We start from the raw sequence: 57,671 nt of genomic DNA on the forward strand, positions 1-57,671 counted from the left end.
GGTGCGCGCCTCAACGGCGGCAAAACCAGCATCGCGGGCCGAGTAATTTACCGGCAGCACCGGGGCCGTGCAGGCGCCCAAGATCAGAGGCGTAATGACGGCGGCGGTTTTCAGTTTCCAACGCATCAGTGGTTCATCCCTTGCATTGCGCCCGGCTTGGGGGCCTGTTCCGCATTCAGCCGCCGCCAATCGAGCGGTTCGACGACACCGCGACGGCGGTAGCCTGAGAAGGGCTGTTCCTCTGCAGTGGCAGCGCTGCCACGTGCGCTGTTGTCGGCGGCGGTCATCGCGGCGACTTGGGGCAGAGGCGTGGGCTGCTGCAAATAGGCGGCAGTGACATCAGGAAGGGGCGGGAGCGCCGTGGCGCAGGCGCCAAGGGTCAGGGACAGCGTCCCTGCGATCAGTGGTAATTTCATTGGTATTTTGCCTGAGAAAGAGGTGATCTTACCCGCGGCTCGAAACCGCGGATGCAAAGGCCTTCAGGGGGCCGGGATCAACTCAGGCTCGAGGTGGACGCAATTGACCCGTGGGCTGGCCAGAGGCGACAGAGTGGGACACGCTGGTATATTCAACGGATCGCACCGCCGTCATCTTGGCATCCTGCGAAGTGGTCAGCGCCGCCGTCAGACAAATGCCACCACAGCAAGGCTCGCCTTCGAAGCTTTCTGGTATGTCTGTCAGATCAGGTAGCGCCGCAACATCCTGTTGCAGGTCTGACGCTGCGGTCATCTGGTGGCCCGCGTGATGCGCCGCCTGCGCGCTTTCGTGCATTCCGCTTTCGGCATGAACCGAAGAGGGCGGAAGCAGCAGCAAACCACAGGCCAGAACCACACCCAGTAGGGCGCGGCAGAGGTTTGATATGTTTGCCAGAGCATGCATGGCCTTAGCAGTGTCGTAAGTCACGAAGCCTGTCAACGCGTCCAGCGCTGGAAGGATTGCAATTAAATCTTTGGCCTTTGCATCAAAGCCGCGAAAGTCGACGGGAGGCCCACCCGGTTCGGCAGGCCCCCCCTTTGCGAGGGTCACATCTCGTTCGTGCAGTCCAAAAACCCGCGGTAGCCAACGGTCAGCCCGCGGTCGAGATGGAATTTCATCTCGGCTTCCGAGCGGCGCAGGTTGCTTTCGGTATCGGTCCAATCCGCCCCGGCAAGGGGGGTGACGGTCACGTCAACGCCATCGGCGGTGAAACGGGCGCCATCGGCAAGCGCGGCTTGGTCAATGGCCTCATCGGATTGCAATTCGATCAAGGTGCCCGAAAGTTTGATCCCCCCGGCGTTGCCCGCCATCACGAGGCTTGGGTCGCCTTCGTTGGTGCGGCCAAACTCACAGGTGGCGGCGCTGCCAAGCAGGCTTTTGACATCCTCAGGGGTCAGCCCCGCCGGGTCGACTTTTGCTACTTCTGCGGAGGATAGCGCGTCGTCCACCGTACCGACTTCGGGCTTGCTTTCGGCCTCGCCCAGTTCCGGATCAACCGCGTCGCCGTTCTCTTCGATGTCGGCGATCAGGCTGCGCATTTCGGCGATCTCTTTGCGCTGTGCGGCGATGATGCCATCTGCCATCTTACGCACGCGCGGGTCCGAAAGTTCTGCCCGCTCCGAGGTCATAATGGCGATCGAATGGTGCGGAATCATGGCGCGCATATAGCTGGTATCGCCCACGGTAACTTGGCTGCGCACCAGCCAAAGGGTCAGGGCGAAGACCGCGATGGAGCCGATATAGATGGCGATGTTGATGGCCTTGTTGGAATACATCGACAACATGAAGCTCAGCATGATGACTGCCATCACAGCCCCCATCAGCAGCGCCATATAGGTCCGCGTTTCGCTGAAAAAGACATGCTCAAATGCGTAGGTGTTCAGGTACATCAGGCCAAACATCACGATGGTTGAGGTCGCGATCATTGCGGCGAAACGCCAGTAGGACATGGGGTGTCTCCTCTTTCAAATTTCTGCGCGATTGCGGCGCGCACCGTGGCAATCAAGGGCATGGGGGGCTATGATCGCCAAAGCCAATGCGGGCCTTGCAACGCGCCGGCAAAATGCGAATGAGGCGGCCCTAGATACCCCCCTATGGTATGTTAACAGGCCACGGTCGTCTTAGTTCCGATAGGTGGAGGCACCAAACGTGGAAGCAAAGCAGAACAAGGCAGCGATCCTCAAGCGACTGGCGCGGCTGGAAGGGCAGTTGCGCGGCGTCACGCGGATGGTCGATGAGGGGCGCTATTGCGTGGACGTGCTGGTGCAAACCGCCGCCGTGCGCTCGGCCCTGCGCGCGGTCGAGCGATTGGTGATTGAGGATCACGCCAACCACTGTATGGAAGAGGCGATCCTATCGGGCGACCGCGAAGAGCAGCGCCAGAAGTTCCGTGAATTGGTCGCCTTGCTGGAAAAGGCACGCGACTAGGGGTTCGTTTTGGAGGTGGGCGGTTTCCGCTTAGAACCTAGACGCGAAACCGGCGGATTGGCCGCGAATGTGATGCGCAAACCGCATGGCGACCGGCAAGCTACGCGGCGAAAGTCGGGCATGTGCCAAGGACGGCACGCGGTAGAGACGCAGCCCCCCGATTGGCACCCGAGGCAGGCGTTCATGATGCGCAGGTTTTCTCTCATCTCTGCCCCGTGGTGAAACCATACCCACAAGGCGAACATTGGCCCTCTGTAGCCCTAGTTTTTTTGAACGCCCCACTTTTGGGGCCGCAACAGATAGGAGTGCGCCATGACAGATCAGAATTTTGATGCCCTCGACAGCCCGCAAAGCCAGCCCGGTCAAGAACATAAGATGGATCCCGCACCCGATTACACGCCGCGCTACCCCGGCTCAGATCGGCTCAAGGATAAGGTTGCGCTTATCACCGGGGGGGACAGCGGGATCGGACGGGCCACGGCGCTGCTCTATGCGCGCGAGGGGGCGGATATCGCCATCGTTTACCGCAACGAAAGCCGTGATGCCGAAGAGACCAAACAGTTGGTCGAGGCCGAGGGCCGCCGGGCGCTGTTGCTGGAGGGCGATGTCGGCCAGAAAGACTTTTGCAAAGATGCCGTGCGCCGCACGATGGAGAGTTTTGGCAAGATCGACATTCTGGTCAATGACGCGGGCGAACAGCACGCGCAGGAGCGCCTTGAGGATATCGAAGAAGCCCAGATTGAGCGCACATTCCGCACCAATATCATTGGCATGATCCTGATGACGCAGGCGACGCTGCCGCACCTGAAAAAGGGCGCGCGGATCATCTGTGTCACTTCGATCACCGCCTATAAAGGGCAGGATTTGTTGATTGACTATGCTTCGACCAAAGGGGCGATCCTGTCTTTCTTGCGCGCCATGGCAAGCAAGCTCGCGCCCGAGGGTATTTTGGTCAATGGCGTGGCACCGGGGCCGATCTGGACGCCCCTGATCCCGGCGTCCTTCCCCGCCGATAAAGTTGAGGAGTTTGGCCAGAACGCCCCCCTTGGCCGCCCCGGTCAGCCGAATGAGGTCGCGCCCTCCCTGCTGTTCCTCGCCTGCGAGGATTCGTCCTATATGAGCGGGCAGGTGTTGCACCCGAACGGCGGCACGCTCGTTGGGGGATAGACCAGTTGCCCTGTGCCCCGCACGACAAACAATTGGCCTCTGTGTCGATGAAGCCCCGAATGTAGGCCGCAGACCGCATTAACAGCCCGAAAGGAGAACACCATGCCAAACGAGCCAGATCACGCCAAAGAGAAACGCCCACCCCACCGGGAGCGCCACAATGCGCAGGATGACCACGAAGGCGCGGCGCACCGTCCTGAGGAGTTCGATCCAAAGAACCCGCAAAAGGCGGTGAAGAAAGAGAAGTGAACGCGAAAGCAGTGCGGAAATCCCGCGCTGTTTTCTCGCATCGCCCGGTGTTTAATTTCGGGCGAAATCCCCCCTGAGGGGGCCGCAGACGGGGCGGGATCAGACCCCCGGTCTTGCGGCGCTCGCGGTAAGGATCGGCGGGCGCGGCGCGTTGCTAGCCCGGCCACAAGACCTTGTTCTCTCCGAAAAACCTCTCTAGCCGTAGCGTAACTGCGCGACAGGCGCGCCGGGCATCTATACCCCGGCGATGGAACCGGCTATGCCTATGGCCAAGATCGTTGCGGCGGGCGCACTGCCGCGGCTGATCGCATTGCAGGCAGAGACGCGCTGCCGTTCGGCGGCGGCGATGTTTCGACCGCGATAGCAGGCGGGGCGACTGGCTCATGCCTCTGCGAGGGGCGGCGGTAAACGCCGCGTAATCGACCATTACGCCGAGCGCTTTGTCAGAGCGTTTGACCAAGAAAACAAACATAGGGGGATACAATGACCAATTTCACAAAACGTCAAAACGGACCGAGCCGTCGCAGCTTTCTAGCTGGGAGCGCGGCTGCGGTGGGGGCAGGGCTGATCCTGCCACAGGGCGCACGGGCACAGGCTCAGCCCAAAAAGGGCGGCACCCTGCGGGTTGGCTTCACCCAAGGGTCGACCTCCGACAGCCTTGATCCCGCGACCTTCAACAACGACTTCATGTTTGCCAGCGGCTATGCGGTCTTCAACACTCTGACGGAAATCGCCCCCGACGGCACCGCCCAGCCCGACTTGGCCGAGAGCTTTGAGGCGAGCAGCGATGCCGCCACATGGACCTTCCGCCTGCGCGACAACGCGCAATTCTCGGACGGCAAAACGGCGACGGCGAATGACGTGATCGCCTCGATCCGTCACCACATGGGGCCAGAGTCCAAATCCGGCATCAAACCGCTGCTTGAGCAGATCACCGACATCCGCGCCGATGGCGACAAGGTCGTGATCTTTGAACTGGCCGCAGGGAACGCGGATTTCCCATTTATCTTCAATGATTACCACCTCGGCATTCGCCAAGACACCGGCGATGGCACGATCGACCCCAACAGCCGCATCGGCACCGGCGGCTATGTGATCGACGTCTTCGAGCCGGGCGTGCGGGTCGAACTGACGCGCCGCGATGACTACTGGAAAGAGGGCCGCGCGCATTTCGACAAGGTCGTGATCCTGAAAGTCGGCGATCCGGCGGCCCGGATGAACGCGCTGATGACCGGCGAGGTTGACCTGATCGACCGGCCCGACCTCAAGACGATCAACCTGCTGGGCCGCGCGCCCAACGTGAAGATCCACACCCAAGACGGCACGCTGCATTACATCATGCCGATGCAGACCAACACGGCCCCGTTTGATGACATGAACGTGCGGATGGCGTTGAAATATGGCATCAACCGCGAAGATATGATCGAAAAGGTTCTGCGCGGCTATGGCACCGTGGGCAACGACCAACCGATCTCGCGCTCCATGCCCTATTACAACGACGACCTTGAGCAGATCACCTATGACCCGGAGCGGGCGAAGTACCACTTGAAACAGGCGGGGCTTGAAAGCCTTGATGTGACGCTGTCGACCTCGGATGCGGCATTCAACGGGGCGGTAGATGCCTCGGTTCTCTTTGCCGAAAACGCGCGGCCTGCGGGGCTGAACATCGAGGTGAAGCGTGAGCCGGATGATGGCTATTGGTCGAATGTCTGGCTGCAAAAGCCCTTCTGCTGCTCCTATTGGGGCGGGCGTCCGACGCCCGACCTGATGTTCTCGACCGGCTATGCCGCCGATGCGGAGTGGAACGAGACCAAATGGGACAACGAGCGCTTTAACGAGTTGCTGTTGCAAGCGCGGCCTGAGTTGGACCAGACCCGCCGCGCCGAGATGTACGGCGAGATGCAAAAGATCGTGAAAGAGCAGGGCGGCGCGCTGATCCCGGCCTTTGGTCAATATGTCTCGGCCATGAGCGAAAGCGTTCAGATGCCTGAGGAAGTGTCCGAGATGTGGGATCTCGACAGCCAGCGCTTCATCGAACGCTGGTGGATGTCCTAAGCCACAGCCTCATCCGGGCGGCCCCAAGGGGCCGTCCGTTTCCCGCACCAATGGCCCGATCCGGGCCGGAGAAAACCTTAAAATGTCCCGGCTTCAGAAGCTTGTTATCGGCCGAGTGTCCCTCGGCATTCTGACCCTCTTTGTCGTATCCGCCCTGATGTTCGTTGGCATCGAGCTTTTGCCCGGCGATCTGGCGCAGCAGATCCTTGGCCAATCAGCGACCGAGTCGACCCTCGCGGCATTCCGCGCCGAACTGGGCCTCGATCAGCCTGCGCATCTTCGTTATTTCGATTGGCTCGGCGGCGTGCTGCACGGAGACTTTGGCACCTCTCTGGCCTCGGGGCGCGAGGTGTCCGAGCTTTTGGGACCGCGGCTTGCCAATACCATGTTTCTGGCCACCTATGCCGCCGCCATCGCCGCGCCGCTGGCGGTGATCCTTGGTCTTTTGGCCGCCCTGTGGCGCAACACGCTGTTTGACCGGGGCGTCAATTTGACCGCGCTTTCGGCGATCTCTATGCCGGAGTTTTTCGTGGGCTACGTGCTGATCCTGTTTCTGTCGATCAAGGCGGGCGTCTTTCCGACACTTGCGCGGATCGACAGCGCCACGGGGCTGTGGGACGCGCTCTACCGCAGCTTTCTGCCCGCGCTGACGCTTATTCTGGTGGTCGTCGCCCATATGATGCGGATGACGCGGGCGGCCATCATCAACGTGCTCGCCTCGCCCTATATTGAGATGGCGCGCCTTAAAGGTGTGCCGCGCTGGCGCATCATCGTGCAGCACGCGCTACCCAACGCATTGGCGCCGATCGTCAATGTCGTGGCCCTGAACCTTGCCTATCTGGTGGTCGGCGTGGTGGTGGTAGAGGTCGTCTTTTCCTACCCCGGTCTTGGGCAGTTGTTGGTCGATGCGGTCTCCAGCCGGGATTTCCCGGTGGTGCAGGCGGTGGGGCTGTTCTTTGCCGCTGTTTATATCACGCTCAACGTCTTGGCCGACATCATCTCGATCATGTCGAACCCGCGTCTGCGGCACGGGAGATAACAATGAAATCTTTGCTGAAATCCGCGCCCCCCTCGGCGATCTTTGGGATGGTGGTGCTGGCCATCGTCGCCTTTACGGGGATATTCGCGCCCATCGTCGCGCCCTACGGCGAGACGCAGGTGGTGGGCGATGCCTATTTGCCATGGAGCGCCGCGCATCCGCTGGGCACCGACAATCTGGGCCGCGATATGCTGTCGCGCATGATCTTTGGCGCGCGCAATACGGTTGGGCTGGCGCTGCTGACCACGGCTATTTCCTTTTCGGTCGGGTCAACGTTGGGGATGCTGGCCGCGCTCAAAGGCGGCTGGCTGGACGAAGTCCTGTCGCGCTTGGTCGATGTGCTGATGGCCGTGCCGCCGCTGATCTTGGCGCTGATGCTCTTGGCCATCGTCGGCCCGTCGATCCCGAATATGGTCGGGGTGATCGCGGTGATCTATGTGGCGCCGGTCTACCGGCTGTCGCGGGCTGCGGCGATGAATGTGGTCGGCCTTGATTTCGTCGAAGCCGCGAGGCTGCGCGGAGAGCGCACGCCGTGGCTGCTACGGCGCGAAATTTTGCCCAACATCTGGTCGACCTTGATCGCCGAGTTTGGGGTGCGCTTTTGTTTTGTGTTCCTCTTTATCGCGGCGCTGTCATTCCTTGGCATTGGTATCCAGCCGCCCACGGCGGACTGGGGGTCGATGGTAAAGGAAAACGCCACCCTGATCAGTTTCGGGGATATCACGCCGTTGATCCCGGCGGCGGCCATCGCCTTGCTGACCGTTGCGATCAACCTGATCGTCGATTGGATGCTGCACCGCGCCAGCGGTCTGAAAAGTTAACCAAGCAGGGGCAGCCATATGGGAAATCTTCTGAACATTCGCGGCCTTCGGCTTGAGGCAGGCAGCCGCGCGCAGCCCAATGTGATCATCAAGGGGCTTGATCTGGACCTCGACCGAGGGGAGGTGCTGGGCCTTGTCGGTGAAAGTGGGGCGGGCAAAAGCTCGGCCGGGTTGGCGGCGATGGGCTATGTCCGCGACGGGGTGCGTTTTGCCGGGGGCAGCGTCGAATTCGACGGGACCGAATTGATCGGCATGGCGGGCGGCCAGCTGCGCCGCCTGCACGGCAAGCGGATCGCCTATGTCGCCCAGTCCGCCGCGGCAAGCTTTAACCCCGCCAAGACCCTGATCGACCAATATACCGAAGCGCCGCGGCTGCACGGTGTCTCTGGCCGCGCGGCGGCAGAGCAGGACGCCGTCGCACTCTACCGTCAGATGCAACTGCCCAACCCCGAAGAGATCGGCTTTCGCTATCCGCACCAAGTGTCGGGCGGCCAGTTGCAGCGGGCGATGACGGCCATGGCCATGGCCTGCCGCCCCGATCTGATCATCTTTGACGAGCCGACGACCGCCTTGGACGTCACCACCCAGATCGAAGTGCTGGGCGCCATCCGCGATATTGTCGAGCAATATGACACGGCGGCGATCTACATCACGCATGATTTGGCGGTGGTCAGCCAGATGGCCGACCGCATCTGCGTGATGAAGGATGGTGAGGCGGTCGAGACCGCGCCGACCAAATCCATGCTGGACGCCCCGCAAGAGGATTACACCCGGTCGCTTTGGGCCGTGCGGTCGTTTCGCCGCCCCGATGCAGAGGCCGGGGAAGCTCCGGCGCTGATCCGCTGCGAGGGGGTCTCGGCGGCCTATGGGCCGATGACCGTGTTGGATAATCTCAACTTCACCTTTCCGCGCGGCCAGACAACGGCGGTGGTGGGGGAAAGCGGGTCGGGGAAATCCACCCTCGCGCGGGTGATCGCGGGGCTGCTGCCCCCCGCCTCGGGGCAGTTTTTCTGGAACGATGCGCCGCTTGAGCCGCAACTGGCCAAACGCGGGGCCGAGACGTTGCGCAATATCCAGATGATCTATCAATCGGCGGATACCTCGCTGAACCCGCGCCACAATATCCGCGAGATTTTGTCCCGCCCGGTGCGCAAATTCACGGGCCGCAAGGGGCGGGTGCTTCGGGCGCGGGTGGAGGAACTGATGGATCTGGTCGACCTCGACCGCGCCTTCCTTGACCGCAAACCCAGCGAGCTTTCCGGCGGTCAGAAGCAGCGCGTTGGCATCGCCCGCGCGCTGGCCGCCGAGCCGGAGTTCATCATCTGCGACGAGGTGACCAGTGCGCTCGATCAACTGGTGGCCGAGGGGATCTTGCGGTTGTTGGTGCGTTTGCAAACCGAGCTGGACCTGACCTTCATGTTCATCACTCATGACTTGGCCACGGTAGAGGCGATTGCCCATAAGGTGATCGTGCTCAAGAATGGCCAGATCGTCGAGCAGGGCGGGCGTGATGAGATCTTCGGCGCGCCAAAGCAGGCCTATACCAAACGGCTGCTGACATCGGTGCCGCAGATGGATCCGGAATGGCTGACAGAGGCCCGCGCACGGGAAAGGTCCTTGCGCGAGGCGGAGTAGGGCGCTGGCGGGTTATATACCCGCGGCGCGCGCCGCGGCAAAGGCGGCCTCTGCCACGTCGAGAAACAGAGCGGCTTCGGGCTGCTGCAACACAAGGGGCGGGCGGATTTTCAACACATTGCCCCCCGGCCCGGTGGCGCTGATCAAGACGCCATTCTGGCGCATGTGGTTGACCACGAATTTCGCGCGGGCGGCGTCGGGCGCGTTGGTCGCGCGCGCAATGACGCATTCGACCGCCAGAAACAGCCCCGCGCCGCGCACATGGCCGATCTCGGGGTAGCGGGTCGCGATGTCCTGCAAGCCGCTCTTGAGGAAGTCGCCGACGGCTGTGGCATTGTCCTGCAACCCCTCATCCGCGATTACGTCGAGCACCGCCATGCCCGCGGCGGCGGCTACGGGGTTGCCGCCAAAGGTATTGAAATACCGCGCCTTTTCGCCGAATTCTTGAACCAGTTCTGGGCGCATCGCGGTGCCGGAGAGGGGGAAACCATTGCCCATCGGTTTGCCCATGGTGACCATGTCAGGCACCAGCCCGTGGCGCTGAAACCCCCAGAATGCGTCGCCAGTGCGGGCAAAGCCGGGTTGCACCTCATCAGCGATGAAAAGCCCGCCTTCGGCGCGGATCAGATCGACCGCCGGTTGCAGGAACCCCGCGGGATCAGGGTGCAGCCCGTCGCTGGAAAAGATGGTGTCGACAATGAAAGCCGCAGGCTCGATCCCGTCGGCGCGCATCTCGGCAATCGCTTGGGCGAGATCGGCGGCGAGTTTGGCCCCTTGCTCCGCGGCTGAAATGCGCAGCGTGTCGGGCGCGTCGATCAGCCGGATGCGCGGGCTGCGCGGGGTGAAATCCCCCAAGGAGGGGGAGAGTTCGGCCACCGCCTCGGTCAGCCCGTGATATGCAAGGCGGGTGACGATGACGCCCTCGCGTCGGGTATAGCTGCGGGCGATGCGCAGGGCGATGTCATTCGCCTCGGACCCGGTGCAGGTGAACATGACATGGCCGAGTGCGTCGGGCATCGTGGCGAGCAGCCGTTCGGCGTAAGTCACCACGTTTTCATGTAGATAGCGGGTGTGGGTGTTCAGCACGCCCAATTGGCGGGTGATCGCCTCGACCACGCGCGGATGACAATGGCCGACCGAGGCGACGTTGTTATAGGCATCAAGGTATTTGCGCCCGTCCTTGTCCCACAGCCAGACGCCTTCGCTGCGCTCAATGTGCAGCGGATGGTCGTAAAACAGCCGGTAGGCGGGGCCGAGCGCCTTGGCGCGGCGGTCGATCAGGGCGCGGTCGGCCGGGCTGAGGGCATCGGATCGGGCGCTGTCGTAGGCGTTGATCATGGTCATCGGTCACTCCGTTCCCGCCGCACGGTGCAGGGCTTTGATCGCGGCGGCGTCGCCAATTTGGTCGAGTGCTGCCAGCCCGCGTTGCGAGGCGGCGGCGTTGCGCAGGATATAGGGGGCGTTGTCGGGATAGCGCCGCGCGCGGGATGCGCCGATGGCCAATGTGGTGGCGTGGCGCAGTCGGATCAGGCTCGGCAGCAGCGCGATCTCATCCGGCTCCAGCGGCAAGCGTTTGGCAAAGCCTGCGACCATCTCGCAGACATCTTGCAGCAGCTCAGCGCTCTGGCCGAGTTGATAGGAGCATGCCACCGCCAGATCGCAGGCCAGCGGAGTGTGCACCATGTCGCCGAAATCAATCAGGCCGATGGGATGCTGCGCCTCTGGTCCATCGACCAGAATATTGTGCGGATTGAAATCGTTATGAACGACCTGTGCCCGCAGATGTGGAAGCTGGGGCGCGACCTCCGCATCAAAGTGATCGAGGGTGCGCCCCAGTTGGGCGCGCAGGGCGGCGTCTTGCACATCCGCCAGCAGCGGGCGCAGATGGCCCGCCTGTTTGATGTCCCACTGCAGAAAATGCCCCCCCGCCGGATGGAAAAAACCGCGCAGACCAAGCGCCACCCGCGCGTGAAAATCCCCCAAGGCGCGGTGCAGGCCGGGGCGCGGCGTGGCATTGCTGAGGACGGTGCCGCCAAGGAAGGTCATCAGCCGCACGACATGCGACTGACCATCGGCGGCGGTGGCCACCTCGGCGGCCTTGCCGCTCAGGCTGGCGCAGATACGCTGCACGGGCAGGTCGGGATCAGCGGCGGCCAGATGCATCAACGCGGCAGTCTGCATATCGGTCACCGCACGCTCTTCGGCGGCGTTGGTAATTTTCAGCAGCGCCTCTTCGCCGCTTGGCAGGGTGATTAGGAAGTTCGCGTCCTTCTCTGCCGCCAGCGGCTTGATCTCACCGGAGATGCCATAGCGCTGCAAGGCGACCTCAGCCGCAAGTGCCGCGTCAAAAGCGGGAGGGTCTTGCGCCAGAAGATCGGTCTTGTTGCCGCTCTCTTCGGCCAGCACACCGCTGAGAAAGGGGGGCAGGCCACCCTGAGGCGTGATCCCGACCTCGGTCATGGGGTGATGTCCTCGGTCCCGCACCATTCGGCGATAAACAGCGCCATGGCTTGGGTGATCTTTTTCACCGAACTCAGGCTGACGGATTCATTGATCCCATGGATGTTGCGCGATTTTGGCCCGTAGCAGAGCGCCGGGATCTTGTTGTAAAGCGCATAGACCCGCGTATCGAGATAGCCCGCTGTCATGAAGGATTGAAGCGGCGCGCCGATGGCCTCTTCATGGGCGCGTTCCAGCACCTCTTCGGCCTCGCTGCCCGGTTCCAGCACATAGCCTTCGGCGTGAAAGCCGTTAAAGACCACTTTCGGCGGGTTGTTGGACAGGAAGTTGTCGGTCTGGGCAAAGGCTTTGACGCGCTCGGTAATCTCGCGCGCGGCATCCTCGGCGTTGCGGCCCGGATAGATAGAGACGCGGCAATCGATGTTGCACCATGACGGCACGGAAGACGCCCAATCGCCGCCTTCGATCTTGCCGATGTTGAGGTTGATGGGATGCGCTTCGTCTTCGAAATGCGGGTGCTCGCGTTTCTCGGCGTTCCACTCCTCCTCCATCTCGCGCAGGGCGGTCATCACGCGGGTGGCCGCGTCGATCGCATTGGCCCCTTCGCCCATCTCGCGCACATGGACGGGTACGCCGCGCACCTGCACCTGAAACCAGATGACGCCGGTATTGGCGCGCACCAACATCTCTTCTTCGGGCTCGGGGATGAAAACCGCATCTGCGGTGTAGCCTTGTAGGAAGGTCTGCAACGCGCCGTTGCCGGTGGACTCCTCTTCGACCACGGACTGCACATAGACGGTTGCCGCTGGTTGCAACCCGATGCGGCGCAGCGCATCTAGGGCAAAGATATTCGCCGCCGCGCCTGCCTTCATATCGCCCGCGCCCCGGCCATACATCCAATCGCCGTCGATCTTGGCCGACAGGGGCGGATCAGCCCACATGTCGTGCAGACCTTCGGGCACCACGTCGAGATGTGATTGCAGGATCAGCGAGCGGCCCGTCTCATCGCGCGGACGGTGGATGCCCACGACGATGGGGGCGTCTGAATGATCCTCTGAGTATTTCGAGCCGCCGGGGTGCGCCTCAATCGCGGCGCGGTCCATCTTGAAACGGTCCATCGCGTAGCCACGGCTTTGCAGGCTGCGAAACAGCAGGTCTTGGATCGCATGTTCATGGCCGCGCAGCGAAGGGGTCTGCACGAGTTGTTGGGTAAAGCTCACTTGCTCAGCAAACCCATCTTCGACAGCCTGAAGGATGCGGGATTTCAGATCAGGATCGAGGGTCATGTCGTGTCCTTTCGAGGGGTTTACAGCATCGCTTCAATGAGGAAGGGGCCGGGCTCTTTCGCCGCGTCCTCGATGGCACGCATCAGCTCGGTGATGTCTTCAACACGTTTGCCCGGTACGCCCATGCCCTTGGCCATCGCGACGAAATCCAGCTCAGGGCGGTCAAGGTTCAGCATGCTCAGCGCGTCGGGGCCGGGCTGCGCGCCGACGTTGTGCAATTCGCCCTTGAGGATCTCATAGGACTGGTTGGCGAGGATGATCGTGGTGACGTTGGAGTTCTCGCGCGCTTGGGTCCAAAGCCCTTGGATGGTGTACATCGCCGATCCATCCGCTTGCAGCGTGATCACCGGACGGTCGGGGCAGGCAATGGCCGCCCCGGCAGAAAGCGGGATGCCGATGCCAATCGAACCGCCGGTGATGGCCAACCAAGAGTTTGGCGCCGCGCTGTCGCCTGCGGGGAAGGTGGCCCCGCCAGAGGATACGGCTTCATCCACCACAATCGCATCTTCGGGCAGCGCGTTCGCCAAGGCCGCGCCGAGGTTTTGCAAGCTGATGCCACCCGCCTGCGGTGCGGCGGGCCTGTCGTGCTGGGGCGGCGTGACGGATTTCGCGCCGATGCGGTCTGCCAGTGCGGCGATGGCCTCAGACCCGTTACCATCAACCGCTGCCAATGTGACGGTATGGCAGTCTACCGGCAGCAGCAGGCTGGGCTTACCGGGATAGGCAAAGAAGGCGACGGGGGGCGGCGTCTCGATGAGGATCGCGCGGCTGTAAGGGGCAAGGCACTGAAGCGCCGCGTCGATCGGGTAGGGGATTTTGTTGACCATGAAGCGCCCCTGACCCCGCTCCATCCGGCGGTTCGAGGTGGGCGCGAGGATGTCGGCCCCGGTCTTTTCTGCGATGCCGTGCAGCAGCGCCATCGCTTCTTGGCTTTCCAGCACCGCGCTGCCGACTAGCAAAACGGTTTTCTCACCGCTCTCCAAAGCATTGATTGCCGCATCTAGCGCGCGTTCATCCAGTGGGGCAGGGGCGGCGGGGGCCACGGCATTGGCCATCTTGCCGCCCGCGTCCCAGCCGATATCCGCAGGGGCGATCAGTGTGGCGACCTTGCCGGGCTTGCTTTGCGCCACGGCGAGGGCGGTCATTGCATCCGCCGCAAAGCTGCCAGCATCGCGGCCCGAGCGGACCCAATCGCTAAACGGTGCACAGGCGCCTTCGACATCTGCCGAGAGGGGGGCGTCATACTTTTGGTGCCGCAGCGCGTGGTCGCCCACAAGGTTCACCATCGGCACCCGCGCCTTGCGGGCGTTGTGTAGATTGGCGGCGGCGTTGGCAAAACCGGGCGCGAGGTGCAGCAGGGTCACTGCCGGTTTACCGGCCATGCGGGCATAGCCATCGGCGGCACCGGTCACCACGCCTTCGAACAGACCCAAGACGCAGCGCATTAGCTTGGTCCGGTCCAGCGCATCGACAAACTGCATCTCGGAGGTGCCGGGATTGGCGAAACAGACCTCCACCCCGCCCGCATGCAGGCTGCGCACCACGCTTTCAGCGCCGTTCATCTCTTTGGGTGTCTTGCTCATGCTGTGGCCTCGCGGAATGTCGTGAGAAATGATTTTGCGTTATCGGCAAGGGAGGGGCCAAGGTAGCCGCCCTCCTGGATCAATGCAGTGGGAAGGTTGAGCGCCGCCAAGCGCCGCGCCATTTCGCCAAAGCCGTCGGGGTAGACTTTCACGGCGGCCAGCGGATCGTCGGCGGCCATGTCAAAGCCCAGTGAGACCACAAGCGCCTCGGCCCCGAAATCACGGATCGCGGCGATGCCCTTGTCGAGCAGGGCCAGCACCTCATCTTGGCTCGCGCCCTGTTCCAGCAGCAGGTTCAGCGATTTGCCCGCCCCGTCGCCTTCGCCCGTTTCATCCGCATGGCCAAGGTAGAAGGTGGGGTAGGTGGCCGGATCGGGATGCAGCGAGCAAAAGAAGATATCGCCACGTTCATAGAGGATGTCGAGCGAGCCATTGCCGGTGTGCACATCGATGTCGATCAGCGCGACCTTCTTGTAGGTCTGGGTCAGATACTCCGCCGCGATACAGGCGTTGTTGAAAAAGCAAAACCCGTTTGAACAATCGCGCATCGCGTGGTGGCCGGGCGGACGGCAAAGCGCATAGGCGGCGCGGGCACCGGCTGCCACGGTCTCGGCGGCTTGGACGGCGGTTTGGGCCGACCAATAGGCGGCGTCCCATGACCCTTCGGTCAGCGGGGTCGATGTGTCAGTCATCCACCAGCCCAACTGGCCGTGAATGTCTTTGGGTTCTTTGCCGCGCCGCACGCCGGGGTGCATGGTGGGAATGGCCAGCGCCTCGGGGCCCGCGCTTTCGACGAAGCGGGCGTGGGCGTCTGGCAGGAAGTCGACATAGTCAGGGTTGTGCACGGCCTTGATCGGGGCAAGCCCGTGGTCTTGGGGCTTGGTGATCTCAAACCCTTCGCCGATTAACATATCGCGTAGAATTTCAGCACGTTGTGGCTGTTCTTGATGCGGCATGGCCGCGCCGCGCCGAAAGTAGTGGGTCGGTGCGTGGCCAAGCTGGCGTTCGTCGAAAAAGACTTTCATCACATTCCCTGTGGTCTGATGTCATTGCGGCGGAGCATTGCAGTTTTAATTTGCAGGCTCAATAGAAATGATGCATCATGCATCAAAACTGGCCACGGTTCGGTCGGTAAGGACGAGGGCGCGATGGCCGAGATCAGTCAAGTTTCATTGGGCGATGCGATCTATGATCGGGTCTGTCAGGACTTGGTAGAAGGCAAGTTGCGCCCCAATGAAAAGGTCACCATCCGCGGCTTAGCAGAGCGGCTGGGCACCAGTTCGACGCCCGTGCGCGACGCGGTGCAGCGGCTCTTGCGGGATGAGGCTTTGGTCCAGCGCAGCATGCGCGACGTGCGCGTGCCGGTGCTGACAGAGGCGCAGTATCTCGAAATCGCCAGCATCCGGCGCGAGTTGGAGGGTTTCGCCGCAGGCCGCGCCGCCGAGATGGTGGGCCCCAAGGAAATCCGCCGCCTGAAAAAGATCGTGGAGCGGAATGAGGCCGCAGCCGTAGCTGGGCGTTGGCCGCAGGCGGTCAAGTACAATCAGGAGTTCCATTTCGCATTGGTGGAGGCGGCTGAGATGCCCATTCTGCTGGCGATACTCAGCGGGCTGTGGCTGCGCATGGGGCCGCTGATTGCCGGGTACTATGCGCGGGAGCAACTGGGGCTGGTCCGGCATCATCAGGCGATCATTGCCGCCTGTGAAAATCGCGATCCTGCGGCGGCTGCCGCGGAAATGCGCGCAGACATAGATGACGCAAAGGAGGGGATCATCAGATACATCCAATCGTTCACCATAGACGAATGAGCAATTCAAGCGCTGCGCGTCGCGCGGCCATCACCCAAGCGACTGCAAGAAGCCGACCAGATCGGACGCTGTCACTGGGCGAGTCAAAGCAAAACCAATGGGGATTTAAATGCTACACACCACTAAATTAACCGCAGCCGTTCTGGCGCTGGCACTGGCCGGACCACTGGCCGCGCAGGATGGCGAACCAAAGTCCGGCGGCACGCTCAACGTTGTGATTCAGCCCGAACCGCCCAGCCTGATGATCGGACTTGTGCAGAACGGCCCGACGCAGATGGTCGGTGGCGATATTTATGAAAGCCTGCTGCGTTATGATTTCGATCTGAAACCCGAAGGCCAATTGGCTGAATCTTGGGAGATTTCAGAGGACGGCAAGACCTATACCTTCAAGCTGCGCGAAGGCGTGGTGTTCCATGACGGGGAGCCGTTCACCTCGGCGGATGTCGAATTCTCCATGGATAAGTTCCTGCGCGAAAGCCACTCGCGGATGCGGACCTATATGGAGCATGTCGAGAGCATTGAGACACCGGATGAATATACGGTTGTCTTTAACCTAAAGCAGCCCTTCGGCCCCTTCATCGGCATCTTTGAGCCCGGCACCGCGCCGATGATCCCAAAGCACATCTATGAGGGCACGGATTTCGCGAACAATGAGGCGAATAACACGCCCATCGGCACCGGCCCCTTCAAATTCGACACATGGGAAAAGGGCAGCTTCATCCATCTGGTGAAGAACGACGACTACTACATGGAGGGCAAACCCTACGTCGATGAAGTCTATTACCATGTGATCCCCGATGCGGCGTCGCGCGCGGTGGCCTATGAGACCGGCAAGGTCGACGTGCTGCCCGGCGGCTCGGTCGAGAATTTCGACGTTGCGCGCATTCAGGCGATGGACAACACCTGCATCACCGATAAGGGCTGGGAATACTTTGGCCCGCTGTCTTGGATGTGGGTGAACAACGACAACAAGCCGCTCGACGATGTGAAGGTGCGCAAGGCGATCATGCATGGCGTCGACCGCCAGTTCGCCAAGGACGCGCTGTGGAATGGTTTGGGCAAGGTCTCGACCGGGCCGCTGTCGTCTTCCACACGGTTCTATGATGGTGAGACACCGGACATCACCTTTGACCCGGAAAAGGCCAAGGCCCTGCTGGAAGAAAGCAGCTATGACGGTGAAACCATCCGCATTCTTGGTCTGCCTTACGGTGAGACGTGGCAGCGCTGGGCCGAAGCGGTCAAACAGAACCTGAGCGAGATCGGCATGACGACCGAGATTGTGCCCTCAGACGTGGCGGGTTGGAACCAGAAGGTGGCGGACCGCGACTATGATCTCGCCTTTACCTACCTCTACCAGTACGGCGATCCGGCCCTTGGCGTTTCGCGGACCTATATGGGCGACAATGCCGCTCCCGGTTCGCCTTGGAACAACGTGGCGAACTATCAAAACGCCGACACGGACAAGCTGTTTGCCGAAGCGGCGCTGATGGCTAGCCCGGAAGAGCGCAAGGCTGCTTATAAGGAAATCCAAGACAAAATCGTCGAGGACGTGCCGAACATCTGGCTCTTGGAACTGGGCTTCCCCACGATCTACCGCTGTGACGTCAAAAACCCCGTTAACACCGCCTTTGGTGTGAACGACGGTTTCCGCGACGTGTGGATCGACAAATAAAAAGAGCGACAACGCTCAAGGCCCGCGCCGTTTCGGCGGCTCGGGTTCTCTTTAGAACAACACGGGGCGGATAGCGTGATACGTTTCATATTGGGCAGGTTGGTCAAGGCGGTGTTTATCCTGCTGGCGATCCTTGTCTTCAATTTCCTGCTGATCCATGCGGCACCGGGTGACCCTGCGGCGGTCATGGCGGGCGAAGCCGGGGCGGCGGATGAGAAATTCCTTGCAGACCTGCGGGCGCGTTTCGGGCTGGACCAGCCGCTCTACATGCAGCTGTGGCTCTATATCAAAGGCGCGGTGCAGCTTGATCTGGGCTATTCCTTCCGTCAGCAGATGCCGGTGGCCGAGATGATCGGCGACCGCCTGCCTGCCACGCTTTTGCTGACCGGCGTGGCCTTTGTGCTGTCGCTGGTCTTGGGCGTGACCGCCGGTGTCGCGGCCTCTGCCCGGCAGGGGCGGTGGGGTGACACGCTGATCTCGACCTTCGCCCTGCTGTTTTACGCGACACCGCTGTTTTGGGTCGCGCTGATGGCGACGCTGGTGTTCTCGGTCTGGCTCGAATGGTTGCCGGGCTTTGGGTATTCAACCATTGGCGCGGGCTATACCGGCATGGCTCATGTGCTTGACGTGGCGAAACACCTTGTCTTGCCAGCCTCGACCTTGGGGCTGTTCTTCACGGCGATTTATATGCGCATGACGCGGGCTTCGATGCTCGAAGTGTCGCGGCTCGATTTCGTCAAAACCGCCCGCGCCAAAGGGCTGACCCGTGGCGTGATCCAGCGGCGACACATCCTGCGCAATGCGCTTTTGCCGGTCATCACGCTGGCCGGGCTTCAGGCGGGGCAAATCTTTGGCGGGGCCATCCTGACCGAGACCGTTTTCGCGTGGCCCGGCATCGGGCGGCTGATGTTCGAGGCGATCAACCAGCGGGATTACAACGTGATCCTCGGGGTCTTTTACATCTCGGCGGCCATGGTGCTGCTGTTCAACCTGATCACGGATGTCATCTATGTCATTGTTGATCCGCGGATAAGGCTGACAACATGATGAGCTTTTGGAAACGTTTTAGTTATAACCGCGGCGCGGTGATCGGTCTGGTCATCCTGACCTTTGTCATCGCCGCTGCCATCCTCGCCCCCATCCTTTTCCCTCAAAGCCCGTGGAAAATGGTGCAGCGCCCATTTCTGCCGCCATTTACCCAAGACGGGCTGATGCTGGGCACCGACGCGCTTGGCCGCAATGTGCTGGCGGGGCTGGCCCATGGCGCTTATGTGAGCCTGCTGGTCGGGCTGGTCTCAACCATCGTGGCGCTGGCCATCGGTGTGCCGGTCGGGGCAGCAGCGGGGTATTTCGCGGGGCGGATCGACGACGCGCTCATGCGCTTTACCGAGTTCTTTCAGACCATCCCGAGCTTTGCGCTGGCGATCGTGCTGCTGGCGATCTTTCAGCCCAGCCTGACCTTCGTCATCATCGCGATCTCCATCGTGTCATGGCCCCCGGTGGCGCGTTTGGTGCGCGGCGAAGTGCTGTCGCTCAGGACCCGCGAGTTTGTCGAAGCGGCGAGCCTGTCCGGCCTCGGCAACCTTCAGATCATCACCCGCCACATCCTGCCCAACGCGCTGCCGCCGATTATCGTGCTGGCCTCGCTCATGGTGGCGCAGGCGATCTTGCTCGAAAGCTCGCTGTCCTTTCTGGGGCTGGGCGATCCGAACATCATGTCTTGGGGTTATATGATCGGGGCTGCACGCACCGTGATCCGCACGGCATGGTGGCTGTCCTTCCTGCCGGGCATGGCGATCCTTCTGACCGTGCTGGCGCTGAACCTGATCGGTGAAGGCCTGAATGACGCGCTGAACCCGCGATTGACGAGGAAATCCGAATGACCCTGCTTCGCATCCGTGATCTGTCTATCGCTTTGCCCATGGGGGCGGATCGGCTCTATGCCGCGAAGGACATCAACTTCGACCTCGCACCGGGAGAGATCCTCTGCATTGTCGGCGAAAGCGGGTCTGGCAAATCCATGTCGGCCAATGCGGTGATGGGGCTGTTGCCGCAGGGGGTTCTGCCCGACAAGGGCAGCATCACCTTTGACGGCCAATCGATCCTCGGCCTGTCTGAGAAAGAGATGTTAAAGCTGCGCGGCAGCCGTATTTCGATGATCTTTCAGGAACCCCTCAGCGCGTTGAACCCGCTGATGCGCGTCGGCGCGCAAATCGCCGAGGTGTTTGAGGCGCATGGCGCGCTTAACGGTTCGGAACGGCGGGCGCGGGCGTTAAAACTGTTGGAGGAGGTCGGCATCCCCGACCCCGAAGCGGCGATCCGGGCTTATCCTTTCCAACTGTCGGGCGGGCAGCGGCAGCGGGTGATGATCGCGATGGCCTTAGCGTTGGAGCCTGATATCCTGATTGCGGATGAGCCGACAACGGCGCTTGATGTTACCACCCAAGCGCAGATCCTCACGCTGATCGAAGACCTACGGCGCAAGCGCGGCATGGCGGTGATTTTCATCACCCATGACTTTGGTGTGGTGGCCGATATCGCTGACCGGGTGATCGTCATGAAAAAAGGTGAGATCGTTGAGGCCGGCCCGGCGCAGGAGGTGCTGCTGAAACCCAAGCACCCCTACACCCGCGCCCTGATCGACGCGATCCCCCGGCTGACCCAGACCGATGCGCCCGAGCAGGTCGAGCGCGCGCCGCTGCTCAAGGTCGAAGGGCTGCAAAAGACCTTTTCGCCCGGTTCTGGGACGCTCTTTGGCAAGCGCCGGGTGGTGAAGGCCGTCCAAGACGTGAGCTTTGAGCTTTACGCAGGCGAGACGATTGGCATCGTCGGAGAATCCGGTTCGGGCAAGTCCACCGTTGGGCGTTGTCTGGTGCGTCTGCTCGATCCAGATGGGGGTCGGGTGCTGATGGATGACGTCGACATCGCCCATATGTCCGGCGCGGAACTGCGCGCGCAGCGGCGCAAGTTGCAGATGATCTTTCAAGACCCGTTTTCCTCGCTCAATCCGCGCGCCCGTGTCTCGCGCATCCTGACCGAAGGGCTGATCGCCTATGGCACGCCGGATAAAGAGGCAAAGGCCAAAGCGCGTGAACTGCTTGAACTGGTTGGGCTGGATGAAAGCGCGATGAAGCGTTTCCCGCATGAGTTCTCAGGCGGGCAGCGGCAGCGGATCGGCATTGCCCGTGCGCTGGCGCTGGAGCCGTCGATCATCATTGCGGATGAGGCCGTCTCGGCGCTCGACGTGTCCATTCAGGCGCAGGTGCTTGATCTGCTGGCCGAGTTGAAGACCCGGCTGAACCTGTCGATGCTCTTTATCACCCACGACCTGCGCGTCGCGGCGCGGATTTGTGACCGGATCATCGTCATGCAAAAGGGCCAGATTGTCGAAGCCGGGCCGGTCAGCAAAGTGTTGCACGACCCCGATACCGCCTATACGCGCAGCCTGCTCGACGCTATTCCGGGGCAGGATTATGAACGCGCGCTGGCCGCTGCCGACTAGGGCGCTATTTCAGGCGTTACGCCAGATTTGGATCAAGCGATGGATACTGCGGTTCACGACCAAAAGACGCTGCTTTTGACAGGGGCGAGCCGGGGCATCGGCCATGCCACGGCCAAGGCTTTCGCGGGCAAGGGCTGGCGGGTGATCGGCTGTTCCCGGCAGGCGTTCTCGCCCGAATGCCCTTGGCCCGGTGGGGCGCAGGACCATGTTCAGGTCGATCTCAGCGATCCCAACCAGACGATTGAGGCAGTCGCGCAGGTCAAGCGGCTGCTGAACGGCAACCCCCTGCACGCATTGGTCAACAATGCGGGCGTGTCCCCCAAGGGTGAAGATGGCGCGCGGCTCAGTACGCTCGACACCGATCTGCGGACGTGGGGGCAGGTGTTTCATGTGAATTTCTTTGCCTCCGTGGTGCTGGCGCGGGGGCTTCAGGATGAACTCTCTGCCGGCCGCGGGTCGGTGGTGAATGTGACCTCTATCGCCGGGTCGCGGGTGCACCCCTTTGCCGGGGCAGCCTATGCCACCTCTAAGGCGGCGCTTGCTGCGCTGACGCGTGAGATGGCTCATGATTTCGGCCCGCTCGGCGTCAGGGTCAACGCAATCGCGCCGGGCGAGGTGGAGACTGCGATCCTCAGCGAAGGCACCGACAAGATCGTGCGCGACATCCCCATGCGCCGCCTCGGCCAGCCGGATGAGGTGGCGCGGGCGATCTATTTCTTGTGTAGCGAGGCAAGCTCTTATGTCTCGGGGACCGAGATTGAAGTGAACGGCGGGCAGCACGTCTAAGGGGCGGCGCGGTTGATCTGACAATCGCGTGATCAAAGCAGTCTTGCGCTGTCATTTCAGGCCGGTGGAACTATGTTCAACCGTTCACATCAGGGCAGCTATACGCGCGCTCCCCTCAGGCAAAGCATACCCCAAGGGACACCACTTCATGATAAAATTCGAATTGAACGGGCGGCCGATCTCTGTCGACGCTGATCCGGACATGCCCCTGTTGTGGGCAATCCGCGATGAAATCGGTCTGACCGGCACCAAGTTTGGCTGCGGCATCGGCGCCTGCGGCGCTTGTACCGTGCATATCGACGGCACGGCGACACGGTCCTGCATCACCTATCTGGCGGATGTTGAGGGCCTGTCGGTCACCACTATCGAAGGGCTGGACGAAGAGGGCAACCACCCCGTTCAAGAGGCATGGCGCAACCTGCGCGTGCCGCAATGCGGCTACTGCCAGTCGGGCCAGATCATGCAGGCGGCGTCGCTGCTGCAAGACACGCCCAACCCCAGTGACGAAGACATCGACGCGGTGATGACCGGCAACCTTTGCCGTTGCATGACCTATCCCCGTATCCGCCAAGCCGTGCGCGACGCCGCCACCGCAATGGGAGGCTCCGATAATGGCTAATCTGATGTCCCGCCTGAAAGGCTCCGACACTCAATCGCAAATGACCCGCCGTGGGTTTCTGGTGTCCATGACCGCCGCTGGCGTTGCCTTTGGCTTTCCGCAAGCGTCGAACGCCGCGATGAACCCCGCCGTGCCGGACGGCACACCGATCGCACCCAACGGCCAGCCCTTCGAGCCGTCGATGTGGTACTGGATCGACGCCGACGGTCAGGTCAACGTCAACATCATCCGCGCCGAAATGGGCCAGCACGTCGGCACCGCCATCGCGCGTATTCTGGCGGATGAATTGGAAGTGGCTTGGGAAGATGTGCACATCACCCATGTGGATTCAGCCGAGAAATGGGGCCTGATGGTCACCGGCGGCAGCTGGTCGATCTGGCAAAGCTGGCCGGTCTACCGTCAGGCAGGCGCTGCCGGGCGCACTGCGCTGATCGAAGCGGCGGCGGCGAAGTGGGGCGTTGATGCCTCCGGTCTGACGGCACGCGACGGTGCTGTGACCGATGGCGCGCAAAGCATCAGCTACGGCGATCTGGTGGCCGAAGGGCTCGACCGAAGCTTTACCGAAGACGAACTGGCAGCCCTGCCGCTGAAACCCCATGCCGATCTGCGCCTTGTGGGCCAAGACGTGCATCCGCTTGATCTGGATACAAAGACCACCGGTCAGGCGATCTATGGTTTGGATGCCAAGGTCGATGGCATGGTCTACGGCGTGCCGATGCTGCCGCCGACGCGCTATGGCTCCAAGGTTAATTCCGTCGATGACAGCGCGGCGAAAGAGGTCAAAGGCTACCTTGAGACCGTGGTGCTGGATGACCCATCGGGCACCGTGCCGGGCTGGGTTGTGGTGCTAGGCAAAACGCTCCACGCCGCGCGGATGGCCACCTATGAGATCAGCGTCGATTGGACCGCAGGCGAGACGGCAGATGTGTCCGAGGATGACATTCAAGCCCGTTCGCGCGAGTTGATCGGAAGCGATGCCGGGTCGATCCTGCACACGGAACAGCCCGAGACCAGCGGCGTTTTCGACGCCGCCACAGAGACGCTTGAGGCCGAGTACACCACGCAATCCGTGCTGCACTTCCAGATGGAGCCGGTCAATGCGACCGTCTTCCAGAACGCCGATGGCATCTGGGAAACTCACGCGGGCAACCAGTGGCAATCGCTGATCCTGCCGACGCTGGCCGTCGCGTTGGAGGTGCCCGCCGATAAGATCGTGATGCGCAGCTACATGCTGGGCGGGGGCTTTGGCCGCCGGTTGAACGGTGACTATATCGTGCCTGCGGCGCTGGCGTCCAAAGCTGTCGGCAAGCCCGTGAAGCTGGTCTTCTCCCGCGAGGAAGACGCCCAGTTTGACAGCATTCGCTCGCCTTCGGTGCAGAAACTGCGCATGGCGTTTGACGATGGCAAAGCTGTCACGGGCATGGAACACCACGCCGCCGCGGGTTGGCCGACACAGGTGATGGCACCGGGTTTCATGCCCAAAGGGGTCAATGAAGAGCCCTATGATCCCTTCGCCATCGACGGTGCGGATCACTGGTACAGCGTTGGTGCGCACCGCGTGCGGGCGATCTCGAACGATCTGGCGAATGCCACCTTCCGTCCCGGTTGGCTGCGCTCGGTCGGGCCGGGCTGGACCAACTTTGCCGTCGAAAGCTTTATGGACGAGGCCGCGCATAAGGTCGATGCCGATCCGTTGCAGTTCCGTTTGGATCACCTGAAGGCCGAAGGCATCAACGCGGGCTCTGCGCCCAATGCGGTTGGTGGGGCGTCGCGTCAGGCGGCTGTCTTGCAGCGCGTGGCCGAGATGTCAGGCTATGGCAAGACGGACCTGCCCGAGGGCACGGCAATCGGGATCGCCACCACCTTTGGCCAATCGCGCAGCATGCCGACGTGGACCGCAGCCGCGGTCAAACTGGCGGTGGATGCCGAAACGGGCGAGGTCGCTGTCGAGAAGATGTGGCTGGCCTTCGATTGTGGCACCGTGGTCGACCCCGACGGGGCGCGCGCGCAATGCGAAGGCGCGGCGCTCTGGGGCCTGTCCATGGCTCTGCATGAGGGCACGCGGATCGAAGACGGCAATGTCGTTGATCTCAACCTCGGGTCTTATACGCCGTTGCGGATGGTTGATGTGCCGGACATCGAAGTCGCCTTTGTCGAGAGCATGGAAGTGCCCGTCGGTCTCGGCGAGCCGGGCACCACGGTCATCGCGCCGGCGGTTGCCAACGCGATCTTCAACGCCACCGGGGCGCGGGTCCGTCATCTGCCAATCACCGCTGATGCGGTCCTTGCGGCGCTGGAAAGCTAATACCAAGAGACGGGCGCGACATGCCGCGCCCGTCTTTCATCTTGGCCGGGGGCGTCGTCGTCTTGAGCGGGGCGTGCTTTCGGCGGGCAGCACAGTGACTGCCCAAATTCAACGGCCCAAATTTTGCGCGTTCTCTCTTAAAAACGTGGGGATTTACCCTCCACGCCATAATTCTGACAGGTTTCGAACAATAATCTAAACGCGCGATCTATGCCCGGTTGCGGGCTGGTACGAAGGACAATCTGTGGCACCTACCGAGACATATGAACAGCGCGTTGCCGCCACGCGAAAACGCTTTATCGAAGGGATCCCGGATCGCTTGCAGGCCGTCTCTGACGCACTGCGCGAGACGGACGGGGCCGATTCGCGCGAGACGAAAGCGCGCAAGGTCCACCGCATGCTGCACGATCTGGCCGGGAACGCCGCGATGCTAGAATACCTTGAGATTGAAGATTGTCTGCGCAAGGGGCTGCGCGTCGCCGAAGATGCCGATGAGTCCTCTTCGCCCTTGTCAGCCGATGATGTTCGTATAATTGAGACGGCTCTGGCCGATGCCAATAGCGTCGTCGAAAAAATCTAAGAAAGCCTTTCCATGAAGTATCCCGCAATTGGTTTGTTGGCGGCCTTGCTGCCGTTTCAAGTTCACGCTCAAACGACCACGGGAGAGGAAACGGCAAATGCCCCCGCGCAGTTGGTTCAAGAGGGGCTGATCGCCCGGACCTTTGATCTGGCGGAACTTGGATTTCAAAACGGCATTTCTTTCCGCCAACTGTCTGGAGACGCGACGATCTATATTCCGCTGCCCGACGCGGATGCGCTGAACTCGGGCAGCTTGCAGCTGGAGCTTGAACACGCCTCCACCACCGAGGTGGACCGCTATTTGCAAGTGTCGGTCGCGGGCCGCCCCGTGACATCGCAGGCCCTGCCGAATGGGGCAGGGCGCCTGAGCCTGCCCGTGCCGCTCAACCCCGAAGACGTCTCTGGCGGGTTTATCGCCGTGGGCCTGTCCTATTCCGGCGCCCTCAGTGATCGGGTCTGTGTGGACGAGCGCGCCTCGGGGGATTTCCTTGAGATCACAGCGGCGTCTTCCGTGACGTTGCAATTGGACCCCTCGGAAATTGACACGTCGGCTGCCTTCGCGGGGCTGCGTCCTGCGAATACGCGTCTTGCGATCAACGGAAACGATTCCCTCGCCGCTCTGGCTGCCGCGACCCGCGCCGCCGCGTTGTTTGACGCCGAGGCAGGGCGACTGACCTTTGCTGAGGAAGCGGCAAGTCCGGCGGGCGCATGGTCCGAAGGTGTCATCCAGCTTGACGTGAACGCCTCTGGCGTGGCGAGTGAGATGGCCGTGGACACCCAAGCGGGTCTGCCGGTCTTGAACCTGCGCGGCAGTGATCCGCAGGTGGGGCTGTGGCAGATGATGTCGGAATGGTCGGCCCTGTCGAACACGGATGCGACCGTGGTCGATGTGGCAGGGGCTCAGGCTCCGTTCGATGACCGCTTGCCGCTCTCTGCTTTGCAGGCCGATCTCACCCCGCGCGCCGTGGTCTCGACCGAAGACTTCTTTGTTCCGTTCCAGTCCTCGGATCTTCCGGCGGGCAAGGGCGTGGCCGGTGTTAACCTGCATGTGGCCGCAGCGCTTGATCCCGAAGGGCGCGGGGCGACGGCCTCGGTCTTTCTGAATGACACGCTTTTGGGCAACCGCCCGCTTGGCAGTGGCAAGCCCGAGCAATTGACCTTTTCTGTGCCCAGCGGCCTGCTGGGGCGCGACAACCTGCTGCGCGTGTCGATCCAGCGTCAGCCCACGGGCGGCGAATGCCGGTTCAAACCGCAGGGCTATCCGGCGCAGATCCTGCCCGGCAGCGCCTTGTTGCTTTCCGATGCCGCGCCGCAGGATCAGGATTTCTTTGCCCTGCGACAAGAGTTCGGCAATGGCGTTCAGGTCGTGCTCGACCCCGCACTTTCGCTGGATTTCGCGCAAACCCTGCCGTGGCTCGCAGGCGTTGCGGGCAGCGTGATCCCGGACCGCGCCACCATCCTGCCCCGCGCCTCGGTCGACGCGCTTGAAGGGGACGAGCCTTTCTTTGTGATCTCTGAGCAAAACCCCGGAGATGGCGACCCGCTGATCACCTTTGATCAGGGCCGCATTGAGGTGCGCGACCGTCAAGACAACTTGATCTATTCGGGCGAAGACCTGTCGCGCCTTGGTGTGGTGCAGATCGTCACCCGTGGCGATACCCGTGGTCTGTGGCTGCGTCCGGGCAACGGCCCGGCACCGGAACTGACGCCCGAACGTCCCATGATGCTGGACCGGGGCGATCTGGCCCTCATCGGGCAGGACGGGGTGATCCTTGCCACTGCCACTGACCGCAGCCCGTTGGTTGATGTCGTCTATCCTGACCGCACCAGCCTTGCGCAGATGTTGGCCAAGTACCGCCCTTGGATCGTTGGGGCCATCTGGGTGTTGGTGACGCTGCTTGTGCTGGTCGTCTTCCAGCGCGTCTACCGCGCGCGTCGCGGCAAAGACGAGACGTAAGTCACCGTGGCGTTGGATGCCGAAAGCGAAGCCATTGGTTCGCTGCTGCTTGACCGTGGCGCGCTGACGGCTGAACAGCTCGACGCGGCAGAGGATTTGGCCGAAGACTGGAACGTCTCTCTGGTCAAGGTCCTACTGTCGCGGCGCTGGCTGACCACGCAGACACTCTACCGGGAGATCGCCTTTTACCATGGGTTGACGCTGGTCGATCTGATCGAAGACCGCGCCGATGATGATCTGATCCGGCAGTATGATCCGGTGGTGATGAACCAGTTTATGACGGTGCCGATTGGCCGGGCAGAGGATGGCACCCTGACGGTGGCCACATCGCGGCCCGGGCCACGCACACTGCTGCACATCCGCGAGGTTTACGGCACCGGCGTGACCATCGTCGTGGCATCGCATTTCGATGTGTCATGGCAGCTACAACGCGCCTTCCGCGAGAAACATTCCCATGAGGCGGTCTTTGCTTTGGCAGAGCTTGACCCCGACATGTCGGCGCAGAATGTCGTGACCCCGCCGCAGATCTTGGTGATTTACCTCTTGGTTTCGGCCCTGTTGCTGGGGCTCGCGTTTTCGCCAGTGATCACGCTGATCGTGCTGAACATCTTTCTGACCGTTTTCTACACCGGAAACTTCTTGTTCAAGGCGCTGCTTGTCTGGCTGGGCGGTGCCGCGCAGGAGACCTCATCGCGGGCCATCGCGGCTGAGGCGTCGCTGCTGCGCGACGAAGACCTGCCGATCTATACCGTTTTGGTGCCGATGTTCCGCGAGCCCGAGGTGCTGCCGATCCTTGCCCAAGCGCTGCGCAACCTCGACTATCCGCTGGCCAAGCTCGACATCAAAATCGTGCTGGAAGAGGGTGATCACGAAACGATCGACGCGGCGCGCAAGCTGGACCTCGAAGGCGTGTTTGAGATCATCCGCGTCCCGGCCTCCCACCCGCAGACCAAGCCCAAGGCCTGCAACTTTGCGCTGCGCTATGCGCAGGGCGATTTCCTCGTGATCTTTGATGCCGAGGACAAGCCAGAGCCGGATCAGTTGAAAAAGGTCATCGCCGCCTTCAACCAATCCGCGCCCAATACCGCCTGCATCCAGTGCCGGTTGAACTATTACAACGCGCGGGAAAACTGGCTGACGCGGATGTTCACGCTGGACTATTCGCTGTGGTTCGACCTGATGCTGCCGGGGTTGGAGCGTTTGGGTGTGCCTATTCCGCTGGGCGGCACCTCGAACCACTTCCGCATGGACGTGCTGCGCGAGTTGAACGCATGGGATCCCTTCAACGTGACCGAAGACGCCGATCTGGGCATTCGGCTGACGCAGAAGGGTTACCGCGTCGGCGTCATCGATTCCACGACCTTTGAAGAGGCCAATGTCTCGATCCCGAACTGGGTGCGCCAGCGCTCGCGCTGGATCAAGGGCTATATGCAGACCTTCCTTGTGCACAGCCGCAGGCCGATCCACCTGTGGCAATCGGTGGGCAGTGCGGGGGTCTTTGGCTTTATCTTTTTCATCGGGGGCACGGTGCTGTCGGGCCTGTTGAACCCAGTCTTCTGGTCGATCTTCGTCATCTGGCTGATCTTCGGGACCGAGGTGATCACCCCCTATTTCCCGCTGCCGGTGCTTTACCTGTCGCTGGTCAACCTTTTGGCGGGCAATGGGCTGCTGATCTACCTCACGATGGTCGCGCCCTTCCGGCGAAGGTGGACCGATCTGGCCCCTTGGGGGATCACGGTGGTGGGCTACTGGGTGCTGATGACCGTGGCGTCCTACAAGGCGCTGTCGCAACTGATCTTCAACCCGTTCTACTGGGAGAAGACCCAGCACGGCCTGTCTAAACACACCGCCAATGAGGTCGCCGAAGCCAGCGCCGAAGCGACGGAGGCCACGCAATGATCCGCGCCGCCTCTTGGTCCTTTGGCTTTGTCGTGTTGGCGCTGGTGCTCTTGCTCAGCCTCGGCTGGACCGAGGCGCATGGCTTTCTGTCAATGGATGTGACCGACCTTTGGGCCAAGTCCATCGTGCAGATCGACGGGCCGGTGCAGTTCAAGGCCACGGATGCCTTCTATCCGCCCGTACCCTATGCGCTGTCGCTGTTGGGGCAGGCGATCTTGCCTGACACACAGGTGCCAGTGCCCTTCGTGCTCTCTGCGCTTGTGGGGGCGGGGCTGCTGGTTATGTGGTTCCTCAATCTGCGCGATACGGGTCAGTTTTCGGGTGTGACCGCGGCTCTGGTCGTGCTTCTGCTGGCGTTGAACCCTTTCTTCCTGCGCGCTTTGGCCGATGGGCCTGAAACGATGTTCTGTATCTTGGGCACATGGTTGTTCGCGCGCGGCATCGTCAATCTTCGGCTGACTGGCAACGCGCCGGACATGATGAAGGTGGCCGTGGGGCTTTTGGTGGTGGCGCTTTCGGACAGCTATGGTCTGATGCTCTGCCTGGGGGCGATGCCCTTCATGATCGTGGCGGCGCGGCCCAGCATGATTGCGGCCTCTTCCACGGGGTATCTTGTGGCGATGTTCTATCCGGTGCTTGCCGCCGTGGGGTCGCTGATGTTTGTCAGCATGATCTTCGACAGCCGCCTTGTCCCGCTTTTGTCGGAAACCGCGACGCCGCTGACCCTGCGCGAGCATTTGGTCATTCTGGCCGGGCTTGGCCCCGCGGCCTTTGTCGCGATCCTGCGCAACATCCTGATCCCGCGGCTGTTCATGCCGCTGCTGGCCGCCGTGGGCGCGGTGCTGGGCGGGTATACGCTGAACACATTCTTCCACGTCGAAGGCGATCCGGCCATGGCGCTGGCGCCCATGCTGGGCGTCTTGGTCGCCGCGATCCGCTTTTGGCCCAACCTGCCACTGCGCGAACCCATTGCCATCGCCCTGATGGCGCTGTCGCTGCTGACCTCTGCGCTTGTCATGCGCCATGTCGCCCATAACGAAACCCGCGTTTGGACCAATGCTATGCTTGGGAAAGAGAACGCAGCGTCGCGCCCCACGCAGGAAGTTGTTTCATTCTTGCGCGACAAGTCTGAAATTATGGTAGATGTTGAAAAAAATCCCCAGATCGTGGTCGGTTTGGGGAATATCGACCGGCTGGTGATCGCCGGAGAGCCGGCCTACGACTGGGCGCTTGAGGGGGGCGCGCCGCGGACAAACTATATCGTCGTCCCGCGGCAGGCCGAGGGGCAGATCACAGCAGACAGAATTCTGCGCAGGTTCCCGCAGCTGAGACTATCGCAGCTGCCGGGGTATGAGGAGGTTTTTCAAAACAGCCAATGGCTTGTTTTTGAAAGAATTAACGAGTGGAATTAAAATCATGAGCCCACGAATTATCGCAGTTGACGACTCGGACATCGCGCAGGATTTCATCAATGCCACGCTTTCGGAGCTTGGGTTCGACGATGTCGTCAGCTTCATCGATCCCCGCGCGGCACTTGACGCGATCGAAAGCGATGAGGCCGCCGCAGACCTGATCCTGATGGACATAATGATGCCCGATATCGATGGTATCGAACTATGTGCCCGTATCCGCGCCCTAGACAGATGGAGCGATGTGCCGATCATTATGCTGACCAGCCGGACAGATATGGGCTCCCTTTCCGAAGCCTTCATGGCGGGGGCCAATGACTATGTCACGAAACCCTTCAACCAGATCGAGCTTCAGGCCCGGATGCGCAGTTGCCTGCGCCTGAAATCAGAGTTGGACCGCCGCCGGTCGGGCGAAAACCGGGGCGCGCGCCGCCGTGCCGTGCAGAGCTTTTCAGAGGCAACGGTGCCCAGCCTTTTTGGCAGCAAGGGCGGCTTTCAGGGCAACCTTATGTCGTTGTCCCCCGCGATGCAAAAAGACCTTGGTCTGATCGTGTTTCGGATCGACGGTGACCGCGATCAATCAGACGCGGCGCGTGGCCAGCGGCAAGAGCTTCAGCGTCTTGTGGCCGGGCTTTTTGGCAAGGTCGATATCCCCGCACGGGACGGTTTCGCCCATTGGGAGGATGACCTGTTCGTCTACGGCTCGCTTCATGCCGATCACGCGCAGCTTGAAGCGCGGGCGCAGCAGTTTATCTCTGCCGTGGCAGAGGCGTCGGCCTCTGTGAAAGAAGGCTGGACATCCCGTCCTTTGAGCGTCAGTGCCTGTGTCGTACCGCCCTCCGACGCGGCTGTCGCCACGTCGCTTGCGCGGGGCATTCAGGGCGTCGAAAGTGCTGGAAAAACAGGCGCGGCAGGTACGATCTGCCTTGCCGCCAACGATATAGGACATCTGCCAAGGAATGGTCAGCACTGAGCCCACCAACAAAGTCGACGCGGAGCCTTCCTCTCGCTCGCAAACCCTGTTTTGGGGACTGATCTCAACGGTCGTTCTGATCTATTTCGTTGGGCTCGCGTTTCTGACGTGGTCCGACTACAACCGCGCCACGACCCGCGCAGAAGTGGAGCTTGAGCATTTCGCCGAGCTTTATGAGCAGGCGGTCGACGCTTCCCTTTCAGTTGCGAATGTGCGGATGTGGGGGCTCATCGATGAGCTGTCGACCGCGCGTCTGAGCGACCCGGATCAATTCGAAGCGCAATATGGCGCGCTGATGAATTCCGCCGTGCAAGAGACCAAACAGGTCGATGCGCTGGTGCTGATCGGTGCGGATGGGGTCGTGCTTTGGGCCACGATCAAACCTCTGATGGGGCAGTACCTTGGGGACCGGGCCTATTTTCAGGCAGCGATCGGGCTTGATGTTGATGAATACACGGTTGGGGTGCCTATCGTATCGCGTGCCACAGGGCGGCGGCTGACGCCGATTGCATGGCCCTTGATCGGCATCGACGGTCAACCGCGCGGGGTGCTGGCGTCGTCCTTGGGCGAGGACTACTACTCCCAGCTGCTCGCGTTGGACGGGCTGCAACAGGACATGTATGTCGAGGTGGTGACCTCCAACGGAGAGCGCGCCTTTGCCTCGGGGCGGCCCCAGCGTGACCCCGACACGCCGGTGTTCCGTGCGCGCAAGGAGATCCCGGCGCTTGACCTTTATATCGACGTGACGCGCAGCAAAGCGGCGGTCATGCAAAGCTACTGGCAGCGCACGGTGGCGTTTGCGGGCCTTGCGACGATCCTGTTCTTGACGGTGATCAACGCGGCGATCCGCGCCAGACGGCAGTCGACCCAACTGGCGCAGGCCCTGCGCAATTCCGAACGCGACCGCGAGCGCATTCGTGTGGCGCAGAGCGAATTCGACGCGATTTTCGAGAATGTCGGCGACGGGCTGATCGTCTACAATGACAACAACAAGCTGCACCGCTCCAACCGCAAGGCGCGGCAACTGATGGGCGTCTCATCGGATATCGACGCCGTTCAAAAACTGCGCGGCATGATCCCTCCCTTCTCGCAGATGGACGAAGACGTGGCCGTTCACCGTGTTCAGATCCCCACGGCAGAAAACGAGAGTGTGGCGGTGCAATGCCGGGTGATGAAACTGCATCTGCATGGGGATTATATCGCCTATAACGTGCTTCAGGATATCTCTGCCGAAGAGCGTCTGGTGGCGGCGCGCACGGCCTTTGTCACCTCGGTCAATCACGAATTGCGCACCCCGCTCACGTCCCTTGCCGGGTCGCTTGAGATTCTGCACGACCGCTTTGGCGATACCATGCCAAAGAACGCTGGCAAGCTTTTGTCGATGGCCACCCGCAACGCCGACCGGCTTTTGGTGCTGGTCAATGACATCCTGACCCTTCAGGCCATCGACCAACGCCAACTCAGCATCCAAGCCGAGCGGGTCGCGGTGTCGGAGGTGCTGTCGGAGGCGATTGCCGCCAACACCGGCTATGGGGTGAACCGCGATGTGCAGCTCGACATTCATGCAGGGCCAAACGCGGCGCAAGAGGCCTATGTGCAGGTGGATACCGTGCGCATGCAGCAGATCTTTTCCAACCTGATCTCGAACGCGGTCAAATATACGCCGCGCGGCGGGACGGTAAAAATTGGTGCCGAGGTGGACGACCGATGGGTCACGTTCTATGTCTGCGATGCGGGGCCGGGCATCCCTAGATCCGCGCATGATCGTATGTTCAAAAGGTTCGCTGACCCTGTGCATTCTCGCGAGAACCAAGCGAATGGCACGGGGCTGGGTTTGGCCATCACGCGGGAGTTGGTGTTGCGACAAGATGGCGATGTAAGCTTTGAGACGCGCTCTGAAGAAGACGGAGACGATAACCCCGGCACCACATTCTATGTGCGTTTCGCCCGTGATACTGGTGCCACGTCCAAGCAGGGGGGGGCGGCATGAGAGTGTTGTTCGTCGATGACGAGGATGACATTCGCGAGTTGATCGAGTTTGCGATCATGACCGAAGATGACATCGAACCGACATTCGCAGCCACCGGGCTGGACGCGATTGCCACGATGGAAACGCAGTCTTTCGACGTGATCATGCTGGATGTGATGATGCCGCCCCCCGATGGCATGGAGGTGCTGCGCTGTGCGCGGGCCAATGCGGATTTGGACGACACGAAGATCGTGATGTGCACCGCCAAAACCTCGCCCGAGTCAGAAAAGAAGTTTCGCGCCCTTGGGGCCGACTACATTCTGCACAAGCCGTTCAAACCGCTAAAGCTGGCGGAATTCATTCGGTCGATCGCCTAATGCCTCATCGCGCAGCCCCTCGCGGCCTTGATTAAGCGGAACTTATCATGCCCAAAACAGCACAGATGCCCTCAGAATCCACGCGGCGCATATGGTCCGGCCTCGTCTTCCTCTCGGCCTTGGCGGCATTGACCGTTTCGGCAAGCGAGGTGACATCGGCAGCTTGGCCGCGGGGCGAAGACAAAAGCATTGTAACGCTGTCATATGAATCGACGATAGATGGCCCCGACTTCGGCGATTACGGCGCGTTTTACTATGAATACGGTGTCACCGAGAAGCTGACCTTCGGCCTCGACATCGGCAAAAGCCAAGACGCCGGTCAGGTCAGCGCCATCGCCTTTTTGCGCTATCCATTGGGGGCACCTGAAGGGGACAACGTTTTCGCCGCTGAACTTGGTCTTGGCTGGGCCGAGCGCGATGGCAGCGCGGTGGCGGCTTTGCGGCCCGGCCTGTCATGGGGCCGCCCGGTGTCGGGCGCATGGGGCAACGGCTGGCTGGGGGTGGAAAGCACCTATGCCCTCTACGAAGACGGCGAAGGTCTGGGCAAGATCGACAGTTCCTTTGGCATCAACCACGCCAATGGCAACCTGTCGATTTTCAAGCTGGAATTCGCGGCCCCCTCTGACGGCGATGAGACATTGGCCTTCGCGCCCTCGCATGTGGTCAAAGTGTCTGAGAACAGCTTTCTGGAGTTCGGCCTGTCCCATGAATTCACCGATAGCGTGACCAAGGTCAAAGTCGGGGTTTGGCACAGCTTTTAAGGCGCGCGCCGGGCCCTCTCAATCGCGCCAATCGGGGCGGTTGCCAAGGTGGGCGATCAGAAAGTCGATGAAGAACCGCGTCTTGGGGGTCAGCACGTTCGAGCGCGGGTAGACCAGCCAAAGCACCGAGCGGTCATTCATCCGCCAGCCCGGAAGCAGCCGCAGCAGTTGGCCCGAGGCAAGTTCATCCGTCACGCTCCACAGCGAATTGACCGAGATGCCAGCCCCCGCGCGTGTCGCCTCTCGCTGGGCATCGCCATCGTCCATGATGACGCGGCAGGTCATCTTGCCGGGGACTAGCGTGGCGGCCTTGCCCTCCGGCCCGATCAGCGCGCGCGGTTCAAGATCGCCCCATGCGATAAAGTGATGACCCCGCAGGTCGTCAGGGGTGTCCGGCATCCCATAGGTATCCACATAGGACGGCGCGGCACAGAGAACGCGGGTGTCATCGGCCAGCTTGCGCCCCCGCAGGCTGCTGTCGGTCAAAGGCGCGCTGCGCAGGGCGAGGTCGAAACTGCCTTCGATCGCGTCAAACCGGGTGTCGGAGAGGCGCAGATCGAGGGTCAACTCAGGGTAGGTCTCGTGAAACTTTGGCAGCAGCGGCATGATATGGCGTTGGGCAAAGCTGCTGGGGGCGGCGAAGCGCAAAATGCCCTTCGGCCCCGCCTTGGTCCCGCCCAGAATGGCCCGCGCGGCATCGGCCTGCGCCAGTATCTCCCGCGCATAGGGCAGAAAGTCGGACCCATCCAGCGACAGCGACACCTTTCGCGTCGTGCGCCGCAAAAGCTCAACCCCAAGTTCCTGTTCAAGCTTGGCCAAACGCGCGCTGGCCACGGCAGGGGCCATCCCCAAGGCGCGCCCGGCGGCCGAGATGTTAAGCCGTTCGGCAGCCATGACGAAAAGGCGCAGGTTGTCGATGTCCATGGGGCTGTCCTTGCTGCGGGCTATCCGCAGGGCCAGCGTACAGGCGGCCGTCATTGTATTCAATATCAAGAAACTGAACTCAGGTCTCGCTGGATTATCTGGCGTATCCCGCTGGTCTATATCTGCCTCAACGCAACATCTAACGAAAGATAGACCGATGAAATCCATGACCCTCACCAGCTACGGCGCTGATGCTCCCTTTGTCGAAGCCGAACTGCCGCGCCCCTTGGCCACCCCCGGTCATGTGGTGTTGCGCGTCAAAGCGACGAGCGTGAACACCATCGACACCATGATCAAGGGCGCGGGCAAAGACCTGCCCCTGTCGCCCGATCTGCCAGCCGTTTTGGGCATGGATTTCGCTGGGGTGATCGAAGAACTGGGCGAGGGTGTCACCGGTTTTGCCGTGGGTGACGAAGTCTATGGCTGCGCCGGTGGGTTGGCTGATCTGCAAGGGGCCTTGGCCGAATTCATGCGTGCCGACGCGCGGCTGATCGCCCATAAACCCAAATCGCTGTCGATGCGCGAGGCGGCTGCCCTGCCGCTGGTGGGCATCACCGCTTGGGAAGGGCTCCACCGGGCGGGCGTCGGGGCCGGGCAGAAGGTGCTGGTTCAAGGCGGCGCAGGCGGCGTGGGCCATCTGGCGATCCAACTGGCACGGCATCTGGGGGCCGAGGTGTCCGCGACCGGTGCCGGGGATGACCAGCTGGCGGTGATCGAAGGCTATGGCGCGCGGGCGATCGACTTTAAGACCCAGAAAATCGAAGATTATGTGGCCGGGCAAACCGCGGGTCGCGGGTTCGATGCGGTGTTCGACACCGTGGGTGGGGACAATCTGACCAACTCTTTCGCTGCCGCCGCGCTGAACGGCCATGTGGTGACAACCGTGGCCCTGTCGGAAATCGACCTGACCCCGGCGCACTTCAGCGGCTTGTCCCTGCACGTGGTCTTCATGCTCTTGCCGATGCTGCACGACGTGAACCGCGCGGTACATGGGCAGATCCTTGGCAACCTCGCCACGTTGGTGGATGAGGGCGCGGTGAAACCCTTGCTGGACGAAAAGACCTTTGATCTGAGCCAAGTTGGCGAGGCCTATGCGCGGCTGCAAAGCGGGCAGGCCCTCGGCAAGGTGGTGATTGAGGTCTGACCCGGCCTGAAATACTCCGGCCCCGCCGCGTATCTTTTGCGGCGGGGTAGGGATTGTTTGCTGCCCTAACTTTCCCTCTGAAGAGGGAGGGCGGGCGGCGAGCGCTAGGGAAATCGTCCTTGACCCAACGGTAGCCTGCCTCTTTCTTCCTCATCTCGCGCTTGGCGGTAAATTCGTTCTTGCCTCTGCCTGTCAGAGTACAGTTTATTGGCCGGACAAGCTGAATACAGCAGCGGCGCGCGGCATCCTGTGCCGACGCCCGTTAAGAGCAACCAAGGGAGAGAGACATGAAATTCACCGCAATCCTCGCTGCAACCACGATTCTGGCAGGCGCTGCCGCCGCTCAGGACATGGATAAATCCGACTGGCCCAGCAGCTTTACCGTCGGCACAGCCAGCCAAGGCGGCACCTACTTCGCCTATGGCTCCGGCTGGGCGAACCTTGTGGCCAAAGAACTGGGCCTGACAGGCGGCGGCGAAGTCACCGGCGGTCCGATGCAGAACATGGCGCTGGTCCACACCGGCGAGGCGGCCTTCGGCATGACCACAATGGGTCCGGCAGCGGAATCGCTGGCTGGCACCAACCCCATCGCACCCGGTCTGGAAATGACCCAAGCCTGCGCGATGTTCCCGATGTACCAGACACCTTTCTCGGTGACCGCGCTTGCGTCCTCGGGCATCGAAACCGTGGCTGACATTCCGGCGGGCGCCAAGATCGGCTTTGGCCCGGCGGGCTCCACTTCCGACACCTATTTCCCGCGCATGATGGACACGCTGGGCGTCGAGTATGAGCGCCGCAACGGCGGCTGGACCGACCTGGGCGGCCAGTTGCAGGACGGTCTGCTGGACGTGATCGCCTTTGCCGCCGGCGTGCCGGTCCCCGCAGTCAGCCAGCTCGAAGTGCAGACAGATGTGAACATCATCGAGTTCACCGAGGAAGAGCAGGCCAAACTGCTCGAAGAATTCCCGGTATCTCAGTTCGACATCGCATCCAGCACCTACACCACGCTTGAAGCAGATGCGCGGTCGGTCTCCATGTGGAACTTCGCCATCGCCAACTGCGATCTGCCGGAATCCTTCGTGAAAGCGGCTGTGGATGTGGTCATGTCCGACAATGAGCGGATGAAGGGCATTCACAAGGCGGCTGCGTCCTCCCTGCCAGAGAACTGGGAAAAGAACACCGTTCTGAAATGGCACCCCGGTGCGGCGGCGTGGTTCAAAGAGAACGCGGATGCCGATATTTCCGACGATATGATCTACGGTAACTAAGCAAACGCCTAGACAAACTTGCATGCCGTCCCTAATCGGGGCGGCATCTTGCCATCATCCCGCCTGATTGCCGGGACAGATCCCGCGCAGATATCGGGAAAGGAAGCCTCCATGACAGACCAGCATAGCGCCGACCCTCAGGGCCCGATTGTCGCCGAAGGGGTCGATGACGAACCGGTAGAAAGCAACCGCCGCATATTCACCGGGCGCACCTATCTGGTCGTCGCGGCGATGTCGGCGATCTATGCCTTCTTCCACATGGCGGCACTCAACGGCATGTCGATCGGTGAGCTGACCGGCATCCGCCTCCCGCTGTTGCCGACCTTCCCGATGGAGACGTGGAACTTCCGCATCGTGCACATCGCGGGCGCGCTGATCCTTGGCTTTACCCTCTATTCCGCGCGGGGCTTTGTCGACGAAGGCACGGGGCAGGGCCGTCATCCGTTGGATTTCGTGGCATGGGCCGCGATGATCCCGGCGCTTTATTCGATTTGGACTGCCTGGGGCATCGCCAGCCAGATCAACTCCGGGGTGCAGTGGAACGGCATGAGCCCCGAGTTCAAGAACCTTGAGATTTACCACTACGGCCTGCCGCTGGTGGCCGCGACGGCCATTGGTATCGTTGTCGGCTGGCTGCGGGGCCGTGAGCGGGGGCAGGTTTCGCCCGCAGACCTGTTGCTTTCGGTCTGTGGCATCGCCGTGGCAATCTATCTGATCACCATGTACAGCACCTTGATGCGCAACTCGACGGGCACGCCTTTCGCGCCCATCGGCATCTCCATCGCCGCCGTCGCAGGCACCGCGTTGATCATGGAGCTGACGCGCCGCGTGGCGGGGCTGGCACTGATCGTGATCTCGGGCATCTTCCTGATCTACGTCTTTGTAGGGGATATGCTGCCGGGCTTCCTGAATGCGCCCAATATCCAGTGGACGCGGTTCTTTAGCCAAGTTTACACCGATGCGGGTATCCTTGGGCCAACCACGGCGGTCTCTTCGACCTATATCATCCTGTTCATCATCTTCGCGGCGTTCCTTCAGGCGTCGAAAGTGGGTGACTACTTCGTCAACTTCGCCTTTGCCGCCGCTGGCCGTTCGCGCGGGGGGCCCGCAAAGGTTGCGATCTTTGCCTCGGGCCTCATGGGCATGATCAACGGCACCTCGGCGGGCAATGTGGTGGCGACCGGGTCGCTGACCATTCCGCTGATGAAGAAAGTCGGCTACCCGGCCCGCACCGCAGGCGCGGTCGAAGCCGCCGCCTCGACCGGTGGGCAGATCATGCCGCCGATCATGGGCGCAGGTGCCTTTATCATGGCCGAGATCACGGGCATCCCTTACACCGACATCGCCGTGGCGGCGATCATCCCGGCGGTGCTTTACTTCGTGTCGATCTACTTCATGGTGGATTTCGAAGCGGCCAAACTGGGCATGCGCGGCATGCGCTCCGAAGAACTGCCCAAGCTCAAGGACATGCTGCGCCGGGTGTTCCTGTTCATCCCGATCATCATTCTGATCTATGCGCTGTTCATGGGCTATTCGATCATCCGCGCGGGCACGCTGGCGACGGCGGCGGCGGCGGTTGTGTCGTGGTTCACGCCCTTCCGCATGGGGCCGCGCAGCATCGTCAAAGCCTTTGACCTAGCCGGGATCATGTCGATCCAGATCATCGCGGTCTGCGCCTGTGCGGGCATCATCGTGGGTGTCATCAGCCTGACCGGTGTCGGCGCGCGTTTCTCTTCCGTGCTGCTGGGGCTGGCGGAGGCGAGCCAGTTCCTCGCGCTGTTCTTCGCCATGTGCATCGCGATCCTGCTGGGGATGGGCATGCCCACCACGGCGGCCTATGCGGTGGCGGCCTCGGTCGTGGCACCGGGGCTGGTGCAACTGGGTATTCCGCTGCTGACGGCGCACTTCTTTGTCTTCTACTTCGCTGTCGTCTCGGCCATCACGCCCCCCGTGGCGCTGGCCAGTTATGCAGCGGCGGGGATATCGGGCGCCAACCCGATGGAGACCTCGGTGGCGTCCTTCAAGATCGGCATCTCGGCCTTCATCGTGCCCTTCATGTTCTTCTACAACGGCGCGATCTTGATGGACGGCACATGGTTCGAGGTGATCCGTGCAGGCATCACGGCGATCTTTGGGGTCTATCTGCTGTCTTCGGGGATGCAGGGCTGGTTTGCGGGCAGCAGGGCCGCGTGGTTCATCCGGTTGGGTCTGATCCTTGCCGCGCTGTGCATGATCGCGGGCGGTTTGGTGACCGACCTCATCGGCATCGCGGTAGCGGCGTTGATCTTTGCCATCCAGTGGAAGTTCCGCCCCGCCCCCGACGCGCAGATTGCCGTGCACGGCAGCGACTGATCCACGCCCCGGCCCTTCGGGGCCGGGGTGCCCTCAATTGAGGCAGCGGCCCCTGTTGCATCCGGGTCAAGCGCCGCCTAGGGTCCGCGCGATCCTTCCGGGCGGTTAATATGTTCACTATTTTTCTGGCCATCGCGCCGGTCTTTGCGCTGATCCTCATGGGCTATGGCCTGCGGCGGGGCGGCATCCCCTCAACCAAGTTCTGGAACTTGAATGACCGGCTGGTCTATTGGGTGCTGATGCCCGCGCTGTTCTTTGCCAAGATCTCGGCGGCGGACCTCAGCGGGGGTTTGGGCGACTATGCCCTGCTGCTCTATGCCGGGTTCTTTGCAGCGATCTTTTGCGGGTGGCTCTTTGGGCGGGCCTATGCCGCGCCGCAGGGCAGTTCGCTGATGCAGGGCAGTGCGCGGTTCAACACATTCATCGGTCTTGCGATTGCCGAGGCCGTCTTTGGCACGGCGGGGCTACAGATCGCGGTGCTCGGGTCGGCGCTGCTGGTGCCGGTGGTGAATGTGACGGTGGTGACCCTGATGACCCGGCAATTGGGCGGGGGCGGTAAATCCATCCTCAAAGGCTTGGTTAAGAACCCGCTGATCCTTGGCATTCTTGCGGGGGTGCTTTTCAACTTCGCCGGTCTCCACGAAGTGCCCGTTCTGCATGAAAGCGCGCGGATTTTGGGCGATGCGGCCCTGCCGATCATGCTGCTCTGTGTTGGGGCCAATCTGCGGCTGCGGGGGCTGTCGGGGTCTGTCTCGGTCATCGGGCTATCGATCATCGGCAAACATTTGGTGAACCCGCTGGCGGTGATGCTGGCGGCGCTGGTGTTGACGCCTGCGCCACTGACCCTGCAAATCGCGCTGATCTTCGCGGCCCTGCCGACCGGGGTGGCCAGTTATACGCTGGCGCGTGAGATGCGGGGCGATGCGCCACTGATGGCGGCCATCATCACCACGCAGACATTGCTGAGCTTTTTCACCCTGCCGCTCACACTCTATCTGGGAAGCCTGATTTCCGCGCCCTAGGCCCGGACCAGGCGTGAAACGCGAATGTGATCTGCGCCTGCCGCATGGCCAAGGTTTTACAGGTTGACATATTCGGTCCAACTGTCCAATTGCCCTTGACCACAGCCAAGGAGCCCGCATGACCGAACTTGAAAAGACCGTGCTCGACGCTGCGCTGCATGTCTTTTCCCGCTATGGGGTCAAGCGCACCAGCATGGGCGATCTGTGCGAAGAGGCCGGTGTCTCGCGCCAGACGCTCTACAACCGGTTTCGCAACAAAGATGACATTCTGCGCGGGCTGATCGCGCGCTACACCGAATTGGCGCTGCAAGAGATCGCCGAAGAGATGCCCAATGCACCCGATCTGGGGGCACAGCTGGACCTGATCTTTGACCGGATGGCGGTGCGCGGCTATGACACCATGCAGGCGATGCCCAACGCGCAGGATTTCATCGCCGGAGCCAATGCGGTCAGCCAAGAGGCGCTGCAATGTTCCGCAGGGCGTTTCCGTGGCGTGATCGCCGAGGTGTTGCAGCCCCATGAAGCGGCGCTCACCCGCAATGGTCTGACCGTCGAGGCACTTGCCGATTTTATCCAGCGTTCCGCCAAAGCCGCCGGCATGCACGCGCTGGACCGTGACCATTTTCTCGCGCAGCTGCGCACCCTCAAACAACTTAGTCTGACCGCCGCCCTTGGGCCCGTGCCGGATGCTATTCATAAGGAAGACTAACCATGGCCAAGTGGCTTGTTAAGACGATGCGCGGTTCGGGCGCAGGGCGGCTATTGGGATTTGCGCTGGCCTTGGCCGGCGGTGTGGCCGCGCCGATGGCCACGGCTGCCGAAATCCCGGTGGTCAAGCTGCAGACGGTCAAAGTCAGCGATGCCGAGATGGAGCGCGTGTTCTTCGGCAAGGTGGTTGCACGTGAAACCGTGGACCTTGCCTTTCAGGTCGGCGGCCAGATTGAGCAATTTCCGGTCGAAGAGGGAGCCACGGTCAGCAAGGATTCAATCGTCGCTCGGATGGATCTAGAGCCGTTTGAACTGGCGTTGGAACAGGCGCAGGCCAATGACGCGCAGGCCCGCCGGACCATGGAACGCTATCAGAAATTGGCGGGGTCTTCGGTGGCCGAGGTCAATCTGCAAGACGCCGAAACCGCCGTGACGGTGAACGATATCGCCGTGCGCAACGCCGAGCGTGATCTTGAGAATGCCACCCTGCACGCGCCGTTCGATGCGATCGTGGCCTCGCGCTTGGTGCCCAACTACTCGACCGTCAGCGCGGGCACGCCGGTGGTGCGTCTGCATGACATGTCTGAGCTTCGCGTCGAAATTGACGTGCCCGAAACCCTGTTCCTCCGCGCCGGGCGCGATCCGAACGTTCGGTTCATGGCCAAATTCCCGGCGAACGCCAATAGCTACCCGATGCAGATCCGCGAATACAACGCCGAGACGGCGGATGTCGGCCAGACCTACAGCATCACCCTTGGCGCGGACTTGCCCGAGGATTTTGTGCCGCTGCCCGGCGCTTCGGTTGAGGTGCGCGCCACGCTGAACATCGGCGGGTCGAGCATCATCGTCCCCGATTCCGCCATCGTGGTGGGCAATGACCGCGGCACCTATGTCATGGTCTTTGACCCCACCGGCGCACGCGAGGGCACGGTCGCCCGCACAGCGGTTGAGATCACCCCCACCGCGCGCGGCGATGTCAAAGTCGAAGCCGGGCTTTCCGATGGGCAAGAGATCGTGGTGAGCGGCGCAAGCCAGCTTGAAGACGGTGCCGCCGTGCGCCGCTTTGTCGGCTTCGGAGACTGAGCGCATGGATATCGCACGTCTGTCGATCAACCGCCCGATCTATACTTGGATCATCATGCTGATCTGTCTTTTGGGCGGCATCTGGGGCTTTGCAACCCTTGGCCGCCTCGAAGACCCGGCCTTTACCATCAAAACCGCCGTGGTCGTGACCCAATACCCCGGCGCCTCTGCCGAGGAGGTGGCGCTAGAGGTCACCGAACCGCTGGAATCGCAAATCCAGAAGATGTCCGAGATCAAGGACATTCAATCCATGAACCAGCCCGGTTTGTCGTGGATCACGGTCAATATGCAGGACACCTTTGACGGGTCCGAACTGCCGGAAATCTGGACCAAACTGCGCAACCGCGTGAACGAGGCCGCCATGCCCAGCGGGGCGACGCAGCCCTATGTGAACGACGGTTTCGGCGACGTTTACGGGCTTTACTACGCCGTCACCGCCGAGGGCTACTCCGATGCCGAGGTGAATGAGCTGTCCACCTATCTGCGGCGCGAATTGCTGCTGGTCGATGGCGTGTCGGATGTGGCGCTCTCGGGCGTGCCTAATGAGGTGATCTATGTCGAGCCGCAGCTTGCGCTGAGCACCACGCTTGGCATCCCACCCACGGCAATCGTCGGCGCGGTATCCAGCGCCAATGAGATCGTCGACGGGGGCGCCATTCAAGACGCAGACGGGCGCACTTTGATCCAGCGGCCCGAAGGATCTGACAGCGTGTCCGAGATTGCGGCGCTGTCGGTGGGGGTGGGCGGTCAGGTCATCAACCTTGCCGATGTGACCAATATCTACCGCACCCGCGAAGCCGACCCTGATCTGGTGATCCGCCACAATGGGCAGGAGGCCTTTACCGTCGGTGTGGCCGGGATCGCGACCGAGAACATCGTCGACATCGGCAAACGGGTCGACGACAAGCTCGCGCAGCTGCGCGAAACGCTGCCCTTGGGCATCTCGATTGAATCGATCTACCGCCAGCACACGGTCGTCGAAGAGGCATCGAACGCCTTTTTGCTAAACCTTGCCATGTCCGTTGCCATCGTGGTGGCCGTGCTGGCCGTCTTCATGGGCTGGCGCGCGGCGATCGTGGTGGGCTCCACCTTGTTGCTGACGGTGGTGGGGACGCTCTTTTTCATGGCACTCGGCGCGATTGAGATGGAGCGTATCTCGCTCGGGGCGTTGATCATCGCGATGGGGATGCTGGTCGATAACGCCATCGTTGTGGCCGAGGGGATGCAAATCTCGATGCAGCAGGGCAAAAGCTCTCGCGATGCGGCGACCGAGGCGGCAAGCAAGACACAGATCCCGCTTCTGGGGGCGACGGTCATTGGGATCATGGCCTTTGCCGGGATCGGGCTAAGCCCCGATGCGACGGGCGAATTCCTGTTCTCACTCTTTGCGGTTATCGCGATTTCGCTGCTGCTCTCTTGGCTCTTGGCCATCACCGCGACGCCGCTTTTGGGGCATTACTTTTTCAAACGCGGGGCCGAAGGCGGGGCTGGCGGCTATGACGGGGCGATCTTCAAAGGCTATGCCGCCGTGCTGCGCGCCTCGCTCAAGCTGCGTTGGCTGGTGATTGTGGCGCTGATTGCCGGGACGGCGGTGTGCTATGCCCTCTTCGGGCAGATCAAGCAGCAGTTCTTCCCCGACAGCAACACACCGCTGTACTTCGTACACTACAAACTGCCGCAGGGGTCGTCGATCCATCAGACATCCAACGATCTGGCCGTGCTCGAAGACTGGCTGGTCGCGCGGGACAATGTTGAGGACGTGACCTCTTACGCAGGGCAGGGGGCGGCGCGTTTCATGCTGACCTATCAGGCCGAAGACCCCAACCCCAGCTATGGGCATCTGATCGTCCGGGTGACCGCGCTTGACGTGATCCAAGATGAGATGGACGCGCTGGAGGCGTTTGCCGTTGATGCGGTCCCGCAGGGGGAGTTCCGGGCCAAGCGGCTGGCCTTTGGCCCCGGTGGCGGTGCCCCGATCGAGGTGCGTTTCTCGGGTCGCAATCCGAATGTGCTGCGCGAATTGGCGGATGAGGCCATGGCGCGGATGCAGGCGGCATCGGACAATATCCTCACCCCGCGTCAGGATTGGCGCGAGCGTGAATTGGTGCTGCGTCCGATCTATGCCGAGGAACGTGCACAGGACGCGGGCATCTCTCGGACCGAGATCACGGAGACCCTGAAGTTCGCCACCGAAGGGACCAGCGGCGGCACCTTCCGCGAGCGGGATCGTCAGATCCCCATCGTGATCCGCGCCCCGCAGGATGCCGATCTGGCGCTGACGGACCATGTGATCTATGCGCAGAACACCAATGCGCTGGTCCCAATGGAGCAGGTGATCGACGGTTTCCGGTTCGAGCCGCAGGACACGCTGCTCTACCGCCGCGACCGGGCCGATGTGATCACCGTGGGGGCCGATATCCCGCGTGGCGTCACGGCGGCGCAGGTGCAGGCCGAGGTGCAGGAAACCATCGAGGCGATGGAAATCCCCGAAGGCTATGCCATGGAATGGGGGGGCGAGTTGGAAAGCGCGGGCGAGGCGCAGGCCGCTTTGGGCAAGCAATTGCCCTTCAGCATTATCATCATGGTTCTGATCTCGGTCCTGCTGTTCAACGCGCTGAAACAGCCGATCATCATCTGGCTCTTGGTGCCGATGGCGGTGAACGGGGTCAGTCTGGCGCTTTTGGGGACGGGGCTGCCCTTCACTTTCACGGCGCTTCTGGGGCTGTTGTCGCTCTCGGGGATGTTGATCAAGAACGGCATCGTGCTGGTGGAAGAAATCGACCTCACCCGTGCCGCCGATCCGACGCTGGACCTGAAAGAGGCCATCGTCACCGCCTCGACCTCGCGTTTGCGCCCGGTCTTCCTTGCCGCCGCGACGACCATTCTGGGGATGCTGCCGCTGTTGTCGGATGCCTTCTTTCAGTCCATGGCGGCGACGATCATGGGCGGGCTGGCCTTTGCCTCGGTCCTGACGCTGATCGCGGCACCGGTGCTCTACTTCCTCTTCTTCAAGCGCAGCGCCGCGCGTGAGGCGGAGGCTGCCCGCGCCGCCTGACCGGCGCGTGGCGCCAAGGCAAAGGGCGCGTTCGGTCACTCCGGGCGCGCCCTTTGTCGTACTCGGGGCGGTAAAAATTCCGCGCCGCTGTGCAATCCCGCCTTGGTTTCGCGAAATTGCCAGCTATCTTACCGTTTTCAAACGGCATGTCGCCGTGTCAGGCCATTGTTTCAAGGAGTTCTCGCCCATGGGTCCCCGCATTCTTTCCACTGCCGCCGCCGCTGGCCTTGCCGCCACTCTGGCCTCTGCCGCCTCGGCTGAGATCACCGTATCGTCGAAGATCGACACCGAAGGCGGCCTGTTGGGCAATGTCATCGCACTGGCGCTCGAAGATGCGGGCCTGCCGGTTGAACGCCGTCTGCAACTGGGCGGCACACAGGTGGTACGCGAAGCGATCCTGTCGGATCAGATCGACATTTACCCCGAATACACCGGCAACGCGGCCTTCTTCTTTAACGAAGCGGAAAGCGATGTCTGGAAAGATGCGGCCAAGGCCCATGCCCGCGCCAAGGAATTGGATGGCGGTGAGAATAACGTCACATGGCTCGATTCCGCACCGGCCAACAACACTTGGGCCATCGCCGTGACCGGCCCGCTGGCCGAGGAAAACAACCTCACCACCATGTCCGATTTCGGCGCATGGGTGGCCGAGGGCGGTGAGGTGAAGCTTGCCGCCTCGACCGAGTTCGTGTCCTCCCCGGCGGTGTTGCCCGCGATGCAAGAGACCTATGGTTTCTCGTTGACCCAAGACCAGACTGTGATCCTGTCGGGGGGTGACACGGCGGCGACCATTCAAGCGGCGGCGCGTGGCACGTCCGGTGTGAACGCGGCGATGGTCTATGGCACTGATGGCGGTGTCGGTGCGACCGGCCTTGTGGTGATGGAAGACGACAAAGGCGTGCAGCCGGTTTATGAGCCCGCGCCAATCGTCCGCGCCGAAGTGCTGAAGGAATATCCCCAGATCGCCGAGGTGCTGAACCCGATCTTCGCCGGGCTCGACATGGCAACGCTGCAAAAGCTTAACGGTCGGATTCAAGTCGGCGGGGAGCCTGCTGAGGCAGTAGCCCGCGCTTATCTGACCGAGACCGGGGTGCTGGACTGATCTCCGCCACGCGGACATTGACCGGCCCCGGCGCAGGGTTTTCTGCGCCGGGGCTTTTGTTCGCCGTGCTGGGCGCGGCGGCGCTGTTGACCCCCTTCATGACACTGGCGGCCAACCGCATCGTCGCGGGCGAGGGGGTGATGGCATGGCGCGTGGCCAGCTTGCCCGTGGTGTTGCCCGGTCTTGCCGCGATTGGCGCAGGGCTGGTCATGGGGCTGCCTGCGGGCCGCAATAGCCTGCGTATCGGCGGCGCGGTTTTTGGCTTGGGCGGGCTGCTTTGGCTGCTGACCCAAGGCGCGTCTGGCCTGCTGGCCGGGGCGGGTGAATATGCGCGTGTGTCACCTTCGGTAGGGTTTTGGTGTCTGCTGGTTGTTTTCATGTTGCTCATGGCCGATGCGTTGGCCGCGATGGCACCGGGGCCGCTGATGCGCGGCGGCGTTCTGGCGGCGGTGCTCGCGGTGCTGGGCGCGATCCTGTTGTCGGGCGCGCTGTCTGATCTGTCGGTGATGCGGGAATACGCCAGCCGGGCGGATGCCTTTGGCCGGGAGTTCCTGCGCCACCTCGGGCTGGCCTTTGGCTCTCTCGCCGCCGCGGCGGTGATTGGCTTCCCGCTTGGCGTGCTCTGTCACCGTCTTGTCGGGCTGCGCGGGGCTACCTTGCCGGTGCTGAGCTTTTTGCAAACCATTCCCTCGCTGGCCATGTTCGGGCTGATGATCCCGATCCTCGGCTGGGTGGGGGCCAATCTGCCAGGCGCGCGTGCGCTTGGCATCGCGGGCATCGGCTTTGCGCCCGCCTTTCTGGCGCTGGTGCTCTATTCACTGCTGCCTGTGGTCGGCAATACCGTGGCGGGGCTGGCCTCGGCTCCTCCGGCGGCGCTTGAGGCCGCGCGGGGCATGGGGATGACGCCGCTGCAACGGCTGATGCGGGTGGAACTGCCGCTGGGCCTGCCGATCATCCTTACCGGGCTGCGCATCGTTCTGGTGCAGAATATCGGGCTGGCGGTCATCGCTGGGTTGATCGGCGGAGGCGGGTTCGGGACGTTCGTCTTTCAAGGGCTGAACCAGACCGCGACCGATCTGATCCTGCTGGGTGCTTTGCCGACCGTGGTGCTGGCGCTTACGGCAGCCATCGTGATGGACATATTGGTCGAACTGACCCGCAAGACCCCAAAGGACAGCACATGATCGAGATCGACCGCATTACCAAGACCTATGGCGATATCCGGGCGGTGGATTCCGTGTCGATGACGGTGGAGACGGGCACGATCACGGTGATCGTTGGCACCTCTGGGTCAGGGAAAACGACGCTTTTGCGGATGATCAACCGGCTAGAGGAGCCGACCTCGGGCGAGGTACGGATCAACGGGGAATCCACCCTTTCGGTTAAGCCGCATATCCTGCGGCGGCGGATTGGCTATGCCATCCAAGGGCACGGGCTGTTCCCGCATCACACCGTGGGGCGCAACATCGGCGCGGTGCCGCAACTGCTGGGCTGGCCGCGCGACAAGATCGCGGCGCGGGTGGATGAACTTCTCGCGCTATTCTCGATGGACCCTGCGCAATTCCGCGACCGCTATCCGGCGGAACTGTCGGGCGGGCAGCAACAGCGTGTCGGTGTGGCGCGGGCCTTGGCCTCGCGGCCCGATCTTTTGTTGATGGACGAACCCTTTGGCGCGCTGGACCCGATCATTCGCACCCGCGCGCAAGAAGACCTGCGGCACATCCAGCAGCGGCTTGGCTCGACCATTATGCTGGTGACCCACGACATGGAAGAAGCGATCCGGCTCGGCGATCGCGTGGCGGTGATGGACGGGGGGCATCTGGTGCAGCACGGCACCCCCGCCGAGATCATCGCCGATCCTGCGACGGATTTCGTGGCGGATATGGTCGGCGATGTGGAACGGCCCCTGCGCCTGCTCTCTCTGATCCCCGTGTCTGAGTTGGTCGAAGAAGGCACCGCCGAGGGCATACCGCTGTCTGCCGACGCCAGCCTGCGCGACGCGCTCTCGGCCTGTCTGTGGTCCGGGCGCGGGGCGGTGCCGGTCGCGAGAGATGGCGTGCCATTGGGCCGGGTGACGCTGGATGCGATCCGCGCGCGGGCCGGGCAGCACGCATGAGGATCGGGTGGATCCTGCGGCCACTTCTTGTGGCGGTATTGCTGGCTCTGGTCCTGCGGCCTGAGTGGTTCACGCCGCTGCTCGCGCCCTTGGCCCCGGCAAATGGTCCGGTGATCTACACGCGCGCCTCTCTTCTGTCGCTCTCGCTGAGCCATTTGGCGCTGGTCGCGATGGCCTCGGCTGCGGCGACGGTGGTGGCGGTGACGCTGGCGATTCTTGTGACCCGGCCTGCAGGCGCGGCGTTCCGCCCGTTGTCACGCACCATCACCAACATGGGGCAGACCTTTCCGCCTGTCGCGGTTCTGGCGCTGGCCGTGCCCGCCTTGGGCTTTGGCGCAGGGCCCACGCTGGTGGCGCTGTTTCTTTATGGGCTTCTGCCGATTTTTGAGAACGCGGTGACGGGGCTGACCAATCTGCCGCCCGCAACGATGGAGGCCGCGCGCGGCATCGGGCTGAGCCGTTGGCAACGGCTGTGGCGGGTGGAACTGCCGCTGGCCCTTCCGGTGACGCTGACGGGCATCCGGCTGTCGGTGGTCATCGCACTTGGCACGGCGACCATTGGCTCGACCGTTGCGGCGCGGACCTTGGGTGAGGTGATCATCGCGGGGCTTTTGACCAATAACACCGCCTTCGTGGTGCAGGGCGGGCTGGCGGTGGGGCTGTTTGCGGTGCTGATCTATGACGCGATGGTGCAGCTTGAAACGCGGCTGGCGCGGCGCATGGGCGGCTGAGGCTCAGCCCCCGTTCGCGGCGATGATCTGCTCGGCCAAGTCTACCAGATCGTCCGAGAGGTAGTGCGGTTGCGGCACGTTTTCGGTCTCGATCAGGTTGTTGTTGGGGCGGGTCAGAAAAGCCCCCTTACAGCCCGCCGCCTGCGCGCCGATGGTGTCCCAAAGATGGCAGGCCACCATGCAAAGGTCATCGGTTTGTAGGTCCAACGCATCGGCCACCATCTGGTAGGTCGCCGGATGGGGTTTGAATTTTTCCACCTTATCGACGCTAAAACTGCGATCGAAGAAGTCAGCGATGCCAGCTTTCTCCAAAGGTGTCGGCGCGGGGGAGGGGGGCGAGTTGGTCAGCGTGACCAGCCGGAAACCTGCCTCGCGCAGCTTGCGCAGGGCGGGGGCGACATCCGGATGGGCGGGCATGGAGCCGATGAGGGATTTTAACTCGGCCACGTCCTCATCACTGATCGTCACGCCCTTGTTCGCGCCGACCATCCGCAAGACACCCCCCGCCAGCGCACCGAAGGGGGCATATCGGTCCGAGAGGGTCATGGTCTGCGAGTAGAGGATCAGCTCGGCAAACCATTCGCGCAGGACCGAGGCGTCGCCGAACACCCGCGCGAACAGCGGTTCCAGAGTTGTGATGTCGAGCAGGGTCTCGTTCACGTCGAAGACGATTGTAGAGACGGGTTTTTGATCGGGCATGGGGGTCCTTCCTGTCGCGGCGGGCGATGCGCCCGGTCATTGTGAAGAAACCCCCAGCCCTGTCAAAAGGTTTCAGACCCCCAAGCGGTCGCGCAGCCCGTACCACCATGAACCCATCACCGAATAGGGCACGCGCAACATGCGCCCGCCGGGGAAGGGGAACCACGGCACATTGGCGAAGACATCAAAGCGGGTCAGATCGCCGTCGATCGCTTCCGAAAGGATGCGCCCGAAGGTATGCGAGCCGGTCACGCCATGGCCGCTGTAGCCGTGCGCGAAATAGGTGTTGTCGCCGATCCGGCCCATCTGCGGGACACGGCTGAAGGACAGGGCAAAGTTGCCGCTCCAGGCATAGTCGATCATCACGTCTTTGAGTTGGGGGAAGACCTTGTCCATGTTCCGTTTGAGCTTGGCCTTGATGTCGCGCGGGTCTGCGCCGCCATAGACGGTGCCGCCCCCGAAGAGCATGCGTTTGTCGCCCGACAAGCGGTAGTAGTCGAGGATATAGCGGATGTCTTCGACGCAGGCATCGGTGGGCAGCAGCGCTTGAGCCTGCGCCTCGCTCAGCGGTTCGGTGGCCATGACTTGGGTCGAGACGGGCATCACGCGCGGGGTCAGCGTGGGCACCACATGGCCCAGATAGGCATTGCCGCAGAGCACCAGCGTCTTGCAGGTCATCGTGCCCTTGGCGGTTCTGACCACGGGGCGTGGGGCGTCGTGATCGACATCCGTCACGGGGGACATCTCATAGATCGTGCCGCCGTTTTTCTCAAACGCCGCCGCCTCACCGAGGGCGAGGTTGAGCGGGTGCATATGGCCGCCCGAATGGTCGATCAGCCCGCCTTCATAGAGGTCGGAATTGATGTGGGCGCGCAACTGGTCCTTGTCCAGCATCTCTTGATTGTCGATGCCGTAGCTCTGCCAGAGCTTCTGCCGCTCTTCCAACTCGCGCATATGCGCAGGCGTGAGGCCGGTGAAGATGTTCTTTTCCTTGAGGTCGCATTTGATGTCATAGGTGCGGACCCGCTCGCGGATGATCTCGCCACCCTCTTGCACCAACCCGGCCACGAAAGTCGCCGTGTCCTGACCATAGCGGCGTTTGATCGTTTGCAGGCTGGCGTTCAGCCCGTTGACGATCTGCCCGCCGTTGCGGCCCGAGGCCCCCCAGCCCACGCGCGCGCCTTCGATGATGGCGACCTTATAGCCCTTCTCGGCCAGATGCAGACCCGTCGACAGGCCGCTATAGCCCGCGCCGACGATGCAAACGTCGATCTCGTGATCGCCCTGCAATTCTGGGCGCTCAGGCGAGGGATTGGCCGAGGCCGCGTAGTAGCTTGACGTATGGCTGCCGTCACCGGCGTAGGGGGGACGAGACATCAGACGATCTCCAGATAGGTATCATATTCGAAATGGGTCACTTGCCGCGCGAATTTGCGCAGCTCTTGGGTTTTGCATTCGACCATCATGGTCTGCAACCGCGATGAGAAAATGCCGGGCACATCCGGCCCCTTGCGGAAGGCATCAATCGCCGTGGCCCAGTCGAGCGGCAGGTTGTCGAGCTTCATCGTATAGGCGTCGCCAGTGATCGGGGCGACGGGCTGCATGTCTTGCTCGATCCCCAAAAGCGCGCCGCCCAAGATGCTGGTCAGCACCAGATAGGGGTTCGCATCGGCCCCGGCGACGCGGTGTTCGATGCGCCGTGCCTTGGCGTCTCCGCCGGGGATGCGGATCGCGGCGGTGCGGTTCTCGTAGCCCCACGCTACATTGGTCGGCGCATGGGCACCCGGCAGCAAGCGGCGATAGGAGTTTTCATGCGGCGCGAAGGTCAGCGTGTTTTGCTGCATCGTTGCCAGCAGACCCGCCACGGCGTTGAGCATCAGGGCCGTGCCCTCATCCCCGCCATTGTCGAAGACGTTGACGCCGTTTTCATCTACCAGCGAGAAATGCACGTGAAAACCGCTGCCCGCCAGATCGCCATAGGGTTTGGCCATGAAGGTTGCGGCAAAGCCGTGTTTGCGGGCGATGCCGCGCACCAGCCGTTTGAACAGCACCGCGTCATCAGCCGCGCGCAGCGGGTCATCCACATGGCGCATGTTGATCTCGAACTGGCCCGCCCCATTTTCCGAGATCGCCGCATCTGCCGGGATGCCCTGCAATTCGCAGGCGTCATAGACCTCGTTCAGGAACTCATCGAAATGCTGCAATTCATCCAGCGACAGTGCGCCGTCGGAATCCAGCCGCTTGCCGGTCACCGGAGAGCAGGGCGCCTGCGGGTGATCCTCGGACGGATCAACGAGATAGAACTCCAACTCGGTCGCAACCACGGGGGTGAGACCGCGTGCCTTGAACTTGGCCGCCACTTCGGCCAGCGCCCGGCGCGGATCGCCGGGGAAGGGGGCGCCGTTTTCCTGACGCATCCAGAGCATCGCAAGCGCGGTCGGGCGCGAAGTCCATGTGATGGGCATCAAGGGGCGGCCCGTGAAATCGCACAGCCCGTCGGAATCCCCGGTCTCAAACACCAGTTCGCTGTTTTCGACGTCTTCGCCCCAGATATCCATGCCAACGATGGACAGGGGCATGCGCAGCCCGCCTTCGACAACCTTGGAGACTTGATCGGCTGGCACCCGCTTGCCGCGCATGGTGCCGTTAAGGTCGCAGACACAGGCAAAGATGGATTCGATTTCGGGATGTTGCGCCAGCCAGGCTTCGGCTTTGCTCTGAGACATGGGGTTCCTTTCGATATCGAACCTGAAAATGTGATACCATTTAGGGAAACGTCATACCACTATTCGCTTGTCTGTCAATCGCCCCGGAGCGTATGGTCAGCGGCGAAAGACCAAAGGCGGCCCGATGACCGACACCGAAAACGACGCGCTCAAGATTCCCGAAATCCCTGAGATTCCGGGCGGGACGACGCAGGAATATGTCTATGAGCGGCTGCGCAATGCGATCATGCTTGGCGCGATCACGCCCGGCACCTCGCTGACCATGCGCGGCATTGCAGAGCGTCTTGGCCTCAGCCCGACCCCGGTGCGCGAAGCAGTGCGGCGGCTGAGTTCGGAACATGCCATCCAGATCAAGGACAACCGCCGCCTGACCGTGCCGCTGATGACCTCTGACCGGTTCGAGGAACTGGTCGCCCTGCGCATCGCGGTCGAGACCCACGCCGCCCTGCGCGCCTTGCCCTATATCTCGGACATCGTGATCGACAGGCTGACCGAGATTGACGGCAGCATGGATCGGTTTGTGGCGGAACGGGACTCGGACCAACTGACGCTGCAGAACCAAGCCTTTCACCGGATGCTGTATTCGGTGAACCCGGCGCAGGCGTCCTTGCCGATGATCGAAAGCATCTGGCTGCAACTCGGCCCCTTTCAGCGGCAGGTCATCACTGAGGTGGCGGAATACTATCAGATTGACCGACATAAAGAGGTGTTAGCGGCACTTTCCGCACGCGATGGCGCAGCGCTGAGCGCGGCGATTGCCAATGACATCGTCGACGGTGTGCTCGACACGGGCCGCAAGCTGCTGGCGGCAGAGGCGGGCGGGGAAGCGGGCCAGATCTAGGTCCAGAGCGGCGTCTGGCCTTTGATCTATGAATTCCTTGGGTGATCAGGCTAGAACTGCGCCGAAGGATAGGGGAACGATGGGGGCTGGGGCGCGACATGCAAAGACATAGCATCGGGGGCAGGGGGGTACAGTCGCTCTGCGCGGTTTTGGTCGTCCTGCTGTCGGCCTGCGCGCCGCGCCCGGGCGGAGAGACTTTGACCGTCGTGCCGGCAGACGGCTCCGCGCGGTCTTTGGCGATCACCGTGGCCTCTACCCGAGGCCGCGACGCGCAGTCGGGGCATTATACCGATGCCCGGGCCCGTGGGCTCAATTATGAGCGGTTTACCATCGCCATCCCGCCAAATCATGAGGCCAGCAAGATCGAATGGCCTGACGAAGACCCCGACCCGAGCCGCAGCTTTGCGGTGACGGCGCGTGATCCCCTGCGCGGGCTAGATATCCGCCGACCAGGGCGGGCGCGGCAGGATGTGATGGTCTTTGTCCATGGCTACAACCAGACCTTTCCAGAATCGCTGTTCCGTTTGGCGCAGGTGGCGGCAGACGGGCATCTGCCCGAACAGCCGATCCTGTTTGCTTGGCCCTCTGCCGGAACCGTGGTGGGCTATGTCGCCGACAAAGACGCAGCGGCCTATTCGCGCGATGAACTGGTCGCCATGCTCGGTACCCTCGCCGCTGATCCCGATGTGGGGGAGATCACGCTTTTCGGGCACAGCATGGGCGGCTGGCTGGTGGCCGAGGCGCTGCGGCAATTGCGCCTGTCGGGGCAAGATGAGGTGATCGCACGGCTGAGCGATGTCGTGCTTGCGGCACCCGACATCGACGTGGATGTCTTTCGCAAACAGATTGAGGTGATCGGGCCGCTTGATCCACCCATGGCCATCCTCGTCGCGCCGGATGATCGGGCGCTGCGCATCTCGGCGGGTCTTGCCGGGGCGCGTCCTCGGATCGGGCGGACCAATGCCAGCACGCCTGCGGTGCAGGCGCTGGCCAAACGCTATGGTGTTTTGCTGGTCGATATCTCGGCCATTGGCGCGGTGGATGGCACCCATCACAACCGCTTTGCGTCTCTCGTGCAGTTGATGCCGGAAGGGGGCGATAGGCTGGCGGAGGCCCGTGCACAGGTCGGTGCCTTCATCCTCGATCCCGTCTCGGCCACGCTGGTCGCGCTGTCGCGCTAAGGCGGGCGGCTTGCACTTGGCCCGCGCCGCGCAGTATGGGGGCGCGAGCCGACCTAAAAGACCGATTTCCCCAGCCCGAGCGGAGCCAGCCCCATGACCATCACCCATCTCGTCACCCATTCGGGCGGCTTTCACGCGGATGAGCTTTTGTCCTCCGTCATTCTGACGCGGCTCTACCCGGAAGCGACCCTGCTGCGCAGCCGTGACGTCCAGTGGATCACGCCGGGCGCAGGGCGGATCATCTATGACGTAGGCCGCGATTATGACGCCGAGGCGTTGATCTTTGACCACCACCAACGCCCCGGCCCGCTGCGCGAAGATGGCCAGCCCTTCAGCTCTTTCGGGCTGATTTGGCAGCACTATGGCCGCGACTATCTGCGCAGCTTTGACCTGCCCGAGGCCGACCTTGAGGATATTCACCGCAGCTTCGACCAAGGTTTTGTGCTGCCGGTTGACCTGATCGACAATGGCGCGCTTGAGCCGTCGGTGGCGGGGCCGCTGGCGGGCATGACCCTGCCGGTGCTGTTGGAGACACTGAAACCCGTTTTCGATGAACGGGGCGAGGGTGCCGACGACCGCGCGTTCATGGCCGCTTTACCAGTTGCCCGCGCCTTTGTCGAAGCCGCGATCAAAGGCAAAGCCGCCAAACGCCGGGCCGAGTCGATGGTGATGCAGGCCATTGAGGCGGCAGGCAGCGGGCACGTGTTGGAATTGCCGACGGGCATGCCCTTCCGCTCGGCGGTGGAGAAGGCCGGAGCGGATCATCTGCTTTTCGTCGTGCACCCGCGCGGGGAGGATTGGGCGCTGACCACGATCCGCAAAAGCGGCGACAGTTTCGAGGCCCGCGCCGATCTGCCCGAGGCTTGGGCCGGGTTAACGGATGCCGAATTGGAGGCTGCAAGCGGAGTGCCGGGGGCAAAATTCTGCCACAACGCGCGCTTCATCGCCGTGGCGGCAACCCGAGAGGCAGCGCTGCGCATGGCCGAACTGGCGGTCGCGCAAGCCGAGTAAGGCCGAGGCCCCAAAGGGCCCCGGCAGAGGTCACATATAGGCGTCGGAGGTCAGGAAAAACATCGTTTCGCTGACCTGTATCTCATGGGCGAAAGTCCATGTCGGCGCATGACGCTGGTAGCGGTCGGAGGCCATGAGCGCGCGAAAGCCCGCTGCGGTCCCCGGCCCCCATGCGCCATCAATCGCCCCCGTGTAGTAGCCTTCGTGTTTGAGGCTGTCTTGCACCATCCGGCGCGCGCCCAGATCGCGGCTTTGGAACAGGGTCTGCACCTCGGCAAGGGTCACCTCCGCCGATTGCGCGTAGAGCGGGCTGACACGCAATGACGCAGCACCGATAGCGGCGGCGGTGAAAAATCCTCTTCGCTTCATCGTAATTCCTCTCAAACTATACCGA

51 protein-coding genes (1 of these 51 running past the window's edge) are annotated in these 57,671 nt (G+C 62.2%); 37 read left to right on the plus strand and 14 right to left on the minus strand.

The window, feature by feature from the left end:
- The 4 genes from K3758_RS04040 to K3758_RS04055 all read right to left on the minus strand — a co-directional run.
- A protein-coding gene (locus K3758_RS04040) for a TolC family protein (protein WP_259947863.1) crosses the window boundary here: on the minus strand, positions 1-126 show its 5' end (the start). The gene continues 1,338 nt to the left of window position 1, outside the view; the window shows 126 of its 1,464 coding nt (coding positions 1-126); it begins with the start codon at positions 124-126; its stop codon lies off the left edge, out of view.
- Complete coding sequence (locus K3758_RS04045; protein WP_259947864.1) at positions 126-416, minus strand: hypothetical protein; 291 nt, start codon at positions 414-416, stop codon at positions 126-128. Before K3758_RS04045 ends, K3758_RS04040 begins: the two co-directional genes overlap by 1 nt.
- Positions 417-498: 82 nt before the next feature.
- Positions 499-879, minus strand: coding sequence for a hypothetical protein (locus K3758_RS04050; protein ID WP_259947866.1), 381 nt, complete (start codon positions 877-879; stop codon positions 499-501).
- A gap of 143 nt (positions 880-1,022) precedes the next feature.
- Entirely contained in the window at positions 1,023-1,925 is a 903-nt protein-coding gene (locus tag K3758_RS04055; RefSeq protein ID WP_259947868.1) for a DUF305 domain-containing protein, read from the minus strand.
- A gap of 199 nt (positions 1,926-2,124) precedes the next feature.
- On the opposite strand from K3758_RS04055, the gene K3758_RS04060 reads away from it, so the two are divergent.
- From K3758_RS04060 to K3758_RS04090, 7 genes are all read left to right on the plus strand, one after another.
- On the plus strand, positions 2,125-2,403 hold the full coding sequence (locus K3758_RS04060) for a metal-sensitive transcriptional regulator (RefSeq protein WP_067630970.1): 279 nt from the start codon (positions 2,125-2,127) through the stop codon (positions 2,401-2,403).
- A gap of 312 nt (positions 2,404-2,715) precedes the next feature.
- Positions 2,716-3,570, plus strand: a complete 855-nt coding sequence (locus K3758_RS04065) for an SDR family oxidoreductase (protein WP_259947873.1) — start codon at positions 2,716-2,718, stop codon at positions 3,568-3,570.
- A 102-nt stretch (positions 3,571-3,672) separates the two neighbouring features.
- Complete coding sequence (locus K3758_RS04070; RefSeq protein ID WP_162931808.1) at positions 3,673-3,819, plus strand: hypothetical protein; 147 nt, start codon at positions 3,673-3,675, stop codon at positions 3,817-3,819.
- 483 nt (positions 3,820-4,302) lie between these two features.
- Complete coding sequence (locus tag K3758_RS04075; RefSeq protein WP_259947876.1) at positions 4,303-5,874, plus strand: ABC transporter substrate-binding protein; 1,572 nt, start codon at positions 4,303-4,305, stop codon at positions 5,872-5,874.
- An 82-nt stretch (positions 5,875-5,956) separates the two neighbouring features.
- Positions 5,957-6,913: an ABC transporter permease gene (locus tag K3758_RS04080; RefSeq protein WP_259947878.1), complete on the plus strand. Its 957-nt coding sequence runs from the start codon at positions 5,957-5,959 to the stop codon at positions 6,911-6,913.
- A gap of 2 nt (positions 6,914-6,915) precedes the next feature.
- On the plus strand, positions 6,916-7,734 hold the full coding sequence (locus K3758_RS04085) for an ABC transporter permease (protein ID WP_206054308.1): 819 nt from the start codon (positions 6,916-6,918) through the stop codon (positions 7,732-7,734).
- 18 nt (positions 7,735-7,752) lie between these two features.
- Positions 7,753-9,369 (plus strand): ABC transporter ATP-binding protein, encoded by a 1,617-nt coding sequence (locus K3758_RS04090; RefSeq protein ID WP_259947882.1) that lies wholly within the window; start codon positions 7,753-7,755, stop codon positions 9,367-9,369.
- Between the two features lie 12 nt (positions 9,370-9,381).
- Here K3758_RS04090 and K3758_RS04095 read toward each other — a convergent pair whose 3' ends face one another.
- The 5 genes from K3758_RS04095 to K3758_RS04115 are packed head-to-tail and all read right to left on the minus strand — an operon-like array spanning position 9,382 to position 15,723.
- The gene (locus K3758_RS04095) at positions 9,382-10,713 is read right to left on the minus strand and encodes an aspartate aminotransferase family protein (protein ID WP_259947884.1); all 1,332 of its coding nucleotides are present in this window, start codon (positions 10,711-10,713) and stop codon (positions 9,382-9,384) included.
- A 3-nt stretch (positions 10,714-10,716) separates the two neighbouring features.
- On the minus strand, positions 10,717-11,829 hold the full coding sequence (locus K3758_RS04100) for a phosphotransferase (protein WP_259947885.1): 1,113 nt from the start codon (positions 11,827-11,829) through the stop codon (positions 10,717-10,719).
- Positions 11,826-13,115 (minus strand): ArgE/DapE family deacylase, encoded by a 1,290-nt coding sequence (locus tag K3758_RS04105; RefSeq protein ID WP_259947886.1) that lies wholly within the window; start codon positions 13,113-13,115, stop codon positions 11,826-11,828. Before K3758_RS04105 ends, K3758_RS04100 begins: the two co-directional genes overlap by 4 nt.
- 20 nt (positions 13,116-13,135) lie before the next feature.
- Positions 13,136-14,698 (minus strand): acetolactate synthase large subunit, encoded by a 1,563-nt coding sequence (locus K3758_RS04110; RefSeq protein WP_259947888.1) that lies wholly within the window; start codon positions 14,696-14,698, stop codon positions 13,136-13,138.
- The gene (locus K3758_RS04115; protein ID WP_259947890.1) at positions 14,695-15,723 is read right to left on the minus strand and encodes a histone deacetylase family protein; all 1,029 of its coding nucleotides are present in this window, start codon (positions 15,721-15,723) and stop codon (positions 14,695-14,697) included. The genes K3758_RS04110 and K3758_RS04115 overlap by 4 nt, the downstream gene beginning before the upstream one ends.
- Before the next feature lie 123 nt (positions 15,724-15,846).
- Between K3758_RS04115 and K3758_RS04120 the strand changes: the two genes are divergently transcribed.
- The 16 genes from K3758_RS04120 to K3758_RS04195 all read left to right on the plus strand — a co-directional run bounded on the left by K3758_RS04120 (position 15,847) and on the right by K3758_RS04195 (position 35,314).
- Positions 15,847-16,506, plus strand: a complete 660-nt coding sequence (locus tag K3758_RS04120; RefSeq protein ID WP_259947891.1) for a GntR family transcriptional regulator — start codon at positions 15,847-15,849, stop codon at positions 16,504-16,506.
- Between the two features lie 109 nt (positions 16,507-16,615).
- Complete coding sequence (locus K3758_RS04125; RefSeq protein ID WP_259947893.1) at positions 16,616-18,178, plus strand: ABC transporter substrate-binding protein; 1,563 nt, start codon at positions 16,616-16,618, stop codon at positions 18,176-18,178.
- Between the two features lie 75 nt (positions 18,179-18,253).
- A complete protein-coding gene (locus tag K3758_RS04130; RefSeq protein ID WP_120350379.1) occupies positions 18,254-19,225 on the plus strand; it encodes an ABC transporter permease in 972 nt (323 codons plus the stop codon).
- Positions 19,222-20,061, plus strand: a complete 840-nt coding sequence (locus tag K3758_RS04135) for an ABC transporter permease (RefSeq protein WP_243265419.1) — start codon at positions 19,222-19,224, stop codon at positions 20,059-20,061. Before K3758_RS04130 ends, K3758_RS04135 begins: the two co-directional genes overlap by 4 nt.
- On the plus strand, positions 20,058-21,680 hold the full coding sequence (locus tag K3758_RS04140) for an ABC transporter ATP-binding protein (protein ID WP_259947897.1): 1,623 nt from the start codon (positions 20,058-20,060) through the stop codon (positions 21,678-21,680). Before K3758_RS04135 ends, K3758_RS04140 begins: the two co-directional genes overlap by 4 nt.
- Positions 21,681-21,719: 39 nt before the next feature.
- Complete coding sequence (locus K3758_RS04145) at positions 21,720-22,466, plus strand: SDR family NAD(P)-dependent oxidoreductase (RefSeq protein WP_259947899.1); 747 nt, start codon at positions 21,720-21,722, stop codon at positions 22,464-22,466.
- 148 nt (positions 22,467-22,614) lie between these two features.
- Positions 22,615-23,085 carry a (2Fe-2S)-binding protein gene (locus K3758_RS04150; RefSeq protein ID WP_259947901.1) on the plus strand — a complete coding sequence of 157 codons (471 nt, stop codon included), beginning with the start codon at positions 22,615-22,617 and terminating at the stop codon, positions 23,083-23,085.
- Positions 23,086-23,089: 4 nt separating this feature from the next.
- On the plus strand, positions 23,090-25,390 hold the full coding sequence (locus K3758_RS04155; protein WP_259947903.1) for a xanthine dehydrogenase family protein molybdopterin-binding subunit: 2,301 nt from the start codon (positions 23,090-23,092) through the stop codon (positions 25,388-25,390).
- 244 nt (positions 25,391-25,634) lie between these two features.
- Positions 25,635-25,970: an Hpt domain-containing protein gene (locus tag K3758_RS04160; RefSeq protein WP_259947904.1), complete on the plus strand. Its 336-nt coding sequence runs from the start codon at positions 25,635-25,637 to the stop codon at positions 25,968-25,970.
- Between the two features lie 12 nt (positions 25,971-25,982).
- A complete protein-coding gene (locus tag K3758_RS04165; RefSeq protein ID WP_259947906.1) occupies positions 25,983-27,926 on the plus strand; it encodes a cellulose biosynthesis cyclic di-GMP-binding regulatory protein BcsB in 1,944 nt (647 codons plus the stop codon).
- A 6-nt stretch (positions 27,927-27,932) separates the two neighbouring features.
- The gene (locus K3758_RS04170) at positions 27,933-29,825 is read left to right on the plus strand and encodes a glycosyltransferase family 2 protein (protein WP_259947908.1); all 1,893 of its coding nucleotides are present in this window, start codon (positions 27,933-27,935) and stop codon (positions 29,823-29,825) included.
- On the plus strand, positions 29,822-31,237 hold the full coding sequence (locus K3758_RS04175) for a hypothetical protein (protein ID WP_259947910.1): 1,416 nt from the start codon (positions 29,822-29,824) through the stop codon (positions 31,235-31,237). Before K3758_RS04170 ends, K3758_RS04175 begins: the two co-directional genes overlap by 4 nt.
- A gap of 4 nt (positions 31,238-31,241) precedes the next feature.
- Positions 31,242-32,207: a PleD family two-component system response regulator gene (locus K3758_RS04180; RefSeq protein WP_259947911.1), complete on the plus strand. Its 966-nt coding sequence runs from the start codon at positions 31,242-31,244 to the stop codon at positions 32,205-32,207.
- Positions 32,194-34,197, plus strand: a complete 2,004-nt coding sequence (locus tag K3758_RS04185) for an ATP-binding protein (RefSeq protein WP_259947913.1) — start codon at positions 32,194-32,196, stop codon at positions 34,195-34,197. Before K3758_RS04180 ends, K3758_RS04185 begins: the two co-directional genes overlap by 14 nt.
- The gene (locus tag K3758_RS04190; protein WP_259947915.1) at positions 34,194-34,553 is read left to right on the plus strand and encodes a response regulator; all 360 of its coding nucleotides are present in this window, start codon (positions 34,194-34,196) and stop codon (positions 34,551-34,553) included. Before K3758_RS04185 ends, K3758_RS04190 begins: the two co-directional genes overlap by 4 nt.
- A 47-nt stretch (positions 34,554-34,600) precedes the next feature.
- On the plus strand, positions 34,601-35,314 hold the full coding sequence (locus tag K3758_RS04195; protein WP_259947917.1) for a hypothetical protein: 714 nt from the start codon (positions 34,601-34,603) through the stop codon (positions 35,312-35,314).
- A gap of 18 nt (positions 35,315-35,332) precedes the next feature.
- Here the strand turns inward: K3758_RS04195 and K3758_RS04200 are convergent, their stop codons facing one another.
- A complete protein-coding gene (locus K3758_RS04200) occupies positions 35,333-36,238 on the minus strand; it encodes a LysR family transcriptional regulator (RefSeq protein WP_259947919.1) in 906 nt (301 codons plus the stop codon).
- Positions 36,239-36,395: 157 nt separating this feature from the next.
- On the opposite strand from K3758_RS04200, the gene K3758_RS04205 reads away from it, so the two are divergent.
- The 11 genes from K3758_RS04205 (at position 36,396) to K3758_RS04255 (ending at position 50,819) form a co-directional block, all read left to right on the plus strand.
- Entirely contained in the window at positions 36,396-37,382 is a 987-nt protein-coding gene (locus K3758_RS04205; protein ID WP_259947921.1) for a zinc-dependent alcohol dehydrogenase family protein, read from the plus strand.
- 287 nt (positions 37,383-37,669) lie between these two features.
- Positions 37,670-38,650 carry a TAXI family TRAP transporter solute-binding subunit gene (locus K3758_RS04210; RefSeq protein ID WP_259947923.1) on the plus strand — a complete coding sequence of 327 codons (981 nt, stop codon included), beginning with the start codon at positions 37,670-37,672 and terminating at the stop codon, positions 38,648-38,650.
- Positions 38,651-38,761: 111 nt separating this feature from the next.
- Positions 38,762-41,002 carry a TRAP transporter permease gene (locus tag K3758_RS04215; protein ID WP_259947925.1) on the plus strand — a complete coding sequence of 747 codons (2,241 nt, stop codon included), beginning with the start codon at positions 38,762-38,764 and terminating at the stop codon, positions 41,000-41,002.
- Positions 41,003-41,112: 110 nt separating this feature from the next.
- The gene (locus tag K3758_RS04220; protein WP_259947927.1) at positions 41,113-42,024 is read left to right on the plus strand and encodes an AEC family transporter; all 912 of its coding nucleotides are present in this window, start codon (positions 41,113-41,115) and stop codon (positions 42,022-42,024) included.
- Positions 42,025-42,142: 118 nt separating this feature from the next.
- The gene (locus tag K3758_RS04225) at positions 42,143-42,733 is read left to right on the plus strand and encodes a TetR/AcrR family transcriptional regulator (protein WP_120350395.1); all 591 of its coding nucleotides are present in this window, start codon (positions 42,143-42,145) and stop codon (positions 42,731-42,733) included.
- 2 nt (positions 42,734-42,735) lie between these two features.
- The gene (locus tag K3758_RS04230; protein ID WP_259947930.1) at positions 42,736-43,815 is read left to right on the plus strand and encodes an efflux RND transporter periplasmic adaptor subunit; all 1,080 of its coding nucleotides are present in this window, start codon (positions 42,736-42,738) and stop codon (positions 43,813-43,815) included.
- A 4-nt stretch (positions 43,816-43,819) separates the two neighbouring features.
- Positions 43,820-46,870 carry an efflux RND transporter permease subunit gene (locus tag K3758_RS04235; RefSeq protein ID WP_259947932.1) on the plus strand — a complete coding sequence of 1,017 codons (3,051 nt, stop codon included), beginning with the start codon at positions 43,820-43,822 and terminating at the stop codon, positions 46,868-46,870.
- A gap of 187 nt (positions 46,871-47,057) precedes the next feature.
- On the plus strand, positions 47,058-47,972 hold the full coding sequence (locus K3758_RS04240) for an ABC transporter substrate-binding protein (RefSeq protein ID WP_259947934.1): 915 nt from the start codon (positions 47,058-47,060) through the stop codon (positions 47,970-47,972).
- Between the two features lie 17 nt (positions 47,973-47,989).
- Complete coding sequence (locus tag K3758_RS04245) at positions 47,990-49,156, plus strand: ABC transporter permease (protein WP_259947936.1); 1,167 nt, start codon at positions 47,990-47,992, stop codon at positions 49,154-49,156.
- The gene (locus K3758_RS04250; RefSeq protein ID WP_259947939.1) at positions 49,153-50,088 is read left to right on the plus strand and encodes an ABC transporter ATP-binding protein; all 936 of its coding nucleotides are present in this window, start codon (positions 49,153-49,155) and stop codon (positions 50,086-50,088) included. The genes K3758_RS04245 and K3758_RS04250 overlap by 4 nt, the downstream gene beginning before the upstream one ends.
- Positions 50,085-50,819 carry an ABC transporter permease gene (locus K3758_RS04255; RefSeq protein ID WP_259947941.1) on the plus strand — a complete coding sequence of 245 codons (735 nt, stop codon included), beginning with the start codon at positions 50,085-50,087 and terminating at the stop codon, positions 50,817-50,819. Before K3758_RS04250 ends, K3758_RS04255 begins: the two co-directional genes overlap by 4 nt.
- 3 nt (positions 50,820-50,822) lie before the next feature.
- Here the strand turns inward: K3758_RS04255 and K3758_RS04260 are convergent, their stop codons facing one another.
- The 3 genes from K3758_RS04260 to K3758_RS04270 form a co-directional block, all read right to left on the minus strand.
- Complete coding sequence (locus tag K3758_RS04260) at positions 50,823-51,518, minus strand: haloacid dehalogenase type II (protein ID WP_259947942.1); 696 nt, start codon at positions 51,516-51,518, stop codon at positions 50,823-50,825.
- Between the two features lie 72 nt (positions 51,519-51,590).
- Entirely contained in the window at positions 51,591-52,895 is a 1,305-nt protein-coding gene (locus tag K3758_RS04265) for an FAD-binding oxidoreductase (RefSeq protein ID WP_259947944.1), read from the minus strand.
- Entirely contained in the window at positions 52,895-54,244 is a 1,350-nt protein-coding gene (locus tag K3758_RS04270) for a glutamine synthetase family protein (RefSeq protein ID WP_120350403.1), read from the minus strand. Before K3758_RS04270 ends, K3758_RS04265 begins: the two co-directional genes overlap by 1 nt.
- A 124-nt stretch (positions 54,245-54,368) precedes the next feature.
- Between K3758_RS04270 and K3758_RS04275 the strand changes: the two genes are divergently transcribed.
- From K3758_RS04275 to K3758_RS04285, 3 genes are all read left to right on the plus strand, one after another.
- On the plus strand, positions 54,369-55,085 hold the full coding sequence (locus K3758_RS04275; RefSeq protein ID WP_259947947.1) for a GntR family transcriptional regulator: 717 nt from the start codon (positions 54,369-54,371) through the stop codon (positions 55,083-55,085).
- Between the two features lie 98 nt (positions 55,086-55,183).
- Complete coding sequence (locus K3758_RS04280; RefSeq protein ID WP_259947949.1) at positions 55,184-56,266, plus strand: alpha/beta hydrolase; 1,083 nt, start codon at positions 55,184-55,186, stop codon at positions 56,264-56,266.
- A gap of 93 nt (positions 56,267-56,359) precedes the next feature.
- Complete coding sequence (locus tag K3758_RS04285; protein WP_259947950.1) at positions 56,360-57,277, plus strand: MYG1 family protein; 918 nt, start codon at positions 56,360-56,362, stop codon at positions 57,275-57,277.
- A gap of 30 nt (positions 57,278-57,307) precedes the next feature.
- On the opposite strand, the gene K3758_RS04290 is transcribed toward K3758_RS04285, so the two are convergent.
- The gene (locus K3758_RS04290) at positions 57,308-57,646 is read right to left on the minus strand and encodes a peptidoglycan-binding protein (protein ID WP_259947952.1); all 339 of its coding nucleotides are present in this window, start codon (positions 57,644-57,646) and stop codon (positions 57,308-57,310) included.
- Between the last annotated feature and the right edge of the window lie 25 nt (positions 57,647-57,671).

This window comes from Sulfitobacter sp. W002, from assembly GCF_025142135.1.
Taxonomy (GTDB): Bacteria; Pseudomonadota; Alphaproteobacteria; order Rhodobacterales; family Rhodobacteraceae; genus Sulfitobacter; species Sulfitobacter profundi.

Bases quoted from the DNA above. Each gene is read 5' to 3' on its own strand.
- K3758_RS04205 (WP_259947921.1), top strand. From the start codon at position 36,396: ATGAAATCCATGACCCTCACCAGCTACGGCGCTGATGCTCCCTTTGTC.
- K3758_RS04080 (WP_259947878.1), top strand. From the start codon at position 5,957: ATGTCCCGGCTTCAGAAGCTTGTTATCGGCCGAGTGTCCCTCGGCATT.
- K3758_RS04050 (WP_259947866.1), bottom strand. From the start codon at position 879: ATGCATGCTCTGGCAAACATATCAAACCTCTGCCGCGCCCTACTGGGT.
- K3758_RS04210 (WP_259947923.1), top strand. From the start codon at position 37,670: ATGAAATTCACCGCAATCCTCGCTGCAACCACGATTCTGGCAGGCGCT.
- K3758_RS04165 (WP_259947906.1), top strand. From the start codon at position 25,983: ATGAAGTATCCCGCAATTGGTTTGTTGGCGGCCTTGCTGCCGTTTCAA.
- K3758_RS04290 (WP_259947952.1), bottom strand. From the start codon at position 57,646: ATGAAGCGAAGAGGATTTTTCACCGCCGCCGCTATCGGTGCTGCGTCA.
- K3758_RS04260 (WP_259947942.1), bottom strand. From the start codon at position 51,518: ATGCCCGATCAAAAACCCGTCTCTACAATCGTCTTCGACGTGAACGAG.
- K3758_RS04280 (WP_259947949.1), top strand. From the start codon at position 55,184: ATGCAAAGACATAGCATCGGGGGCAGGGGGGTACAGTCGCTCTGCGCG.
- K3758_RS04155 (WP_259947903.1), top strand. From the start codon at position 23,090: ATGTCCCGCCTGAAAGGCTCCGACACTCAATCGCAAATGACCCGCCGT.
- K3758_RS04095 (WP_259947884.1), bottom strand. From the start codon at position 10,713: ATGACCATGATCAACGCCTACGACAGCGCCCGATCCGATGCCCTCAGC.
- K3758_RS04055 (WP_259947868.1), bottom strand. From the start codon at position 1,925: ATGTCCTACTGGCGTTTCGCCGCAATGATCGCGACCTCAACCATCGTG.
- K3758_RS04195 (WP_259947917.1), top strand. From the start codon at position 34,601: ATGCCCAAAACAGCACAGATGCCCTCAGAATCCACGCGGCGCATATGG.
- K3758_RS04235 (WP_259947932.1), top strand. From the start codon at position 43,820: ATGGATATCGCACGTCTGTCGATCAACCGCCCGATCTATACTTGGATC.
- K3758_RS04150 (WP_259947901.1), top strand. From the start codon at position 22,615: ATGATAAAATTCGAATTGAACGGGCGGCCGATCTCTGTCGACGCTGAT.
- K3758_RS04255 (WP_259947941.1), top strand. From the start codon at position 50,085: ATGAGGATCGGGTGGATCCTGCGGCCACTTCTTGTGGCGGTATTGCTG.
- K3758_RS04250 (WP_259947939.1), top strand. From the start codon at position 49,153: ATGATCGAGATCGACCGCATTACCAAGACCTATGGCGATATCCGGGCG.
- K3758_RS04105 (WP_259947886.1), bottom strand. From the start codon at position 13,115: ATGACCCTCGATCCTGATCTGAAATCCCGCATCCTTCAGGCTGTCGAA.
- K3758_RS04185 (WP_259947913.1), top strand. From the start codon at position 32,194: ATGGTCAGCACTGAGCCCACCAACAAAGTCGACGCGGAGCCTTCCTCT.
- K3758_RS04285 (WP_259947950.1), top strand. From the start codon at position 56,360: ATGACCATCACCCATCTCGTCACCCATTCGGGCGGCTTTCACGCGGAT.
- K3758_RS04190 (WP_259947915.1), top strand. From the start codon at position 34,194: ATGAGAGTGTTGTTCGTCGATGACGAGGATGACATTCGCGAGTTGATC.
- K3758_RS04175 (WP_259947910.1), top strand. From the start codon at position 29,822: ATGATCCGCGCCGCCTCTTGGTCCTTTGGCTTTGTCGTGTTGGCGCTG.
- K3758_RS04265 (WP_259947944.1), bottom strand. From the start codon at position 52,895: ATGTCTCGTCCCCCCTACGCCGGTGACGGCAGCCATACGTCAAGCTAC.
- K3758_RS04220 (WP_259947927.1), top strand. From the start codon at position 41,113: ATGTTCACTATTTTTCTGGCCATCGCGCCGGTCTTTGCGCTGATCCTC.
- K3758_RS04045 (WP_259947864.1), bottom strand. From the start codon at position 416: ATGAAATTACCACTGATCGCAGGGACGCTGTCCCTGACCCTTGGCGCC.
- K3758_RS04200 (WP_259947919.1), bottom strand. From the start codon at position 36,238: ATGGACATCGACAACCTGCGCCTTTTCGTCATGGCTGCCGAACGGCTT.
- K3758_RS04110 (WP_259947888.1), bottom strand. From the start codon at position 14,698: ATGAGCAAGACACCCAAAGAGATGAACGGCGCTGAAAGCGTGGTGCGC.
- K3758_RS04270 (WP_120350403.1), bottom strand. From the start codon at position 54,244: ATGTCTCAGAGCAAAGCCGAAGCCTGGCTGGCGCAACATCCCGAAATC.
- K3758_RS04135 (WP_243265419.1), top strand. From the start codon at position 19,222: ATGATGAGCTTTTGGAAACGTTTTAGTTATAACCGCGGCGCGGTGATC.
- K3758_RS04145 (WP_259947899.1), top strand. From the start codon at position 21,720: ATGGATACTGCGGTTCACGACCAAAAGACGCTGCTTTTGACAGGGGCG.
- K3758_RS04125 (WP_259947893.1), top strand. From the start codon at position 16,616: ATGCTACACACCACTAAATTAACCGCAGCCGTTCTGGCGCTGGCACTG.
- K3758_RS04090 (WP_259947882.1), top strand. From the start codon at position 7,753: ATGGGAAATCTTCTGAACATTCGCGGCCTTCGGCTTGAGGCAGGCAGC.
- K3758_RS04065 (WP_259947873.1), top strand. From the start codon at position 2,716: ATGACAGATCAGAATTTTGATGCCCTCGACAGCCCGCAAAGCCAGCCC.
- K3758_RS04140 (WP_259947897.1), top strand. From the start codon at position 20,058: ATGACCCTGCTTCGCATCCGTGATCTGTCTATCGCTTTGCCCATGGGG.
- K3758_RS04215 (WP_259947925.1), top strand. From the start codon at position 38,762: ATGACAGACCAGCATAGCGCCGACCCTCAGGGCCCGATTGTCGCCGAA.
- K3758_RS04070 (WP_162931808.1), top strand. From the start codon at position 3,673: ATGCCAAACGAGCCAGATCACGCCAAAGAGAAACGCCCACCCCACCGG.
- K3758_RS04115 (WP_259947890.1), bottom strand. From the start codon at position 15,723: ATGAAAGTCTTTTTCGACGAACGCCAGCTTGGCCACGCACCGACCCAC.
- K3758_RS04075 (WP_259947876.1), top strand. From the start codon at position 4,303: ATGACCAATTTCACAAAACGTCAAAACGGACCGAGCCGTCGCAGCTTT.
- K3758_RS04230 (WP_259947930.1), top strand. From the start codon at position 42,736: ATGGCCAAGTGGCTTGTTAAGACGATGCGCGGTTCGGGCGCAGGGCGG.
- K3758_RS04180 (WP_259947911.1), top strand. From the start codon at position 31,242: ATGAGCCCACGAATTATCGCAGTTGACGACTCGGACATCGCGCAGGAT.
- K3758_RS04275 (WP_259947947.1), top strand. From the start codon at position 54,369: ATGACCGACACCGAAAACGACGCGCTCAAGATTCCCGAAATCCCTGAG.
- K3758_RS04120 (WP_259947891.1), top strand. From the start codon at position 15,847: ATGGCCGAGATCAGTCAAGTTTCATTGGGCGATGCGATCTATGATCGG.
- K3758_RS04085 (WP_206054308.1), top strand. From the start codon at position 6,916: ATGAAATCTTTGCTGAAATCCGCGCCCCCCTCGGCGATCTTTGGGATG.
- K3758_RS04225 (WP_120350395.1), top strand. From the start codon at position 42,143: ATGACCGAACTTGAAAAGACCGTGCTCGACGCTGCGCTGCATGTCTTT.
- K3758_RS04240 (WP_259947934.1), top strand. From the start codon at position 47,058: ATGGGTCCCCGCATTCTTTCCACTGCCGCCGCCGCTGGCCTTGCCGCC.
- K3758_RS04100 (WP_259947885.1), bottom strand. From the start codon at position 11,829: ATGACCGAGGTCGGGATCACGCCTCAGGGTGGCCTGCCCCCCTTTCTC.